The sequence below is a fragment of the Methylobacterium sp. 190mf genome, from assembly GCF_900107945.1.
In the GTDB taxonomy this organism is placed as follows: Bacteria; Pseudomonadota; Alphaproteobacteria; order Rhizobiales; family Beijerinckiaceae; genus Methylobacterium.
This window is the reverse complement of sequence record NZ_FNVI01000015.1, coordinates 109,652-165,510: the sequence shown is the minus strand read 5'-3', so window position 1 is coordinate 165,510 and position 55,859 is coordinate 109,652. Positions and strand designations below refer to the sequence as shown.

51 protein-coding genes and 1 other RNA gene (2 of these 52 running past the window's edge) are annotated in these 55,859 nt (G+C 72.2%); 40 read left to right on the top strand and 12 right to left on the bottom strand.

The genetic code is table 11. From position 1 onward, the window contains the following. Window position 1, top strand: a 1-nt sliver of a protein-coding gene (gene rfbA / locus C4T42_RS18980; RefSeq protein WP_020094107.1) for a glucose-1-phosphate thymidylyltransferase RfbA. Its footprint begins 899 nt before the window's first position; just 1 of its 900 coding nucleotides falls inside the window; its start codon lies beyond the left edge, outside the window; its stop codon straddles the left edge of the window (only 1 of its three bases is visible, at window position 1). Window positions 2–31: 30 nt separating this feature from the next. Here rfbA and C4T42_RS18975 read toward each other — a convergent pair whose 3' ends face one another. Beyond that, window positions 32–298 carry a hypothetical protein gene (locus C4T42_RS18975; protein ID WP_020094108.1) on the bottom strand — a complete coding sequence of 89 codons (267 nt, stop codon included), beginning with the start codon at window positions 296–298 and terminating at the stop codon, window positions 32–34. 169 nt (window positions 299–467) lie between these two features. Here C4T42_RS18975 and C4T42_RS18970 point away from each other — a divergent pair, with 169 nt between their 5' ends. The 4 genes from C4T42_RS18970 to C4T42_RS18955 are packed head-to-tail and all read left to right on the top strand — an operon-like array spanning window position 468 to window position 4,931. After that, window positions 468–1,565 (top strand): OpgC domain-containing protein, encoded by a 1,098-nt coding sequence (locus C4T42_RS18970; RefSeq protein ID WP_020094109.1) that lies wholly within the window; start codon window positions 468–470, stop codon window positions 1,563–1,565. Beyond that, window positions 1,526–2,398 (top strand): GDSL-type esterase/lipase family protein, encoded by an 873-nt coding sequence (locus C4T42_RS18965; protein WP_103985614.1) that lies wholly within the window; start codon window positions 1,526–1,528, stop codon window positions 2,396–2,398. Before C4T42_RS18970 ends, C4T42_RS18965 begins: the two co-directional genes overlap by 40 nt. A 56-nt stretch (window positions 2,399–2,454) precedes the next feature. After that, window positions 2,455–3,795, top strand: a complete 1,341-nt coding sequence (locus C4T42_RS18960; RefSeq protein ID WP_103985613.1) for a lipopolysaccharide biosynthesis protein — start codon at window positions 2,455–2,457, stop codon at window positions 3,793–3,795. Next, a complete protein-coding gene (locus C4T42_RS18955; RefSeq protein ID WP_103985612.1) occupies window positions 3,792–4,931 on the top strand; it encodes a GNAT family N-acetyltransferase in 1,140 nt (379 codons plus the stop codon). The genes C4T42_RS18960 and C4T42_RS18955 overlap by 4 nt, the downstream gene beginning before the upstream one ends. 228 nt (window positions 4,932–5,159) lie before the next feature. Here the strand turns inward: C4T42_RS18955 and C4T42_RS18950 are convergent, their stop codons facing one another. Next, a complete protein-coding gene (locus C4T42_RS18950) occupies window positions 5,160–5,444 on the bottom strand; it encodes a hypothetical protein (RefSeq protein ID WP_103985611.1) in 285 nt (94 codons plus the stop codon). A gap of 169 nt (window positions 5,445–5,613) precedes the next feature. On the opposite strand from C4T42_RS18950, the gene C4T42_RS18945 reads away from it, so the two are divergent. After that, on the top strand, window positions 5,614–5,868 hold the full coding sequence (locus C4T42_RS18945; protein ID WP_026605077.1) for a hypothetical protein: 255 nt from the start codon (window positions 5,614–5,616) through the stop codon (window positions 5,866–5,868). A 10-nt stretch (window positions 5,869–5,878) separates the two neighbouring features. On the opposite strand, the gene C4T42_RS18940 is transcribed toward C4T42_RS18945, so the two are convergent. The 3 genes from C4T42_RS18940 to C4T42_RS18930 form a co-directional block, all read right to left on the bottom strand. Further along, window positions 5,879–8,173 (bottom strand): PAS domain-containing sensor histidine kinase, encoded by a 2,295-nt coding sequence (locus C4T42_RS18940; RefSeq protein WP_244603227.1) that lies wholly within the window; start codon window positions 8,171–8,173, stop codon window positions 5,879–5,881. A gap of 253 nt (window positions 8,174–8,426) precedes the next feature. Beyond that, window positions 8,427–11,051, bottom strand: coding sequence for an aminopeptidase N (pepN, locus tag C4T42_RS18935; RefSeq protein WP_103985609.1), 2,625 nt, complete (start codon window positions 11,049–11,051; stop codon window positions 8,427–8,429). A 105-nt stretch (window positions 11,052–11,156) separates the two neighbouring features. Further along, a complete protein-coding gene (locus C4T42_RS18930; protein WP_244603226.1) occupies window positions 11,157–12,284 on the bottom strand; it encodes an acyltransferase in 1,128 nt (375 codons plus the stop codon). A 419-nt stretch (window positions 12,285–12,703) separates the two neighbouring features. On the opposite strand from C4T42_RS18930, the gene C4T42_RS18925 reads away from it, so the two are divergent. From C4T42_RS18925 to murD, 9 genes are all read left to right on the top strand, one after another. Beyond that, on the top strand, window positions 12,704–13,144 hold the full coding sequence (locus tag C4T42_RS18925; protein ID WP_020094118.1) for a VOC family protein: 441 nt from the start codon (window positions 12,704–12,706) through the stop codon (window positions 13,142–13,144). 51 nt (window positions 13,145–13,195) lie between these two features. Further along, window positions 13,196–13,594: RNase P RNA component class A (gene rnpB, locus C4T42_RS18920), an RNA gene on the top strand. Window positions 13,595–14,021: 427 nt separating this feature from the next. After that, window positions 14,022–15,083, top strand: coding sequence for a 16S rRNA (cytosine(1402)-N(4))-methyltransferase RsmH (gene rsmH, locus C4T42_RS18915; protein ID WP_020094119.1), 1,062 nt, complete (start codon window positions 14,022–14,024; stop codon window positions 15,081–15,083). Continuing rightward, complete coding sequence (locus C4T42_RS18910) at window positions 15,080–15,493, top strand: hypothetical protein (protein WP_012319332.1); 414 nt, start codon at window positions 15,080–15,082, stop codon at window positions 15,491–15,493. Before rsmH ends, C4T42_RS18910 begins: the two co-directional genes overlap by 4 nt. A 6-nt stretch (window positions 15,494–15,499) precedes the next feature. Then, window positions 15,500–17,392, top strand: a complete 1,893-nt coding sequence (locus C4T42_RS18905; RefSeq protein ID WP_020094120.1) for a penicillin-binding protein 2 — start codon at window positions 15,500–15,502, stop codon at window positions 17,390–17,392. A 24-nt stretch (window positions 17,393–17,416) separates the two neighbouring features. Next, complete coding sequence (locus C4T42_RS18900) at window positions 17,417–18,874, top strand: UDP-N-acetylmuramoyl-L-alanyl-D-glutamate--2,6-diaminopimelate ligase (RefSeq protein WP_020094121.1); 1,458 nt, start codon at window positions 17,417–17,419, stop codon at window positions 18,872–18,874. Between the two features lie 19 nt (window positions 18,875–18,893). After that, window positions 18,894–20,342 carry a UDP-N-acetylmuramoylalanyl-D-glutamyl-2,6-diaminopimelate--D-alanyl-D-alanine ligase gene (locus C4T42_RS18895; RefSeq protein ID WP_103985607.1) on the top strand — a complete coding sequence of 483 codons (1,449 nt, stop codon included), beginning with the start codon at window positions 18,894–18,896 and terminating at the stop codon, window positions 20,340–20,342. 68 nt (window positions 20,343–20,410) lie between these two features. Beyond that, window positions 20,411–21,496, top strand: a complete 1,086-nt coding sequence (gene mraY / locus C4T42_RS18890) for a phospho-N-acetylmuramoyl-pentapeptide-transferase (protein WP_020094123.1) — start codon at window positions 20,411–20,413, stop codon at window positions 21,494–21,496. 205 nt (window positions 21,497–21,701) lie between these two features. Beyond that, window positions 21,702–23,066, top strand: coding sequence for a UDP-N-acetylmuramoyl-L-alanine--D-glutamate ligase (gene murD / locus C4T42_RS18885; RefSeq protein WP_020094124.1), 1,365 nt, complete (start codon window positions 21,702–21,704; stop codon window positions 23,064–23,066). Between the two features lie 28 nt (window positions 23,067–23,094). Here murD and C4T42_RS18880 read toward each other — a convergent pair whose 3' ends face one another. Further along, a complete protein-coding gene (locus C4T42_RS18880) occupies window positions 23,095–24,570 on the bottom strand; it encodes a PAS domain-containing methyl-accepting chemotaxis protein (protein ID WP_020094125.1) in 1,476 nt (491 codons plus the stop codon). 285 nt (window positions 24,571–24,855) lie between these two features. Between C4T42_RS18880 and C4T42_RS18875 the strand changes: the two genes are divergently transcribed. From C4T42_RS18875 to C4T42_RS18820, 12 genes are all read left to right on the top strand, one after another. Continuing rightward, entirely contained in the window at window positions 24,856–26,022 is a 1,167-nt protein-coding gene (locus tag C4T42_RS18875) for a putative peptidoglycan glycosyltransferase FtsW (RefSeq protein ID WP_020094126.1), read from the top strand. Next, window positions 26,019–27,128 carry an undecaprenyldiphospho-muramoylpentapeptide beta-N-acetylglucosaminyltransferase gene (gene murG, locus C4T42_RS18870; protein ID WP_020094127.1) on the top strand — a complete coding sequence of 370 codons (1,110 nt, stop codon included), beginning with the start codon at window positions 26,019–26,021 and terminating at the stop codon, window positions 27,126–27,128. The genes C4T42_RS18875 and murG overlap by 4 nt, the downstream gene beginning before the upstream one ends. Before the next feature lie 50 nt (window positions 27,129–27,178). Beyond that, complete coding sequence (gene murC, locus C4T42_RS18865; RefSeq protein ID WP_020094128.1) at window positions 27,179–28,585, top strand: UDP-N-acetylmuramate--L-alanine ligase; 1,407 nt, start codon at window positions 27,179–27,181, stop codon at window positions 28,583–28,585. 199 nt (window positions 28,586–28,784) lie between these two features. Beyond that, window positions 28,785–29,711: a UDP-N-acetylmuramate dehydrogenase gene (gene murB, locus C4T42_RS18860; RefSeq protein WP_020094129.1), complete on the top strand. Its 927-nt coding sequence runs from the start codon at window positions 28,785–28,787 to the stop codon at window positions 29,709–29,711. A gap of 67 nt (window positions 29,712–29,778) precedes the next feature. Next, window positions 29,779–30,702, top strand: a complete 924-nt coding sequence (locus C4T42_RS18855; RefSeq protein ID WP_020094130.1) for a D-alanine--D-alanine ligase — start codon at window positions 29,779–29,781, stop codon at window positions 30,700–30,702. Next, the gene (locus tag C4T42_RS18850; RefSeq protein WP_020094131.1) at window positions 30,669–31,622 is read left to right on the top strand and encodes a cell division protein FtsQ/DivIB; all 954 of its coding nucleotides are present in this window, start codon (window positions 30,669–30,671) and stop codon (window positions 31,620–31,622) included. Before C4T42_RS18855 ends, C4T42_RS18850 begins: the two co-directional genes overlap by 34 nt. 52 nt (window positions 31,623–31,674) lie before the next feature. Beyond that, a complete protein-coding gene (gene ftsA / locus C4T42_RS18845; protein WP_012319319.1) occupies window positions 31,675–32,997 on the top strand; it encodes a cell division protein FtsA in 1,323 nt (440 codons plus the stop codon). Between the two features lie 91 nt (window positions 32,998–33,088). Continuing rightward, complete coding sequence (gene ftsZ, locus C4T42_RS18840; RefSeq protein WP_020094132.1) at window positions 33,089–34,879, top strand: cell division protein FtsZ; 1,791 nt, start codon at window positions 33,089–33,091, stop codon at window positions 34,877–34,879. 436 nt (window positions 34,880–35,315) lie between these two features. Beyond that, window positions 35,316–36,263 carry a UDP-3-O-acyl-N-acetylglucosamine deacetylase gene (gene lpxC, locus C4T42_RS18835; RefSeq protein WP_103985606.1) on the top strand — a complete coding sequence of 316 codons (948 nt, stop codon included), beginning with the start codon at window positions 35,316–35,318 and terminating at the stop codon, window positions 36,261–36,263. Between the two features lie 187 nt (window positions 36,264–36,450). Beyond that, a complete protein-coding gene (locus C4T42_RS18830; protein WP_103985620.1) occupies window positions 36,451–37,332 on the top strand; it encodes an outer membrane protein assembly factor BamD in 882 nt (293 codons plus the stop codon). A gap of 183 nt (window positions 37,333–37,515) precedes the next feature. Further along, the gene (recN, locus tag C4T42_RS18825; protein WP_020094135.1) at window positions 37,516–39,189 is read left to right on the top strand and encodes a DNA repair protein RecN; all 1,674 of its coding nucleotides are present in this window, start codon (window positions 37,516–37,518) and stop codon (window positions 39,187–39,189) included. 115 nt (window positions 39,190–39,304) lie between these two features. Then, window positions 39,305–39,505 carry a hypothetical protein gene (locus C4T42_RS18820; protein WP_020094136.1) on the top strand — a complete coding sequence of 67 codons (201 nt, stop codon included), beginning with the start codon at window positions 39,305–39,307 and terminating at the stop codon, window positions 39,503–39,505. 15 nt (window positions 39,506–39,520) lie between these two features. On the opposite strand, the gene C4T42_RS18815 is transcribed toward C4T42_RS18820, so the two are convergent. Next, a complete protein-coding gene (locus C4T42_RS18815; protein ID WP_020094137.1) occupies window positions 39,521–39,766 on the bottom strand; it encodes a hypothetical protein in 246 nt (81 codons plus the stop codon). Window positions 39,767–40,045: 279 nt separating this feature from the next. On the opposite strand from C4T42_RS18815, the gene pstS reads away from it, so the two are divergent. The 6 genes from pstS (at window position 40,046) to phoB (ending at window position 45,537) form a co-directional block, all read left to right on the top strand. Continuing rightward, a complete protein-coding gene (pstS, locus tag C4T42_RS18810; protein WP_020094138.1) occupies window positions 40,046–41,086 on the top strand; it encodes a phosphate ABC transporter substrate-binding protein PstS in 1,041 nt (346 codons plus the stop codon). 85 nt (window positions 41,087–41,171) lie between these two features. After that, entirely contained in the window at window positions 41,172–42,149 is a 978-nt protein-coding gene (gene pstC, locus C4T42_RS18805; RefSeq protein ID WP_026605081.1) for a phosphate ABC transporter permease subunit PstC, read from the top strand. Between the two features lie 12 nt (window positions 42,150–42,161). Further along, window positions 42,162–43,052, top strand: coding sequence for a phosphate ABC transporter permease PstA (pstA, locus tag C4T42_RS18800; protein WP_020094140.1), 891 nt, complete (start codon window positions 42,162–42,164; stop codon window positions 43,050–43,052). 22 nt (window positions 43,053–43,074) lie between these two features. After that, window positions 43,075–43,890, top strand: coding sequence for a phosphate ABC transporter ATP-binding protein PstB (gene pstB, locus C4T42_RS18795; RefSeq protein ID WP_020094141.1), 816 nt, complete (start codon window positions 43,075–43,077; stop codon window positions 43,888–43,890). A gap of 109 nt (window positions 43,891–43,999) precedes the next feature. Continuing rightward, window positions 44,000–44,719: a phosphate signaling complex protein PhoU gene (gene phoU, locus C4T42_RS18790; protein WP_020094142.1), complete on the top strand. Its 720-nt coding sequence runs from the start codon at window positions 44,000–44,002 to the stop codon at window positions 44,717–44,719. Window positions 44,720–44,841: 122 nt separating this feature from the next. After that, window positions 44,842–45,537 (top strand): phosphate regulon transcriptional regulator PhoB, encoded by a 696-nt coding sequence (gene phoB, locus C4T42_RS18785; RefSeq protein ID WP_042671704.1) that lies wholly within the window; start codon window positions 44,842–44,844, stop codon window positions 45,535–45,537. 179 nt (window positions 45,538–45,716) lie between these two features. Here the strand turns inward: phoB and C4T42_RS18780 are convergent, their stop codons facing one another. Together C4T42_RS18780 and C4T42_RS18775 are read right to left on the bottom strand one after the other, a co-directional pair. Next, window positions 45,717–47,873, bottom strand: a complete 2,157-nt coding sequence (locus C4T42_RS18780) for a protein-disulfide reductase DsbD domain-containing protein (protein ID WP_020094144.1) — start codon at window positions 47,871–47,873, stop codon at window positions 45,717–45,719. A gap of 137 nt (window positions 47,874–48,010) precedes the next feature. Then, on the bottom strand, window positions 48,011–49,849 hold the full coding sequence (locus C4T42_RS18775) for an aminopeptidase P family protein (protein WP_020094145.1): 1,839 nt from the start codon (window positions 49,847–49,849) through the stop codon (window positions 48,011–48,013). 138 nt (window positions 49,850–49,987) lie between these two features. Here C4T42_RS18775 and C4T42_RS18770 point away from each other — a divergent pair, with 138 nt between their 5' ends. After that, window positions 49,988–50,233 carry a hypothetical protein gene (locus C4T42_RS18770; RefSeq protein ID WP_020094146.1) on the top strand — a complete coding sequence of 82 codons (246 nt, stop codon included), beginning with the start codon at window positions 49,988–49,990 and terminating at the stop codon, window positions 50,231–50,233. Here the strand turns inward: C4T42_RS18770 and C4T42_RS18765 are convergent, their stop codons facing one another. Both C4T42_RS18765 and C4T42_RS18760 read right to left on the bottom strand, forming a co-directional pair. Then, window positions 50,234–50,422 carry an Rmf/CrpP family protein gene (locus C4T42_RS18765; RefSeq protein WP_020094147.1) on the bottom strand — a complete coding sequence of 63 codons (189 nt, stop codon included), beginning with the start codon at window positions 50,420–50,422 and terminating at the stop codon, window positions 50,234–50,236. A 50-nt stretch (window positions 50,423–50,472) separates the two neighbouring features. After that, window positions 50,473–51,393, bottom strand: a complete 921-nt coding sequence (locus C4T42_RS18760) for a 50S ribosomal protein L11 methyltransferase (protein ID WP_020094148.1) — start codon at window positions 51,391–51,393, stop codon at window positions 50,473–50,475. A gap of 291 nt (window positions 51,394–51,684) precedes the next feature. On the opposite strand from C4T42_RS18760, the gene C4T42_RS31995 reads away from it, so the two are divergent. The 4 genes from C4T42_RS31995 to modB all read left to right on the top strand — a co-directional run bounded on the left by C4T42_RS31995 (window position 51,685) and on the right by modB (window position 53,814). Continuing rightward, the gene (locus C4T42_RS31995; protein ID WP_020094149.1) at window positions 51,685–51,828 is read left to right on the top strand and encodes a hypothetical protein; all 144 of its coding nucleotides are present in this window, start codon (window positions 51,685–51,687) and stop codon (window positions 51,826–51,828) included. A 213-nt stretch (window positions 51,829–52,041) separates the two neighbouring features. Further along, window positions 52,042–52,182, top strand: coding sequence for a hypothetical protein (locus C4T42_RS18755; protein WP_234082796.1), 141 nt, complete (start codon window positions 52,042–52,044; stop codon window positions 52,180–52,182). Window positions 52,183–52,290: 108 nt separating this feature from the next. Next, window positions 52,291–53,106 carry a molybdate ABC transporter substrate-binding protein gene (modA, locus tag C4T42_RS18750; protein WP_020094151.1) on the top strand — a complete coding sequence of 272 codons (816 nt, stop codon included), beginning with the start codon at window positions 52,291–52,293 and terminating at the stop codon, window positions 53,104–53,106. Between the two features lie 15 nt (window positions 53,107–53,121). Further along, window positions 53,122–53,814, top strand: a complete 693-nt coding sequence (gene modB / locus C4T42_RS18745; RefSeq protein ID WP_020094152.1) for a molybdate ABC transporter permease subunit — start codon at window positions 53,122–53,124, stop codon at window positions 53,812–53,814. 30 nt (window positions 53,815–53,844) lie between these two features. Here modB and C4T42_RS18740 read toward each other — a convergent pair whose 3' ends face one another. Then, window positions 53,845–54,501: a glutathione S-transferase gene (locus C4T42_RS18740; RefSeq protein WP_020094153.1), complete on the bottom strand. Its 657-nt coding sequence runs from the start codon at window positions 54,499–54,501 to the stop codon at window positions 53,845–53,847. Between the two features lie 62 nt (window positions 54,502–54,563). On the opposite strand from C4T42_RS18740, the gene modC reads away from it, so the two are divergent. Together modC and C4T42_RS18730 are read left to right on the top strand one after the other, a co-directional pair. Beyond that, entirely contained in the window at window positions 54,564–55,667 is a 1,104-nt protein-coding gene (modC, locus tag C4T42_RS18735; RefSeq protein WP_020094154.1) for a molybdenum ABC transporter ATP-binding protein, read from the top strand. A gap of 178 nt (window positions 55,668–55,845) precedes the next feature. Beyond that, window positions 55,846–55,859 carry the 5' portion of a TadE/TadG family type IV pilus assembly protein gene (locus tag C4T42_RS18730; RefSeq protein WP_234082799.1) on the top strand. Its footprint extends 427 nt past the window's final position, so only the first 14 of its 441 coding nucleotides appear in the window; its start codon is at window positions 55,846–55,848; its stop codon lies off the right edge, out of view.

The following is a 55,859-nucleotide window of genomic DNA, read 5'->3' as shown; positions in this document are numbered from 1 at the left end:
GCGTCGTCGGCGGCACCCGGGCGCTGCCCCCTTATCGGGGGGCGCAGCCGATGCAGATGCCGCGCATGAGCTTGTCGTTCTCCGCCTCGCGCGGCGTCCGCACGCGCCGGTCGTCCGGCGTCTCGGCACCGGCGCCGCGGCTCGGCGGCATGACGCGGCCGACCGACGAGGTGTTGGGGGCGGTCGCCGTGGAGGCGGGGCCGCCGCCGGTGCCGGTCTGGGCCTGAGCCAGCGCGGGGCCGGTCGCCAGGACCGGCAGGAGGAGCGCGAGGCCGAGGGCGGTGAGGGGGCGGGTCATGGGTGCGGAACTCCGTGCCGGGCCATAACGCGGGTGTGACCGTCCGGTTCGATCGGGCCGCGCGATCCCCACCTTTGTTCGCCTTTGCAGAAGCGATGCGGCGCCGTATCAGGGGCCGCGTTCCCGCCGCCGCCATCCTGATGCGTCGAAACTCGGAGCCGCCGCGACGATGCGGGACCCCAACGCGATCGACTTCTGGCGCGGCTTCGCCCTGATCACGATCTTCATCAACCACATCCCGGGCAACACCTTCGAGCGCTACACCTTCTCGCAGTACGGCATCTCGGACGCGGCCGAGCTGTTCGTGTTCCTGGCCGGCTGGTCGATCGGGATCGCCACCCGCGGGCGCGACGGCAACCCGGAGCCGCCGGGCCGGAGTGTGGTGCGGCTCCTCGCCCGCACGGTCGAGGTCTACCGGGCGCAGCTGACCGTGATGCTGCTGGCGCTCGCGATCATCGCGGGGGCGGCGCTGCTGCTCGACAACCCGCTGATCCTCGAGTGGCACAATGCCGGCGGCTTCTTCGCGGACCCGATCCAGTCGGTCTGCGGGATGGCACTGCTGACCTACCAGCTCGGCTACTTCAACATCCTGCCGCTCTACGTGCTGCTGATCGGCATCGCGCCCGTCTTCGTCCTGGTCGGCCGCTTCAGCCTGCTCGGGGCCCTGGGCCTGTCCGTGAGCGTCTATCTCGCGAGCCTCGTCTTCGGGTGGAACGTCCCCTCCTGGCCGGGCGAGGGCGACTGGTTCTTCGATCCGCTCTGCTGGCAGCTCCTGCTGGTGCTGGGCTTCGTCCTGCAGGGCTGGAACCTCCGCTCCGACGCCCTGCGCCGCTGGTCGCGGCGCCTGATCCCGGCGGGCGTCGTGATCGTTCTCCTCGGGATCGTGCTCGCCGTGACGGAGATTCGCCCGGATCCGATGCTCGTTCCGGAGCCGCGCCTGCTGTTCACGTTCGAGAAGACTTACCTGACCCCGGCGCGACTGGTTCATTTCCTGGGGGTATTGTTAGCGTTTGCACCGCTTTACGCGGTGCTCGCCCCCCGAATCGGCCGCGTCGTCGGTTATCTGAGTCAGATGGGCCGGAATTCACTGGCTGTCTTCTCGATGGGCTCGATCCTGAGCCTGATCGGACAGCTCGTGCGTTTCCAGACGGGCGGCGGCGCGCTGATCGATATGCTGGTCGCCGGCTCGGGCCTCGTCGGGCTGGGGTTTACGGCATGGTTCGTCGAATGGCGCAGCCGCAGCAGATCGTCGCGACCCCGCGCATGACGCGGGCCCGGCTCGCCGCGGCGCTGGCCGCGCTCCTGCTGTCGGGCCCCGCCGGCGGCGCGGCCGCGGCCGAGCAGGCCGCCAGCCCCGTGGCGGACGATCCGGCCCTGTCGCAGGAATGCCGGGTCCCGGGGGCGCAGCTCTACAGCGTCGCCCAGCTCGGCGCCGTCAAGGCCGCGCTGGCGGAGAACCGTCCGCTCAAGATCCTGGCGATCGGCGGCAGCGCGGCGCCGGGCGCCTCGGCCTCCTACCCGGCCAAGCTCGAGGCCGCGCTGGAACACGCCCTGCCGAAGGTCGACGTGGTGATCGACCACCGCGGCCTGCCGGGCGAGATCGCTTCCGGGGCCGCCGAGCGCCTGCGCACCATGGTGGCCGAGGCCGAGCCCGACCTCGTCGTCTGGCAGGTCGGCACCCACGACGCCATCGCCCGCGTCGACGTGGACGCCTTCGCGAGCGCGCTGGCCGAGGCCGTGGGCTGGATGCGGTCGCACGGGATCGACGTGGTGCTGGTCGACCCGATCTACACGGCCAGCATGGCGGCCGACGTCGACTACAACCGGATCGTCGAGGCCGTCCGGAGCGTCGCGACCCAGCAGGGCGTGCCGCTGGTCCGGCGCTACGAGGCCCTGCAGTACCTGTCGCGCCGTAGCGACAAGGGCGAGGGTCACATGCTCGGCCGCCAGTTCCGGCTCAACGACCTCGGCCTGCGCTGCATGGCCGAGCACGTGGCGCTGACGATCGCCACCTCGCTGATGCGGACCGAGACGCCCAAGGAGCCCAAGGCGGCGCCGGCCCAGCCGCCCTTAACCGAGCCGCAACGCGCCCCGGGCTAGACCGGACGGCCAGAGATCGGCCTTCCGCCGAGTTCGGGACCGGCGCGGAGCGCGTAGTGTCAGCCACGGCCCTCCCTGTCCTCGCGCTCCGGCACCTCCGGGCGCTGCGCAGCGGCCCGCAGCGGGCGGCCCTGACGGTCTTCGCGATCCGCGTGGGGTCGGCCGGCTTCGCCTACGGCGCCCAGGTGCTCGCGGCGCGGCTGATGGGCTGGGACGCCTACGGGATCTTCGCGTCGGTCTGGGTCTGGACCGCGATGCTGGGCCACACCCTGACCCTCGGCCTCTCGCAGGGCGCCTGCCGGTTCGTGCCGGGCGATCAGGCGCAGGGCGACCTCGACCTCGCGCGCGGCTACATCCGGGCCGGCGCCCTCATGACCGGCGGGGCGGCGCTCGCCGTCGCCTGCCTCGGCGCGGCGCTGCTCGTGCTCGAGCCGGGCCTGTTCGCCCCCGCCTACTGGGCACCGATCCTGATCGCGCTCTGCGTGATGCCGCTCTTCGCGCTCCAGGACTACCTCGAGGGCGTGGCGCGCAGCCAGAACTGGGTCGGGCTCGCCATCGCGCCGCCCTACCTGCTGCGCCAGACTCTGATGATGGCCTGCATGGTCGCGGCGATCCTGCTCGGCGCGCCGCCCCGGGCCGAGGTCGCGATGGCCTGCATGCTGGTCGCCGCCGCGGTCGCGACCGCCCTGCAGGCCGCCCTCCTCGCCGCGCGGCTCCGGCGGGAGCTGCCGGCCGGGCCGCACCGCTACCGGTGGCGCACGTGGCTCGGCACGGGCCTGCCGATCGCCGCGATCGACCTCGCCAATGCCGGCTTCACCTTCGTCGACGTGATCGTGCTCGGCGCCCTCGTGAGCCCGGCCGAGGTCGGGATCTACTTCGCGGCGACCCGCATCCAGCAATTCGTGGTGTTCGTGCACTACGCGGTCAGCGCGGCGACGCTCCAGCGCTACAGCGCCGCCCAGGCGCAGGCCAACCGCTTCCTCCTCGCCGAGCTGGTCCGGCGCCAGGGCCGCCTGACGGCGGCCGCGACGCTCGTGGTCGGCGGCGCGATCCTGGCCGTCAGCCCCCTGCTGCTGGCCATGTTCGGGCCGGGTCTGGGCGACAGCGTGCCGATCCTGTGCATCCTGATCGCCGGCAGCGTCGGGGCGAGCCTGTTCGGCCCGGGCGAGGATTTGCTGACCATGCTGGGCGGGGAGCGGCTCTGCGCCGGCATCACGGCGGGGAGTCTCCTCGCCGCCGCCGGCCTGTGCCTCGCCCTGGTCCCGGCGCTCGGGACGCTCGGCGCGGCCGTGGCGGTCGCGGTGGCGAGCGTGGGCCGGGCCTCCCTGCTGGCGCGCGCCGCGGGGCGGATCCACGGGCTGCCGACCCCGGTCTGGGCCGCCGGAGCGGTCCGATGATCGCCGCGAGCCCCCTGCGCGCGCCGTCCGGAGCCGTCGTCACCCTCGGCGACGCGCCGGAGCCGGAGGCCTGGGACGCGCTGGTCGCGGCGGGCGCCGCGGCGCACCCGCACTTCTCCCGGCACGTCATCGAGGCCCATCGGACCGCCGGGCTGCTGCCGGCGGCCCTCCGCTACGTCACGGTCCGCGCGGGCGACCGTCTCGTCGGGCTGCTCCCGTACCGTGAGGCCCGGGACCTGACGGGCCTCGGCGGTCGGGTCCTGCGGCCCTTCCTCTCGCCCTACGTGACCGCCACGGCTCCCCTGGTCGCCGACGGTCCGGACCGGGCCGCGCACGCGCTGGCCCTGGTGGCCGGCCTCGAGGCCGCCTCCGGCGGATGCCCCTGGCGCTGGCCGCTGCTGCCGACCGGGGAGGGCGCCGTGCCGGAGATGCTCGCGGCGATGCGCGCGCGCGGCTGGGCCATCGGCACGGTGGCGGGCTTCGACCGCCCGGTCATGGACCGGCGCGCCGACCACGCGGCGTTCCTCGCCGACCATCCCGGCCGGGCGCGCTTCAAGGACCTGCGCCGCCGGGCGCGCCGCCTGTCGGAGACCGGAACCGTCGCCCACGCGTGCGCCACGGGCGAATCGGACCTCGCCCGCCTCGTCGCGGCCTTCCTCGACCTGGAGCGCGCCGGCTGGAAGGGGCAGTCCGGCACCGCCATGGCCTGCCGACCCGAGGGCGCCGCGCTGGCCAGGGCGCTGTTCACCGCGGTTCCGGGCCCGGTCGCCGTCCGGGCCGACGCGCTGACCCTCGACGGCCGGCCTGTCGCCGTCAGCCTCGCCCTGGTCAGCGGCGGCACCGCGACCCTGCTGAAGACCGCCTACGACGAGGATCTGCGCGGCCACGCCCCGGGCCTGCTGCTCGAGGCCGAGATCGTGCGGGCCTGCCACGAGACCGGCTTCGCCGACCGGCTCGACTCGGCGACGCTGGAAGGATCGGCGCTGGAAGGTCTCTACCGCGACCGGGTTCCGGTCGCCGAGATCATCGCGGTCCCGCCCGGTCGACAGGTGATCTCGCTGGAGCGGCGCCTCCGGCTCGCCCGGTTCGAGCGGGACGCGCGCGCGGCCGCGAAGCGGGCCCTGCGGCGGCGCTAGGGCCGGTCCCGGTCGGGTTCGAGAGCCTGGACGGAGCCGCTGATCCCGGTCGAGACATCCGTGCCGTACCCCCTCTCCATCACGGGATAGGGTCGGGGTGAGGGATCGAGTCTTCCTGGAGAGGTCTTACCCCTCAAGCTGTCCCTCTCCCGCACGCGAGAGGGGACCCACGCCTCGCTCGGCACCGACCCGATCATCGCCGCCGTCGCGCATCGGGCGTGAGCGGGACTACCGGCCCCGGTACAGACCGTCGCCCTGCACCCGATCGTAGACGCCGTGCCCGGTTCGGGCACGATAGGCGCGGCCGGCGATCGCGCCCGGGGTCGACGGCGTGCCGGGCTGCGCGAAGCTCGTCTCGGGCCGGTAGGCCGGCCCCCAGCCGATCTCCTCGTCGCCCGCGGGATCCTTGCCCGGGAAACCCGTGACGTAGCCCGTGCTCTGCGCGAGCGCGGGCTCGGCGGCGAGCCCGAGCAGGAGCGCCAGCGTGCAGCGGTACGTTGTCTTGGATCGCATCGGCCGTATCCTCCAGTCCGGTCCGCCGGGCGGACCACCTGCGGCGCAAACCCGGATCCGGAACGGAGGGTTTTCCGGCGTGTACTCATGCCGCGGGCGAGACGGCGGGCGGGCTGTTGGGAATTCCGGCCGGCCGCGGGGGCGGGCGATGATCGCGGAGGCGGGCGTCATGGACGACTGGAAGGCGGGGCTCCGGGCGGAAATGCGGGCCATCGACATCGCCACGGGCGAGGCGGCCTCGGCGCAGCTGCCGGACCTGCTGCGACGCCTGAGCCGGCATCAGGCCGGTCTCGGCGGCAACCCGGTCCTGTCGCTGTACCGGCGCTGGCGCATCCGGCGCCTGGCACGCGCCGTCGCGGACGCGCGCTGGCACGCGGAACAGGGCCGCCTCGCACGCCGCGGCGGGCTCGATCCGCGTCCGTGAACGGTCCCGCTCAGGCGGCGGAACGGCCCGCCCGCGGCGCCTCGCGCCTGACAATCGTGGAATCGGCCGTCGCGGAAGGGGCCGAGCCGGCCGGTACGACGGCCTCGCGCTCGGCCGGCGTGGCCGGCAGGCGGACGAGCACGATGGTGCCCACCGTCTCCTCGGAGCGGATCCGGAGCGAGCCGCCGTGGAGCTCGACCATCGAGCGGGTGATGGCGAGGCCCAGGCCCGAACCCTTGTGGCACCGGGTCATCTGCCGCTCGACCTGCGTGAAGGGCCGGCCGAGGCGGGCGAGGTCGGAAGTCGGGATGCCGATGCCGTTGTCCTCGATATAGAGGTGGGTGCACGCGCCGGCGCGGCGGCCCCGGACGGCGACGCGGCCGCCGGCGGGCGTGAACTTCACGGCGTTCTGCACGAGGTTGGCGAGGATCTGCCGGATCGCCTGCGGATCGGCCAGCAGCTCGAGGCCGGGCACGACGTCGACGCTGACGGTGATCGCCTTCTCGCGGGCGGCCGCCTCGACGGGCGCGAGGGCCGCGCTGATCGCGGTCTCGGCGGAGATCGCCCTGGGGCTCAGGCGCACGCGCCGGGCCTCCAGCCGGGCCATGTCGAGGATGTCGTCGATCATGGACAGCAGGTGCGAACCGCTCTCGCGGATGTCGCGGCAATACTCGGTGTAGCGCGGGGTGCCGAGCGGCCCGAGAACCGCGTTCTCCATCACGTCGGCGAAGCCGATGATGGCGTTGAGCGGGGTGCGCAGCTCGTGGCTCATATTGGCCAGGAACTCGGCCTTGGCCTGGTTGGCCGCCTCGGCGGCCGCCTTCTGGTCGAGGTAGCGCTCGGCGAGATCCGCGAGCTGCTGGGTCTGGAGTTCGAGGGTGCGGCGGGACCGTTTGAGGTCCTTGACGGTCTCGATCAGCTCGCGCTCGGAGGCGAGGAGCTGCTCCTGATTGCGCTTCAGGCTGGTGATGTCGGTCCCGACCGACACGTAGCCCCCGTCCTTCGTGCGCCGCTCGCTGATCTGCAGCCAGCGGCCGTCGGCGAGTTCCGCCTCGAAGGTGCGGGCGGCCATGTCGGTCAGCGCCATCCCGGCCTCGGGCGATTCCCGCCGGACCTGGGGCAGCACGCCGCGGCCCATCACGTCCGTGTAGCTCCGGCCCGCCTGCGCATCCTCGGGGCTCAGGGCGTGGAGGTGGCGGAATTTCGAATTGCACAGGACCAGGCGGTTGCCGGTATCCCAGAGCACGAAGGCTTCCGAGATCGCCTCGACGGCGTCGCGCAGGCGCATGTCGGCCGCGGCGTTGGTCTCCTCCAGGGCCCGCTGCTCGCTGATGTCGTTGGCGATGCCGACGAGGTGGCGGCCGCCGTCGGCGGCGTCCGCCACGACCTCGGCGCGGGCGCGCAGCCAGACGTAGGCCCCGTCGGCGCCGCGCATGCGGAAGGCGTGATCGATATGCGTCTGGTTGGCCGCGAGCCCCCGGGCGAGGCTGTACAGGTCGCCGTCGTCGGGATGGACGAGGCCGTTAACGTCGCCGAACGAGAGGTACTCGTGCTGCCGCCTGTAGCCGAGCAGCGTGTACATCGAATCGGACCAGTAGATCCGGCCCCGCGCGATGTCCCAGTCCCACAGCCCGCAGGCGCCCCGGCGCAGGGCGGTCTCCAGGCGGCCGCGGATCTGCTCGCGGGCCCGGTCGGCGCGGGCGGCCTGGCGGGTCTGCAGGCCGTAGGCGAGCCCGACTCCGACGATCACGATCGCGGCGGCGGCGATCAGGACGATCTGGTCGCGGGTCCGGGCGCTCCAGCCGCGCAGCAGCGGCTCGATGGGCTGGAGCACCGCCACCTGTCCCGCGCCGCCGGGCAGGCTGTGCACCGCGGCGAGCACGCTCTCGCCGCCGGGAAGCTCGAGGGCCATCGCGCCGGCGCGCTCGCCGAGGCCGGAGAGCGGCTCGCTCTCGCCGAGCACCGCCGAGAGGGTCGTGCGGTCAGCCGGCAGCGGCGGATGGGCGGCGACGATGCGGGTGTCGGGGCGGACCACCAGCAGGCGACGGCCGGGATGCCGCTCGCTCTCGGGCATCAGGGCGCGCAGGTCCTCCGCCACGGTGCCGGCCGGATCCACCGCCCGCGCGGCCAGACGGGCGAAGCCTTCGACCTCGGCCTTCGCGCCCGCCAGGATCTCGGCACGCTGGCCCTGGATATGGAGGGTGGCGAGCCCGACGAGGCAGGCCAGGAACACCGCGAGCGTTCCCGGCACGGCGTAGCGCAGCCAGCGCTCGGCCTGGCCGAGCCGCGGATCCCGGCTCCGCATGGGCCACGAGATCGTGAGACTCGAATCCGCACGCGCGGAGAAGGAAGCGGAAGCCGCCTCCGGCATGGCCGAACCTCGCCCGTGGGAACTGTGATCCGGTGTGGGCACCCGGCCCCCGAAGGCCCCCCGAATCTGACTGAATACAATCACTTCGGGGGGCAGTTTGTCCACGGATTTTTTACCATAAGGGCTTGACGGAACCCAGGTGTTGCCTGGGAGCCCGAGAATCGATTTCTACCGCAGGTTCAGACGGTTAGCCGCCTCCGAGGGTGCGCGCGAGGATGTCGGCGGTGTCCCGGGAAAGCCCCGGGATCGCCTTGATCCCATTCAGCATTTCGACCGCTTTGGCGCCGCGTGATTTTTCCAGCCGGCGCCAGGATCCGAAGGCCGTGAGGAGCCGTGCGGCCACCTGTGGGTTGGTCGAATCGAGCGCCGCGACCGTCTCGGTCACGCGGGCGAATCCCGCCCCGTCCCGCCGGGCGAACTGGGTCGGGTTGCCGAACGCGAAGCTCCCGATCAGCGCCCGCACGCGGTTCGGGTTGGTCATGGTGAAGGCCGGGTGTTCCTGCAGCCGCGCGATCCGGTCGAGGGTGCCGGGCTCGGGGATCTGGGCCTGGAGGGCGAACCACTTGTCGAGGACCAGGGGCTCGTCGGCGTAGCGGGCCGCGAACTCCGCGAAGGCGGCCTCGCGGGTCTCCCCCGGGATCAGCGCCAGCGTGCCGAGGGCGGCGAGCCGGTCGGTCATGTTGGTGGCCTCGGCCAGCCGCGCGGCGGCGCGGGCGGCCCCCTCCCGGGGATCGCCGGCGGCGACCAGGTCGAGGGCCGCGTTGCGGAGCGACCGGCGCCCCGCCGAGGCGGCGTCGGGGCTGTAGGGCGCACCGGCCACCGGCGCGAGCGCCGCGTCGATCGATTCGAGCCGCGGCCGCAGGGCCTGGCCCAGACGCGCCCGCAGGTTGAATCGCGCCCGGTGGATCGCGTCGGGATCCACGTCGGCCGGCACCGCGTCGGCGGCCTCGCCCTCGCTCGGCAGCGCCAGGACCAGGGCCGCGAAGGCCGGGTCGGCCAGGGCCTCGTCTTCGAGGAACTGGCCGAGTGCCGCGGCGAACGCCTCCGTCCGATCGGCGTCTGGCTCGAGGATCAGCCGCAAAGCGACGTCCTGCGCGGCCTGCCAGCGGTTGAACGGGTCGCTGTCCTGCGCGAGGAGCCGCATCCGCTGCGCGTCGGTCAGGGCGAGGTCGAGCCGCACCGGGGCGGAGAAGTCGCGCAGGAGCGAGGGGACCGGCTCCTCGGCGACCGCGTCGAACACGATCTCGGCCTCGGGGCGGTCGAGCACGTAGACGCCGTCCCGCACGTCCGGGCAGGTCGCGCCCGTCAGCGGCCCGGACGCCCCGACCAGCCCGAGGGCCACGGGGATCACCAGGGGCGGCCCGCCGGACTCCGCACCGCCGCCGGGCAGGCTCTGGGCGAACCGGAGGGTGTAGCGGGCGGCGGCCGGATCGTACGCGGCCGCGACGGCGAGGCGGGGCGTGCCGGGACGCTCGTACCAGCGGGCGAAGGCGCCGAGATCGCGCCCGGTCACCGCCGCGAAGGCCGCCAGGAAGTCCTCGACGGTGGCGGCGCGGCCGTCATTGTCGGCGTAGTACCGGTCCATGCCGGCCCGGAAGGCCTCGGGACCGATCAGCGTCCGCAGCATCCGGACGATCTCGGCGCCCTTGTCGTAGACGGTCGCCGTGTAGAAGTTGTTGATCTCCGCGTAGGCCCGCGGCCGCACCGGGTGCCGCAGCGGCCCGGCATCCTCGGGGAACTGGCGCGCCCGCAGCGAGCGCACCTCGGCGATGCGGTGCACTGGCCGGGAGCGCATGTCGGAGGAGAATTCCTGGTCTCGGAAGACCGTGAGACCCTCCTTCAGGCAGAGCTGGAACCAGTCCCGGCACGTGACGCGGTTGCCAGACCAGTTGTGGAAGTACTCGTGCGCGATGATCGCCTCGATCGCCGCGTAGTCGCCGTCGGTCGCGGTCTCGGGACTCGCCAGGACGTATTTGTCGTTGAAGATGTTGAGGCCCTTGTTCTCCATGGCGCCCATGTTGAAGTCGGACACCGCGACGACGTTGAACACGTCGAGGTCGTAGGCGCGGCCGAAGGCGGTCTCGTCCCAGGCCATGGAGCGGATGACGGCGTCGAGGGCGTAGCCCGCCCGGTCTTCCTTGCCGGGCTCGACGTAGACCGCGCAGGTGACGGGGCGGCCCTCCATCGTGGTGAAGCGCGTCTCGACCTTCCCGAGCCGGCCGCCCACGAGGGCGAACAGGTAGGCGGGCTTCGGGTGGGGATCGTGCCAGATCGCGAAGTGGCGGTCCGGCCCGGCCGCGCCGGTCCCGACGGGATTGCCGTTGCCGAGCAGGACCGGCGCCTCGGCCCGGTCGGCCTCGATGCGCGTGGTGTAGACCGACAGCACGTCCGGCCGATCGAGGAAGTAGGTGATCCGGCGGAAGCCGTCCGCCTCGCACTGGGTGCAGTAGACGCCGTTCGACCGGTAGAGGCCCATCAGCTTGGTGTTGGCGGTCGGATCCACCTCCGTGACGAGACGCAGCGCGAAGGGCCGCTGCGGCGGATCGCGGAGGATCAGTCCGGACGGCGTCGCCGCGTAGGCGTCGGGCGCCAGCGGCGCGCCGTCGAGCGCGACCGAGACCAGCCGGAGATCGTCGCCGTCGAGGGTGAGCGGCGCCGCCGGCACGCCGGCCGGGTTCGGCCGCAGCGTCAGCGTCGCGTCGACGCGGGTCGCGTGCGGGTCGAGACGGATGTCGAGGTCGACGCGATCGATCAGGTAGTCGCTGGGCCGGTATTCCTCGAGGCGGATCAGCGGCGGCGTCTCGGTGCGCATTCGGCTCACTCCGGGTGCGGGGCGGGCCCGTTCTGGTCCCTCGGAGCGCGCGGCGCAACGATCGGAGCCGTCGAAACGGCCGGCGTGGCGCGGTCCTCGCCCGGCTCAGAGCCCCGGGGCGGGGCGGCCCTCCGCGCGGAGCGGCCGCTCGAGGCCGACCCTGTCGAGCGTGGCGGACAGGCAAGCGCGGACGAACGGCTCGGCCCAGCGCATCACGGCGTAGCTCAGCAGGAGCATGGCGCAGCACGCGGCCACGAGCGCCGCGTAGGGCGGAACCCCGCCGCCGACGAGGCGGTGGATCAGGGCGGCACCGTTGACGTTGTGCAGGAGGTAGAGCGGGTAGGTCATCAGTCCGATCCGTCGGGCCAGCGCGCAGCCCCGCTCGCCGAGCCGCGCGCGGAGCCACGCGTTGCCGCGCACGCTGGCCACGATCATCAGGACGCAGCCCGCGAAGACGAGGCGCGGGAGGAGCGGATCCTCGCTGCGGCCCATCTGGAACAGGAACGACCCGGCCGCGTCACCGATCTCGACGAGCGCCCCGACGGCGCAGACGGCGATCACGCAGAGCCGACCGGCCGTCGGCCCCTTGACGAGCGACAACCACAGGAAGACGCCGAGCGCGAAGCAGCAGCCGTGGCGCAGGAGCGTCAGCTCGGCCACGCGGTTCGCCGCCAGGGCGGGGAGGTTCGGCACGGCCAAGGTCGCGACCCAGAAGAGGGTGCTCACACCGCCGACCACGGCGCAGATCGGGCCGATGCTCCGGAATCGCCCGAGCCGCAGCAGCGCGAAGACGAGTGCGTAGAAGGCGATCTCCACACCGAGGGTCCAGTAGACGCCGTCCAGCCACGGCTCGACCGGAACGAACAGGACGCAGTCGAGATAGGCCCGCAGCACGTGCCGACCGGACCCCATGCGGCCGATGGCGAGCGAGACCAGGGCGGTGAGCGTGGCGCAGATCCAGACCGCCGGCACGAGGCGCAGGATGCGGCTGCGCAGGAAGGCGCGCGCGGTCGCGTGCTCGGCCGAGTAGGCGATCACGAAGCCCGAGATGACGAAGAACAACTCGACCCCGATCCATCCGAACCACGTCCAGGCAAACAGGCCGGGGTAAGCTGCGGCGGAGTCGAAGGCGCGCCCGGCCGTCGAGAGCGGCGCCTGCCACGCGTAGGCGCCGAGATGAAAGACCATGACCAGCATTGCGGCTAGGAATCGTGCCGCATCGAGACCGATCATCTGTGCATCATGCTTGCCGCCCTCGGATCCCTGCGTCCTCATCACGGCCCCCGACGTTCGAAACCGCTCTCATCATCCCACCGAGTAAGACGAATCCGTCGCAGCCGGGCTACATCTTGCTGGGTAAGACGCGCCCATACTTTCGGCCGAAGGGTCTCTCCTCCGGCGGATCGGGAGTTCGCGGCGGGGCCGACGGGACGCAAGCGGCGCGAGGCCCGCCGCCGGGCCGACGATGCCGGGGGCTGCCGAAACGCCCGCCCGGTCGGCTCGACGGGGTCCGACCGCGCGAACGCCCGGGCCCGATTGTCCCGAGTCTGTATCGGACGGCCTTCTCACCGCCGGACCGGCCGCTAGCTAGCGGGGCGAGTCAGTCGGAGCGGGCCGGTGGTCCGTCTTCGAAGAGAACAGGACAGGATCCGATGGAATTTCTGCACACCATGGTCCGGGTCGCCGACCTCGACCGGGCACTCGCCTTCTACGTCGACACGTTCGGCCTGAAGGAGGTGCGCCGCGTCGAGAACGAGAAGGGCCGCTTCACCCTCGTCTTCCTCGCCGCGCCCGGCGATGTCGAGCGGGCCTCAGCGACCAAGTCGCCCCTGATCGAGCTCACCTACAACTGGGATCCGGAAACCTACTCGGGCGGGCGCAATTTCGGCCATCTCGCTTATCAGGTCGACGACATCTACGGCTTCTGCACCAAATTGCAGGAGAAGGGCGTCACCATCAACCGGCCGCCGCGCGACGGCTACATGGCCTTCGTGAAGTCGCCGGACGGCATCTCCATCGAGATCCTCCAGAAGGGCGGCGCCAAGGAGCCGCAGGAGCCGTGGAAGTCGATGGAGAACACCGGCACCTGGTAGCGGGCCCGCGCCCTTGACCCGGACGGCCCCGCGGGCGCATCTGCCCGCGGATCAGCCGGCCGGGCGGCCGCTCCGGACGCGCGAGCGTTCGGGGAGGAAAGTCCGGGCTCCATGGAGAGACGGTGCCGGATAACCTCCGGCGGGGGCGACCCCAGGGACAGTGCCACAGAGAGCAGACCGCCCCGGATCCGTCCGGGGTCAGGGTGAAAGGGTGCGGTAAGAGCGCACCGCGGACGCGGCAACGCGGACGGCACGGCAAACCCCACCGGGAGCAAGACCGAATAGGGGCGGCGCGCCCTTCGCGAGAAGGGCAGGCCGGCTCTCCAGGCCAGTCGCCCGGGTTGGTTGCTCGAGGCGATCGGCGACGATCGTCCCAGAGGAATGGCTGCCACGCCGGCGCGCGCGAGCGCTCCGGCCCTACAGAACCCGGCTTACAGGCCGGCTGATCCACTTCCCGATAAGACCTGCACCTGCAAGGCTTTATCGCCCCGCCGGCGTTCCCGCGCGGACGGCCGGCGCGCCGAAGATTCCGCGGCGGTAAAAACCTTCGGTTAACCTTGCCGGGTTCAGATCGGTCCGCGCGGCAGTGCCAAGCTTGTGCGTTGACGATCCTCCGAGGCCCATGATACCCGGCATCCTCCCGTCAACGGCGTGTATCGGATCGCCGGGCGCACCCTGCCATCGCGCAGGTCCCGTCCGTGCGCGGCGTCTTGCGCGCTCCGCATCCGGTGCCGTTCCCGTCACGCGCGCCGCGCTCGCGCGGCCCGGCACAGGGCACCATGAGACGCACGAGCCGCATCCGCGCCCGGGTTTCCGGGACGCGCCGACAATCCGCCCATCCGCGCGCGCCACGGCGCGCCGGCGCGTCGAGGCGGCCATGAGCCGGCGCCGCTCCTCTCCCGAGAGTTCGCCCCGCCATGGCGGCGATGCGGCGGCTGAACCGCACGTCCCCGTCCTCCTCGCGGAAGTCGTCGACGCGCTCGGCACCGCGGGCGGGATCGCGGTCGACGGCACGTTCGGTGCCGGCGGCTACACCCGCGCGCTCCTCGCGGCGGATCCGGCCCTGCAGGTCGTCGCGATCGATCGTGACCCCACGGCCATCGCGGGCGGACAGGCGCTCGTCGCGGAGTCCGGCGGGCGCCTGCGCCTCCTCTCCGGCCGCTTCGGCGACCTCGACAGCCTCCTCGCGGAGGCCGGCATCGCGCAGGTCGACCGGGTCGTCCTCGATATCGGCGTCTCGTCGATGCAGCTCGACGCGCCGGAGCGGGGCTTCTCGTTCCGCAGCGACGGCCCCCTCGACATGCGCATGGCCTGCGACGGGCCGAGCGCCGCCGACCTCGTGAACGAGGCCGACGAGACCGTTCTGGCCGACATCATCTACCATTTCGGCGAGGAGCGGCGCTCGCGCGCGGTCGCCCGGACCATCCTCGAGGCGCGGCGCCGCGGGCGGATCGAGACCACCGCGCAGCTGGCCGAACTCGTCGCCGGCGTGGTCCGGACCGAGCCCGGCAGCCACATCCACCCGGCGACGCGGACCTTCCAGGGCCTGCGGATCGCCGTGAACGACGAGCTCGGCGAGCTGGTCCGTGCCCTGCACGCGGCCGAGCGCGTGCTCAGGCCCGGCGGCCGGCTCGCCGTCGTGACGTTCCACTCGCTCGAGGACCGCATCGTCAAGCAGTTCTTCGCGGCGCGCAGCGGCCGCTCCGCGCAGGGCTCCCGCCATCTGCCCGGGGGCCTGGTCGAGACCGTCCGCAGCTTCCGTCCCGTCACGAAGGGCCCGGTCCTGCCGGGCGAGGCCGAGACCGCCCGCAACCCGCGCGCGCGCTCGGCCAAGCTCCGGGCCGCGGAGCGCACCGAATCCGACGTTCCCGAGCCGCTGGCCGCGCTGACCGCGCTGGCGAGCCTGCCCGACGCGGCCCGCGGAGGCCATCGCCGATGATCCGCCTCCTGAACCTGCTGGCGGTGGCCGGCCTCGTCGCCTCGGCGATCTACGCCTACTCGATCAAGTACGACACGCTCTACCAGGGCGGTCAGGTCTCGAAGCTCCAGACCGCCCTGCACAAGGAGCGGCAGGCGATCGCCGTGCTGCGCGCCGAGTGGCAGCTCCTGACGCGGCCCGACCGGCTCCAGGCGGCCGTCGACAAGCATCTCGCCCTGGAGCCGATCGGCACCAGCCACCTGGCGCGCCTCTCGGATCTGCCCGCCCGGCCGGAGCGCGGCGACGAGATCGGCCGTCTGCTCGCCGCCACGGCGACGCCCAAGGACAAGGGCGCGATCGAGCCGCGCACGACCGGCTCGATCACCCGCACCGTCACCACGACCCGCACCCCGACGACGGCTTCGAGGTAAACCCCCGTGTCCGATCACGCCGACGAGACCCTAGACCCGGCGGTCGAGCCCGCCGTGTCGGACCACGAGGCGGCGCTGCTCGAAGCCGCCGCGCTGGCGCATGCCGCCGGCGCGCCGCGCCCCTTGGAGGAGGAGGCGCGCGAGCCCGAGCCGCGCGCCGACCGCGCCAAGGCGCTCCTGCGCAGCATGTTCCGGCTGGCGATCGAGCGCTCGCACCTGCGGGTCGCGATGGTCGGGCTGGTCTTCGTCGGCGTGTTCGGGACGATCTCGGCCAAGCTCCTGATGATGGCGATCTTCGGGGAGCCGCCCAGCCAGGAGCACCGGGTCGCGGCCGCGTCCTCAACCGCCTTCCGGCCCGACATCATCGACCGCAACGGCGAGATCCTGGCCACCGACATCCGCACGGTCTCGGTCTTCGCCGAGCCGGGCAACATCTACGACAAGGACGAGGCGGTCGAGCTGCTCACCGCCGTCCTGCCGGAACTCAACGCCTCCGAGCTGCGCGCCAAGCTGACGCAACGCAAGGACAAGAAGGGCGCGGGCTTCGTCTGGGTGAAGCGCGAGCTGACCCCGAAACAGCAGGCCGAGGTCCACCGGCTCGGCATCCCCGGCATCGGCTTCCTGCCCGACCACAAGCGGGTCTACCCGAACGGCGTCGCGGCCGCCCACATCCTGGGCGCGACGAACCTCGACGGCATCGGCATCGCCGGTATGGAGAAGTACATCGACTCCACCGGGCTGCAGGCCCTCAACAGCTTCGGGCTGATCAACAAGCAGGCCGACCTGAAGCCGGTGCAGCTCTCGCTCGACCTGCGCGCGCAGTTCGCCGTGCGCGACGAGCTGGCCTGGGGCATCGACCACTTCAAGGCCAAGGCCGGCGCCTCGATGATCCTCGACGTGAAGACCGGCGAGGTCATCGCGCTCGTCTCCATGCCGGATTTCGACCCGAACGACCCCAAGGACGCGCTCTCGCCCGACCGCATCAACCGGATGAATGTCGGCGTCTACGAGATGGGCTCGACCTTCAAGGCGATGACCCTCGCCATGGCGCTCGATTCCGGCAAGTACAACGTCAACTCGACCTTCGACACCCGGGGCGGCGTGCTGAACTGGGGCCGGCAGAAGATCCACGAGTACCACGGCACGAACCGCGTCATCACCATGCCGGAGGTGTTCACCCACTCCTCCAACATCGGCTCCGCCAAGATGGCGCTCGGCGTCGGCGTGCCCGGCCACAAGGCCTTCCTGAAGAAGATGGGCCTGCTCGACCGGCTGCGCACCGAGCTGCCGGAGAGCGCGGCGCCGATCGTCCCGTCCCGCTGGACCGAGATCAACACCATCACCATCGCGTTCGGCCACGGCATCGCGGTGGCGCCGATCCAGGCCGCGGCCGCGGTGGCGGCCATCGCCAACGGCGGCGACCTGATGACGCCGACCTTCCTCAAGACGACGCCCGAGGCGGCGCGGGCGCGGGCCACGCACGTCCTCTCGGGCCAGACTTCCGAGGCGATGCGCTACATCATGCGGCTCAACGCGGCCGAGGGCTCGGCCAAGAAGGCGGCGGTCCCGTACTATTTCGTCGGCGGCAAGACCGGCACCGCCGAGAAGGTCATCGGCGGCCGCTACATCCACAACCGCCTGTTCACGACCTTCATGGCGGCGGCGCCGATGAACGATCCGAAGTACCTGTTCGTGACGATCATGGACGAGCCGCAGGGCCTGCCGGAATCGGGCGGCTACGCCACGGCGGCCTGGAATTCCGGCGTGGTCACCGGCAAGGTGATCGAGCGCGTGGCGCCGATCCTCGGCCTTCCGCCGCAGTTCGAGCCGCCGGTGAGGCCGTTCCCGCAGATGGTCAAGCTCAACGCCTACCACGTCAACCAGCTGGGCGGCCCGTGAGACCGGATCGATGAGGGTGCAGCGATGAGCGCGCGGCTCGCCGACCTCTTCCCCGAGGCCGCCGGCCCCGCCGCGGACCTCGCCGTCTCGGACCTCACGGCCGACAGCCGGCAGGTCGCGACCGGCACGGTGTTCGTCGCCGTTCCCGGCACGAAGGCCGACGGCCGACGTTTCGCCGCGCAGGCCGCGCAGCGCGGCGCCGCCGCGGTCGCCGGGGAGGGGGCCCGTCCCGCCGACCTGCCCGACGCGGTCGCCTGGATCCCGGTCGCCGACGCGCGCCGGTCGCTCGCCCTCGCGGCGGCCCGCCTCGCGGGCCCGCAGCCCGAGACCGTGGTGGCGGTCACCGGCACCGCCGGGAAGAGCTCGGTGGCCGACTTCGTCCGCCAGATCCTGGCGCGTCTCGGCCGCGACTCCGCGAGCCTCGGCACCGTCGGCATCGTCACCAACCGCGGCGCGCAGTACGGCTCCCTCACGACCCCGGACCCCGTGACGCTGCACCGGACGCTGGCGCAACTCGCAGCGGACGGCGTCACCGACCTCGCCATGGAGGCGTCCTCCCACGGGATCGAGCAGCGCCGGCTCGACGGCGTGCGCCTCGACGCGGCGGGCTTCACCAATCTCGGCCGGGACCATCTCGACTACCACGCGAGCATCGAGGAGTACCTCGCGGCCAAGCTACGCCTCTTCACGGACCTACTCCCGGCGGGCCGCCCGGCCATCGTCAACGCCGACGGCGCCTACGCCGAGCGCGTCATCGCCGCCGCCGAGGCCGCCGGCCGGCCGGTCCGCACGGTCGGGCGGGGCGGCCGGGACCTGCGGGTCGAGGCGGTCCGCACGGAGGGGTTCGCGCAGGTCGCCCGGATCCTGTTCGCGGGCCGGGCCCGGGAGCTGCGCCTGCCGCTCGTCGGCGAGTTCCAGGTCGAGAATGCCCTGGTGGCGGCCGGCCTCGCACTGGCTACCCCGGCGGGGGCGGCCGATCCCGACGGCGTCCTGGCGGCCCTCGACCACCTCACCGGCGTCCCCGGCCGCATGGAGCGGATCGGCGAGGCACGGGGCGGCCTCTGCCTCGTCGACTACGCCCACAAGCCCGAGGCCCTGGAGAGCGTGCTCGCCGCGCTCCGCCCCTTCGCGTCGGGCCGGCTGATCGCGGTGTTCGGCTGCGGCGGCGACCGCGACCGGGGCAAGCGACCGCTGATGGGCGCCATCGCGCAGCGGCTCGCCGACGTCGTCATCGTCACGGACGACAACCCGCGCACCGAGGACGCGGCCGCCATCCGCCGGGCCATCCTGGACGCGGCGCCGGGCGCGGAGGAGATCGGCGACCGGTCGGAGGCGATTCACAGCGCCGTCGACCGGCTCGGGCCGGGCGACGTGCTGGTCGTGGCCGGCAAGGGTCATGAAACCGGCCAGATCGTGGGAGATCGCACGCTGCCGTTCTCGGACCACGCGGTCCTGCGCGCCGCGATCGCCGCGGCGGCCTGAGGACGACGGGGGACCGACGATGACCGCACTCTGGACGCGGCAGGAGCTGGAATCCGCGACGGGCGGCCGGTTGATCGGCGCCGGGCGCGCGATCGGCGGCGCCTCAATCGACACCCGCACGCTCCAGCCCGGCGACCTGTTCTTCGCGATCCGCGGCGACACCCGCGACGGCCACGACTTCGTCCCCGACGCCCTGGGGCGCGGCGCCGGCGCCGCCGTGGTGAGCGCCGCGCGCGCCGAGGCGCTCGCGGTCCACGGCCCCGTCCTGGCGGTGCCCGAGGGGGGCGCCGACCCGGTTCTCACCGCGATGGTGCGCCTCGGTGCCGCCGCCCGGGACCGGACGCGCGCGCAGGTCGTGGCGGTCACGGGCTCGGTCGGCAAGACCGGGACCAAGGAGGCCCTGCGCCACGTCCTGTCCGAGCAGGGCGAGACCCACGCCTCGGCGGCCTCCTACAACAACCACTGGGGCGTGCCCCTGACCCTGACGCGGATGCCGCGCTCCGCGCGCTACGGCGTGTTGGAGATCGGCATGAACCACGGCGCCGAGATCGTGCCGCTGACCGCGCAGGTCCGGCCGGACATCGCGCTGATCACCACGATCGCGCCCGCCCATATCGAGCATTTCGCCTCGCTGGCCGCGATCGCGGACGCGAAGGGCGAGATCTTCTCCGGGCTCCAGCCCGGCGGCGTCGCCATCCTGAACCGCGACGCCCCGCATTTCGACCGCCTGGCCGCCCACGCCCAGGCCTCCCGGGCGGGCCGGGTGGTGACCTTCGGCGAGCACGCGGATGCCGACGTCCGCGCCCTGAGAATCGTGCTGCGGCCCGACCTGTCGGTGATCGACGCGGTGGTGATGGGCCAGCCCGTCACTTACAAGCTCGGCACCGCCGGCCGGCACGCGGCGCTGAACTCGCTGGGCGTCATGGCGGTGGTCCACAGCCTCGGGGCCGACCTCGCCCGTGCGGCCCTGTCGCTCGGCGGCCTGACGCCGCCGGCGGGACGCGGCGAGCGCACCGCCCTCGAGATCGGCGGCGGCACCGCCTACCTCGTGGACGAGAGCTACAACGCCAATCCCGTCGCCGTCCGCGCGGCGCTGGCGACCCTGGCGGGGATCGAGACCGGGCCCCGCGGCCGCCGGATCGCGGTGCTGGGCGACATGCTCGAGCTCGGCGCCGCCGCGCCCGACCTGCATCGCGGCCTGGCGGAGGCGATCGAGGCGGCCCGGGTCGACCTCGTCTTCACGGCCGGTCCGCTGATGCGCCACCTGTTCGAGGCCCTGCCGGTGAGCCGCCGCGGCGCGGTGGCCGACACCGCGGCCGACCTGCTCGAGCCGCTCGCCCGGACCCTGCGGTCCGGCGACGCCGTCATGGTGAAGGGATCGAACGGCAGCCGCATGGGCCGGATTGTCGAGGCGCTGAAAGCCCGCTACGCGGTCGATCCGACCCGGCGGACCCAGGCCGTCCCGTGACCGGCACGCCTGCGCGTGCGGCGCCGTCCCCCGAAACCTGAGCCTGAACAAGGGGGCCGAGCGCCCGGATGCTGTACCTTCTCTCGGACCTGAGCAGCAGCTTCACGCCGCTCAACGTGTTCCGCTACATCACCTTCCGCACCGGCGGCGCGCTGTTCACGGCGGGCCTGTTCGTGTTCTGGTTCGGGCCCTGGATCATCTCGCTGCTGCGGATCCGCCAGGGCAAGGGCCAGCCGATCCGCGAGGACGGGCCGCAGACCCATCTGCTGACCAAGCGCGGCACGCCGACCATGGGCGGCCTGATGATCCTGGCCGGCGCCGTCGTGGCGATCCTGCTCTGGGCCAACCCGCGCAACCACTACGTCTGGGTGACGCTGACCGTCACCCTCGGCTTCGGCGCGATCGGCTTCTACGACGACTACCTCAAGGTCACGAAGCAGTCGCACAAGGGCTTCTCGGGCAAGTTCCGCCTCGCCCTCGAGGCGTTGATCGCCATGGCGGCCTGCGTGACCATCGCGGTCTACTCGCCCGCCGCGCTGCAGAATCAGCTCGCCTTCCCGGTGTTCAAGGACGCGCTGCTGAACCTCGGCTGGTTCTACCCGCTGTTCGGCGCCTTCGTGATCGTCGGGGCGGGCAATTCCGTGAACATGACCGACGGCCTCGACGGCCTCGCGATCGTGCCGGTGATGATCGCCTGCGGCACGTTCGGCTTCATCGCGTACCTCGTCGGCAACTCGTTCACCGCCAGCTACCTGCAGGTGAACTACGTCCGCGACACGGGCGAGCTCGCCGTCGTCTGCGGCGCGGTCATCGGCGCCGGACTCGGCTTCCTCTGGTTCAACGCGCCGCCGGCCCAGATCTTCATGGGCGATACCGGCTCCCTGGCGCTGGGCGGCCTGCTGGGCTCCATCGCGGTGGCGACGAAGCACGAGATCGTCCTGGCGATCGTCGGCGGCCTCTTCGTGCTGGAGATGATGTCGGTGATCATCCAGGTCGCGTCGTTCAAGCTCACGGGCAAGCGCGTGTTCCGCATGGCGCCGATCCACCACCATTTCGAGCAGAAGGGCTGGAAGGAGCCGCAGGTCGTGATCCGGTTCTGGATCATCGCGGTGATCCTGGCGATGGCCGGCCTGGCGACGCTGAAGCTGCGCTGAGAAATCGTGCTAGACGGGCGGCCTGAGAGGTCGATCCGATCCTCGCCCTCGTCCTGAGGCGCGGCCGCGGAGGGGAGCCTCGAAGGAGGCTTCCGGCCGGCCGCGCGATCCCGGGAGCCCGCCTTCGGGGTCGCCGAGGCGGGGCGCCCGGGACGAGGGTCCGGTTCGGGTCGGCCGGGTCCGGCCGCCGCATCCGGAGTTCCGCATGACACCCGTCACCGTCTTCCAGGACAAGACCGTCGCCCTGTTCGGGCTCGGCGGCTCGGGGCTCGCCACGGCGCTGGCGCTGAAGGCCGGTGGCGCGGCCGTGCAGGCCTGGGACGACAATGCCGACAGCCTCGCCCGCGCGCGGGAGGCCGGCATAGAGACGCGGGACCTGCGCGCGGCCGACTGGTCTGCGTTCGCCGCCTTCGTGCTGAGCCCGGGCGTGCCGCTGACCCATCCCGAGCCGCACTGGAGCGTCCGGCTCGCCCGGGATGCCGGCGTCGAGATCATCGGCGACATCGAGCTGTTCTGCCGGGAGCGGCGGGCGCAGGCGCCGGGGGCGCCGTTCGTGGCGATCACCGGGACCAACGGCAAGTCGACCACCACGGCGCTGATCGCCCACGTGCTCGCGCAGGGGGGCCGCGACGTGCAGATGGGCGGCAACATCGGCACCGCGATCCTGTCGCTGGAGCCGCCGGCCGCCGACCGCGTCCACGTGATCGAGATGTCGTCGTTCCAGATCGACCTGACGCCGAGCCTCGACCCGAGCGTCGGCGTGCTGATGAACATCACGCCGGACCATCTCGACCGGCACGGCACGATGGAGCAGTACGCGGCCATCAAGGAGCGCCTGATCCAGGGCGCCGACCTCGCGGTGGTCGGCGTCGACGACGCCCCGAGCCGCGCCATCGCGGACCGCCGCGGCGCCGACCTCGTGCGCGTCCACGTGCCCCACGGCGACGTGCTGTGCACCGACGCGCTGACGGTGCGCGACGGGATCGTCCGGGAGCCGGACGGGACGGCCCTCGCCGACGTCAACGGGATCGGCTCGCTCCGGGGGGCGCACAACTGGCAGAACGCCGCGGTGGCGGTGGCCGTCGCGCGGGCCCTCGACCTGTCGCCGGAGCAGATCCAGGCCGGCCTCACCTCGTTCCCGGGCCTGCCGCACCGGATGGAGGAAGTCGGGCGGCGCGGCCACGTGCTGTTCGTCAACGATTCCAAGGCGACGAACGCGGATTCCACCGAGAAGGCCCTCACCGCCTTCCGGGACATCCACTGGATCCTCGGCGGCAAGGCCAAGGAGGGCGGGATCTTCCCGCTGGTGCCGTATTTCGAGCGGGTCGCGCACGCCTACCTGATCGGCGCGGCGTCGGACGCCTTCGCGGCGACCCTGGAGGGCGCCGTGCCCTACACGCGCTGCGAGACCCTCGAGAACGCCGTCCCGAAGGCCGCCGAGAACGCCGCCGCCTCGGGCGCACCGGAGCCGGTGGTGCTCCTGTCGCCGGCCTGCGCGTCCTACGACCAGTTCCGGAACTTCGAGATCCGCGGCAACCGCTTCCGCGAGCTGGTTCAGGCGCTGCCCTGAGGCAGCGCCACTTCAGCGCGCCGGAACCTCAGCGCGCCAGAACCTTGGCGGCGTCGCGGGTGGTGTCGACCGCATGCGAGACGTTGGCCACCGACTGGACGATCGCCCCGATGTTGCCTGTGATCTCCGTGACGGCCCCCGCGGCGCTCTGCATGCTCTCGGCCAGATCCCGGGTCACGGCACTCTGCTCCTCGATGGCGGCCGCGGTGGCCACCACGGTCTCGCGCATCACCGAGACCGAGGACCCGATCGAGCTGAGAGCCTGCACGACCTCCTGCGAGACGCGCTGCACGCTGGCGATCTCGCCGTTGATCTGACCGGTGGCGCGCGCCGCCTGGTCGGCCAGCGCCTTAACCTCGGAGGCGACGACCGCGAAGCCGCGGCCCGCCGCGCCCGCGCGGGCGGCCTCGATGGTGGCGTTCAGCGCCAGCAGGTTGATCTGGCCGGCGATGTCCTGGATCAGACCGACGATGCCGGTCATGGCGGTGGCGGTCTCGGCCAGCCGTTTGGTGTGGCCGTCCGCGTCCTGAACGCAGGCATAGGCGGTGTCGGTGGCGCTCTGGGAGCGCACGATGCTCTGAGACATCTCCGCCACCGAGGCCGCCAGCTCCTCGGCGGCGGCCGCCACGGTCTGGACGTTCCCGGAGGTCGAGTCCGCCGCCGACGAGGCCAGCGAGGCCGCCGTGGTCGAGTGCGTCACCGCCTGCTCGATCTCGCCGAAGTTCTGATCGATCAGGGTCCGCAGGTTGGCGAACAGTCGGACCTGGTCGCTGATGTCGGTGGCGAATTTCACCACCTTGTAGGGCCGGCCGGCGGCGTCGAGGATCGGGTTGTAGGAGGCCTGGATCCAGACTTCGCGCCCGTCCTTGCCGATCCGCCGGAACTGGGCCGCCTGATAGGTGCCGTTCCGCAGGGCCGCCCAGAAGGCCCGGTAGGCCTCGCTCTCCCGGTAGGCGGGCTCCACGAACAGGCTGTGATGCTGCCCGAGCACCTCGGCGCGGCTGTAGCCCATCGCGGCGAGGAAATTGTCGTTCACCGCGATCACCGTGCCGTCGAGGTCGAAGGCGATGACCGCCTGCACCTTGTCGATCGCGGCGATCTGCCCGGCGCGGTCGGCCTCCTCGGTGCGCTGCTGCGTGATGTCGGTGGCGAACTTCACCACCTTGTAGGGCCGGCCGCGGACGTCGAGCATCGGGTTGTAGGAGGCCTGGATCCAGATCGACCGGCCGCCCCGACCGACCCGCTGGAACTGGCCCGACTCGAAGGTGCCGGAGCGCAGGCGCTCCCAGAAGGCCCGGTAATCCGGGGCGTCCCGCTGGGCCGGCTCCATGAACATGCTGTGGTGCTGGCCGACGATCTCCGGCAGCGTGTACCCGACGACGTCGAGGAAATTCCGGTTCGCCGACAGGATCCGCCCCGCCAGGTCGAACTCGATCACGCCCTGAACCCGGTCGAGGGCCGCGAGCTTGGCATGCGCTTCACGGACGTTCAGGGCAGAGAACATGGCGCGTCGGCTTCCGCTGGGCGGATCGGGCGCGGCGCACCGCGACCCGCCGGGTCGATACATCCGAAAGTTGCAATGGGAAGATTAACATAGAGTGTCTTTTTACTAGTATTGCGCGGTCCTAATACAGCATCCCAGGGGCCGCCGGCTGCGTGGCCGGCGCGTCCTGACGTGCCCCGACGCGCCCCGATCTGTCGGTCATAAGGCTCCGTTTACCATTCCTGCCGAGGATCCCGGCCGACCCGCGCGGATCGGCATCCGCGCGGCCTGGAGTCGTTGCCCGGCATGATGTCACGCGCGGAACGCACCCCCCTGACGGACTGGTGGTGGACGGTGGACCGCGGCCTGCTCGCGGCGCTGTTCGCGCTGATGGTCGCGGGCCTCGTCTTCCTGATGGGCGGCGGCCCGCCCGTGGCCGAGCGGATCGGCCTGCCGACCTTCTACTTCCTCAACCGGCAGGCGATGTACCTCGCGCCGACCATCCTGCTGATCTGCGCGGTCTCGTTCCTGTCGCTGCGCGGCATCCGGCGGCTGGCGCTCGTCACCTGGATCCTGGGCGTCATCCTGTGCCTGCTCGCCGGCAAGTTCGGGCCCGAGATCAAGGGCGCGCATCGCTGGATCCAGTTCGGCTCCTTCGGCCTGCAGCCCTCGGAATTCGTGAAGCCGGCCTTCGTAGTCGTCGCCGCCTGGGCCTTCTCGGAGGGCGCCCAGCGCCGCGACATGCCGGGCGGCATCCTGGCGCTGCTGCTCCTGCCGATCACCATCGTGCCGCTGCTGCTCCAGCCCGATTTCGGCCAGACCATGCTGATTACCATGGTGTGGTGCGCGCTGTTCTTCGTGGCCGGCCTCCACCTGATCTGGGTGGCCGTCCTCGGCGTGCTGGGCCTCGGAGGTGTGTTCGCTGCCTACCTGTTCTTCCACCACGTCCGCGAGCGCTTCAACAAGTTCCTCGACCGGGATTCCGGCGGCGGCTTCCAGGATTTCTGGTCGCGCGAATCGTTCCGCTCGGGCGGCTGGTTCGGCACCGGGCCGGGTGAGGGCGTGGCCAAGCGCCACCTGCCGGACGCGCATACCGACTTCATCTTCTCGGTCACCGGCGAGGAGTTCGGCGTGATCGTCTGCCTCTGCCTCGTGGCGCTGTTCGCCTTCATCGTCCTGCGCGGCCTCAAGCTCGCGCGGCGCACCGACGACACCTTCTCGCGGCTGGCGATCACCGGCCTGACCACGCTGTTCGGCCTGCAGGCCTGCATCAACATGGCGGTGAACACCCAGCTGATGCCCGCCAAGGGCATGACGCTGCCGTTCGTCTCCTACGGCGGCTCCTCGCTGATCTCGCTGGCGCTCGGCACCGGCTTCCTCGTCGCCCTGACCCGTAAGCGCCCCCGCACCGTCATGCTCAGCCAGAAGCCCCCCGGCACCGCGCCGGCCACCGTCGCCGGGGTGATGCGGTGACCGTCTTCACCCCCACGATCCTGCTCTGCGCGGGCGGCACCGGTGGCCACCTGTTCCCGGCCGAGAGCCTCGCCCACGCCCTGCGGGCCCGCGGCATCCGCGTGGCGCTCGCCACCGACGCCCGGGTCGATTCCATCGCGTCCGAGTTCCCGGCCTCCGAGGTGGTCACCATCGCCTCGGCGACGCCGTCCGGCCGCTCGCCGCTGAAGCGGGCCGGCGCCGTGCTGACCCTCGGCCGGGGCTTCGGCGTGGCCGCGAAGGAGATCCGCCGGATCAACCCGGCCGCCATCGTGGGCTTCGGCGGCTACCCGACCGTCCCACCGGTGCTCGCCGGCCAGATCCTGCGCGTGCCGACGATCCTGCACGAGCAGAACGCCGTGATGGGCCGGGCCAACGCCTTCCTGGCGCGGGGCGCCCGCACCATCGCCACCGGCTTCAAGGTCGTGCGCGGCGTGCCCGACAAGGCCAAGGCCCCGCGGATCCACACCGGCAATCCGCTCCGCCCGGCGGTGATCGAGGCGGCCAGGTTCCCGTATCCCGCTTTCGGCGCAGGCGACGCCCTGCGGCTCCTGGTGTTCGGCGGCAGCCAGGGCGCGCGCGTGATGGGCGAGGTCGTGCCGGAGGCGATCGCCCGCCTGCCCGACGCGCTGCGCGCCCGCCTGCACCTCGTCCAGCAGGTCCGCCCCGAGGACCTGACGGCCGTTCAGAATCGCTATCTCGCCATGGGGCTCGCCGGGATCGAGGCGGCGCCGTTCTTCAAGGACCTGCCCGCCCGCATGGCCGCGAGCCACCTCGTGGTCTCGCGCTCGGGCGCCTCGACGGTCTCGGAACTCGCGGCGATCGGCCGCCCGTCGATCCTCGTGCCGCTGCCGGGCTCCCTCGACCAGGACCAGGCCGCCAACGCCGCGACCCTCGACGCCATCGGCGCGGCGCTGGCGGTGAAGCAGCCGGATTTCACGCCCGAACGGCTCGCCGCGGAGCTGACCGCCTGCTTCGAGACGCCGGCAAAATTGACCGCGGCGGCCGATGCGGCCAGAAGCGCGGGCATCCACGACGCCGCCGAGCGGCTGGCCGAGGTCGTCGTCGAGACGGCCGCCCGCACCTGATTTCTTGAGGGATTCCGCACCGGCGGTCCCGCCACCAGACGGTTCGACCCATGAAGCTGCCCGACAAGCTCGGCCCCATCCACTTCATCGGCATCGGCGGCATCGGCATGTCCGGCATCGCCGAAGTGATGCACAACCTCGGCTACACGGTGCAGGGCTCGGACGCCTCCGACAACGCCAATGTCCGCCGTCTCGCCGAGAAGGGCATGCGCACCTTCGTGGGCCACGACGCCGAGAACGTCGAGGAGGCCGCCCTCGTCGTCGTCTCGACTGCGATCCGGCGCGACAACCCCGAGCTGCAGGCCGCCCGCGAGCGACGCCTGCCCGTGGTGCGACGGGCCGAGATGCTGGCGGAGCTGATGCGCTTCAAGTCCTGCGTGGCGATCGCCGGCACGCACGGCAAGACCACGACCACGTCGCTCGTCGCCACGCTGCTTGACGCCGGCAACCTCGACCCGACCGTGATCAACGGCGGCATCATCAACGCCTACGGCACCAACGCCCGCATGGGGGCGGGCGAGTGGATGGTGGTGGAGGCCGACGAGTCCGACGGCACCTTCCTGAAGCTGCCGGCCGACGTCGCGATCGTCACCAACATCGATCCCGAGCATCTCGACCATTTCGGCTCGTTCGACGCGATCAAGGACGCGTTCCGGCGCTTCATCGACAACATCCCGTTCTACGGCTTCGCGGTGATGTGCATCGACCACCCGGTGGTCCAGGACCTCGTCGGCCATATCGAGGACCGGCGGATCATCACCTACGGCGAGAACCCGCAGGCCGACGTGCGCCTGATCGACGTGGACCTGCGCGGCGGCCAGAGCCGCTTCCGGGTGATGATCCGCGACCGTCGGCCCGGCTACCGGATGGAGATGGAGGATCTCGTCCTCCCGATGCCCGGCAAGCACAACGCCCTCAACGCCACCGCGGCGCTCGCCGTCGCGCACGAGCTCGGCGTGAAGCCGGACGCGATCCGCCAGGCGCTCGCGGGCTTCGGCGGCGTGAAGCGGCGCTTCACCCGCACCGGCGAGTGGAACGGCGCGACGATCTTCGACGATTACGGACACCATCCGGTGGAGATCAAGGCGGTGCTCAAGGCCGCCCGCGCCTCGACCGAGCACGGCGTCGTCGCCATCGTGCAGCCGCACCGCTACACCCGCCTGCAGTCGCTGTTCGACGATTTCTGCACCTGCTTCAACGATGCCGACACGGTCATCGTCGCGCCGGTCTACGCGGCCGGCGAGCAGCCGATCGAGGGCTTCGACCGCGACAGCCTCGTGGCCGGCCTGCGCTCCCGCGGCCACCGCGACGCCCGGGCCCTGGAGCGGCCGGAGGAACTCGCGGGCATCATCGCGGACCTCGCCAAGCCCGGCGACTACGTGGTGTGCCTTGGCGCCGGCACGATCACCCAGTGGGCCTACGCCCTGCCGGACGAACTCGCCGCGCGGGGACGGTAGGCGCGGTGCGCGCGCCCGCCCCGGGAAGCCTCTCGGGTCGGCGGCACCCTCGACCGTCCACACTGGGCTGCGCTCCGAGGATGAACCCGGCGGTGACTCTCCGGACCCCGGCCTCGCAGCGTCCGCTGCCACCCCGATGCGACGACACCAGGATCGCCGCATCCCTCTCCCCGCGGGCGGGGCGAGGGGAGACACACAGATGACCGCCTCTCTGCACGATCGCATCCGGGCCGCCGCGCCCGACCTCCGCGGGCGCCTGCTCGCCGACCAGCCGCTCGCCGACCTCACCTGGTTCCGGGTCGGCGGACCGGCCGAGGTGCTGTTCACCCCGGCCGACGAGGAGGATCTCGCCCGCCTCCTCGCCGCTCTCGATCCGGACGTGCCGGTCACGGTGATCGGGCTCGGCTCGAACCTGATCGTGCGGGACGGCGGCGTGCCGGGCGTGGTCGTGCGCCTCGGCGGCAAGGCCTTCGGCAGCATCGCGGTCGACGGCGACGCGCTGACCGTCGGCACCGCGGTCCCGGACATGCGCCTCGCCAAGGCGGCCGCCGAGGCCGGGCTCGACGGGCTCGCCTTCTACCGGGGCATCCCCGGCTCGATCGGCGGGGCGCTGCGCATGAACGCGGGCGCGCATGGTGGCGAGACCACCGACGTGCTGGTCGAGGCCCGCGGCATCGACCGCGGGGGCGCGCTGCGCACCTTCAGCCACGCCGACATGGGCTTCTCCTACCGGCACTCGGACGCCCCGGAGGACGTGATCTTCACGCGCGCCGTCTTCCGCGGGCGGCCCGGCGACCGGGTCGCCATCGAGGCCGAGATGGAGCGGGTCACCGCCGCCCGCGAGGCCGCGCAGCCGATCCGCGAGCGGACCGGCGGCTCGACCTTCGCCAACCCGGACGGCGGCAAGGCGTGGCAGCTCGTCGACGCCGCCGGCTGCCGCGGATTGAGGCGGGGCGGCGCCCAGGTCAGCGAGATGCACTGCAACTTCCTGATCAACACCGGTACCGCGAGCGCGGCCGACATCGAGGGGCTCGGCGAGGAGGTCCGCCGCCGCGTCCGGGAGACCAGCGGGGTCGCATTGCGCTGGGAGATCCGGCGCATCGGCCGCCCCGCCGGCACGACGTGAGAGCGGTGTTCCGGACGGACCGGTGCGCTCAGATCCTGATTGAAGCCGACCTATTCGAGGTGCCCTGATGTCCAAGCACGTCGCCGTCCTGCTGGGCGGCACCTCCGCCGAGCGCGAGGTCTCCCTCAGTTCCGGCAAGGCCTGCGCCGACGCGCTCGAAGGGGAGGGCTACCGGGTCACCCGGGTCGATGTCGGCCCCGACATCGCCGCGGTGCTGACGGCGCTCCGGCCGGACGTGGCCTTCAACGCGCTCCACGGGCCGGACGGCGAGGACGGCACCATCCAGGGCCTGCTGGAGATCCTCAAGATCCCCTACACCCATTCCGGCGTCCTCGCGTCGGCGCTCGCGATGAACAAGGAGCGGGCCAAGACCGTCATGCGCGCCGCCGGCGTCGACGTGCCCGAGGGCCGGATCGTTAACCGTCGTGAGGCCGCCAGGACACACCCCCTGCCGCCACCCTACGTCGTGAAACCGATCGCGGAAGGCTCATCGGTGGGTGTGATCATCGTGCGCGACGGCCGCTCGCACCCGCCCCAGATCCTCGCCTCCGAGGAGTGGACGTTCGGCGAGCAAGTCCTTGCAGAACCTTACATTGCTGGCCGCGAACTCACCTGCGGCGTGATGGGCGACAAGGCCCTCGGGGTGATCGAGGTGAAGGCCGCCACGGGGGATTGGTACGATTACGACGCCAAGTACGCCCCGGGGGGCTCGGTGCACGTGCTCCCGGCCGAACTTAAACCAAATGTTTACCAGCGTGTCCAAGAACTGTCGTTAACGGCGCATCAAGCACTGGGCTGTCGGGGCGTCAGCCGTGCCGACCTTCGCTACGACGACACACCGGGTGGAACCGGTCTGCTCGTGGTTCTGGAGGTCAACACGCAACCCGGCATGACCCAGACGAGCCTTGTGCCGGAGATGGCGGCCCATGCGGGCCTGAGTTTCGGTGAGCTCGTCCGATGGATGGTGGAGGACGCTTCCCTGAATCGCTGAGCGGCGACGCCGCCGGCCGGAGCGGTCCCGCGCGCCTCGCCGGCGCGATCCTGGGCCGGCTCACCGGCCGCGGCACGTCCCGGTCGCTCTCGGTTCGTCGGGCCCGCCCGAGTCAGCGCCTGAGCGAGCGCCTGCCCCGCGGCGCCGGGATCGTGGCGGTCTCCGTCTCCGCCGCCGCCGTGGCGCTCGCCGGTTTCGTGGCCAGCGGCCGCTACGACGCGTTCGTGGCCGAGCAGGGCCGCCCCCTCGACATCGCCGCGCGCGTCGCCGGCTTCGGCGTCGAGCGCGTCACCATCTCGGGCATCTCCCGCATGTACGAGCGCGAGGTCCTGGCGGCCGCCGGGATCGACTGGCGCTCCTCGGTTCCCTTCCTCGACGTCAACGACGTGCGCGAGCGGCTGCTCCGCGTGCCGCTGATCGCGCAGGCCTCGGTCCGGAAGATCTACCCCAACGAGATCGCCATCACCCAGGTGGAGCGCGAGCCCGCGGCCCTCTGGCAGAAGAACGGCGAGATCAGCGTGATCGCCGCCGACGGCACCGTCATCGACGCCATGCGCGACGACCGCTACGCCAGCCTGCCCCTGGTGGTCGGCGAGGACGCCAACACCAAGCTTCCGGAATACCTCGCCCTCATCGCCGCCGCGGGGCCGCTCGCCGAGCGGATCAAGGCCGGCACCTACGTGTCGGGCCGGCGCTGGACCCTCAAGTTCGACGGCATCGACGTGCGCCTGCCCGAGGTCGATCCGGCCGCGGCGCTCGCCCGCCTCGTCCGGTTCGAGCGCGAGGCCCACCTGCTCGAGAAGGACGTCATCGCGGTGGACCTGCGCATGCCGGACCGCCTGGTGGTGCGCCTGACCGAGGAGGCCGCCGCCGCCCGCGCGGAAGCCCAGAAGGCGAAGAAGAAGGGCGCGGCCAGCTGATGCCCTTCCTGTCGATCTCCGCCCGTCCCGCATCCCGCGCCCGGTAGCGTCAATGCACAGCCAACACGGCCTCACGCCGCGCTTGAAGCCGCTCTCCGCCCGGCGCTCGACCACCCTCTCGGTGCTCGACATCGGCACGAGCAAGGTGGTCTGCCTCATCGCCGAGCTGCAGCCCGCCGAAGCGCTCACGACGCTCCGCGGCCGCACGCACCTCGCGCGCATCATCGGCATCGGCCACCAGCGCTCCCTGGGCCTGAAGGGCGGCGCCATCGTCGATCTCGCCGCGGCCGAGAGCGCGATCCGTCAGGCGGTCCACGCCGCCGAGCGGATGGCCAAGGTCGAGGTCCAGTCGGTCATCGTCAACATGTCGGGCGGCCGGCTCGCCTCGCAGCATTTCCAGGCGCGGGTGAACGTCCGCTCGGGCACCGTCACGGGCAGCGACGTCGAGCGGGTGCTCGAGACCGCCAGCGCCCACGGCGTCAGCCCCGGCCGGGCCGTGCTGCACGCGCTGCCCACCGGCTACGCCCTCGACGGGCAGGGCGCCGTCATCGACCCGTCGGGCATGATCGGAGAGGCGCTCAGCGTCGACCTGCACGTCGTCACCAGCGAGCTCGCGGCCGCCCGCAACGTCATGCTGGCGGTGGAGCACTGCCACCTCGGCGTCGAGGCGGTGATCGCCACGCCCTACGCGGCCGGCCTCTCGGCGCTGGTCGACGACGAGGCCGAGATGGGCGTCTGCGTCGTCGACATGGGCGGCGGCACCACCAGCGTCGGCGTGTTCTCCGGCGGCCACCTCGTTCACGTGGACGCCCTGGCGGTCGGCGGCCACCACGTCACCATGGACATCGCCCGCGGCCTCTCCACCCGCATGGCGGCGGCCGAGCGGCTGAAGACCCTCTACGGCTCGGCCCTCTCCACCCCCTCCGACGACCGCGACATGATCGCCGTGCACGGCGTCGGCGAGGACGAGGGCGAGGCGCCGGCCCACATCCCGCGCTCGCAGCTCGTGCGGATCATCAAGCCGCGCGTCGAGGAGGTGGTCGAGCTGGTGCGGGACCGCCTGCGCGACGCGGGCTTCGCCGCCCAGGCCGGGCGGCGCGTCGTCCTCACCGGCGGCGCCAGCCAGCTCGTCGGTCTGCCCGAGGTCGCCCGCCGCGTCCTCCAGGGTCAGGTGCGGATCGGACGGCCCCTCGGCATCCGGGGCCTGCCGGAAGCCGCCAAGGGTCCGGCCTTCTCGGCCGCGGTCGGCCTGCTCGTCTACCCGCAGGTCGCCCATGCCGAGCATTTCGAGCCGCGGGGGCACGGCGCCTTCGCGGCGACCGGGACCGACAACTACCTGAACCGGGTCGGCCGCTGGCTCCGGGACAGCTTCTAGGTTTCACGCCCGCCCGCTCGCGCGGGGGGATCGAAGGGATCCGGCGCCCAGGCGTCGCACGGACAGCACAGTTAGCGAGAGGCTCGACACCATGGCCATCACCCTCCAGGCGCCGGACATCCGGGAACTGAAGCCCCGCATCACCGTCTTCGGCGTCGGCGGCGCCGGCGGCAACGCCGTCAACAACATGATCGAGTCGGGCCTCCTCGGCTGCGAGTTCGTCGTGGCCAACACCGACGCGCAGGCGCTCACCTCCTCGAAGGCCGAGCGGGTGATCCAGATGGGCCTGGGCGTCACCCAGGGCCTCGGCGCCGGATCGCACCCGGAGGTCGGCTCGGCCGCCGCCGACGAGGTGATCGACGAGATCCGCGACCAGCTCTCCGGCGCCCACATGTGCTTCATCACCGCCGGCATGGGCGGCGGCACCGGCACCGGCGCCGCGCCGGTCATCGCCCGGGCGGCCCGCGACATGGGCATCCTGACGGTCGGCGTCGTGACCAAGCCGTTCCAGTTCGAGGGCATGCGCCGCATGCGGACCGCCGAGTCCGGCATCCAGGAGCTGCAGGCCGCGGTCGACACCCTGATCGTGATCCCGAACCAGAACCTGTTCCGGGTCGCCAACGAGAAGACCACCTTCGCGGACGCCTTCGCGATGGCCGACCAGGTGCTCTACTCGGGCGTCGCCTGCATCACCGACCTGATGGTGAAGGAGGGCCTCATCAACCTCGACTTCGCCGACGTCCGGGCGATCATGCGCGGCATGGGCAAGGCCATGATGGGCACCGGCGAGGCGTCCGGCGAGAAGCGCGCCAACCGCGCCGCCGAGGCCGCCATCGCCAACCCGCTGCTCGACGACGTCTCGATGAAGGGCGCCCGCGGCCTGCTGATCTCGATCACCGGCGGCTCCGACTTGACCCTCTACGAGCTCGACGAGGCCGCCACCCGCATCCGCGAGGAGGTCGACCAGGACGCCAACATCATCCTGGGCGCCACCTTCGACGAGAGCCTCGACGGCATCATCCGCGTGTCGGTGGTCGCCACCGGCATCGAGCCGGCGCTGATCTCGGCGAACTCGCCCAACAACCCGGCCATCGCCGAGACCGAGCAGCGCATCGCCGAGGTTGCCGAGCGCCTGCGCGCCGAGGCCCGCTCGCGCGCCGCCTCGCCGGTGCCGAGCATCCGCACCGAGTCGGTCGCCCCGGCGCCGATGCCCGCCCCGGCCCCCGCGCCGCTCGCGGCCCCCGAGATGCGCCCCGAGTCGCGGATCGACAGCCGCATCGAGGCCGCCGCGCCGATGACCCGCGACGACGTCGTGCTCGCCCCGGTCCAGGCGCGCGCCGCGGCGCCGTTCGTCCCGGCCCCCGCGCCGCAGCGCGTCGAGGCGGCGCCCGCCGTCGAGGCCGGCCCGTTCGTGCCGCCGCGTCCGGCCGCCCCGACGGGCACGCCGCTCGCCCGCGCCCCGCGCATGCCGCAGATCCACGAGCTGCCGCCGATCGCCCAGACGCAGATCATGGCGAACCGCGCTGCCGAGGAGGCCGCCCCGGAATCCAAGCGGACCTCGCTGCTGCGCCGGCTCGCGACGGTGGGCTTCGGCGGCCGCCGCGAGGACATGGACGGCGCCCCGGCGGCCCGGCCGGCCTCGCCAGCCGCCCCGCAGCCGCATATGGCCCAGTCGCACATGGCCCAGTCGCACATGGCCCAGCCCCACATGGCGCAGCCCCACGTGCCGCCGGCCCCGCGCGCTCCGGCCGCCCCCGCGGTCCCGCAGTACCGCCCGGCCCAGGGCAACCTCGACGGTCAGGGACGGGCCGCGCCCCAGCCGCGGATGATGGACGACGATCAGCTCGAGATCCCGGCCTTCCTCCGCCGTCAGGCGAACTGACCGGGGCGGGTCTCCGGCACGGCCCGGGGCTGGCGGGAAACCGCCGGCCCCTTCGCGCTGCAGCAAAGCAACTCATGGTTGTTGCAGTGAGGAATAGGGCTCGACGAGGCTGTGCGCCGCGGCTCTCGAGCCGTGGCGCATGGTGCATCCGCGCCACAGAACGGCCGCGGGTTAGTCACGCATTAACCAACCTTTAAGCCTTTGGTGGAGCAGCGCTTTGTGGTTACGAACCGCTAAGCGTGTCTGTAACAGACCGTAAGAATCCGTGATTTGGCTGCCCTGTGCGGCGCAGCTATAGAAACCATGTGATCGAGACGACACGCAGCAGGACACAACCTGATCGCGTGGGCTAGGGCATCAAGCAGCGGACGGATCAGTCAGTTTCTCCTCACCCCCAGTCGGGGTGGCGGAAATGATCGCGCCCGGGGGCTAAGGAATGCGAACGCATAAACAGACGACCCTCAAAGGGCCGGCGACTCTCTCGGGGATCGGAGTTCACTCCGGCAACCCCGCCGAGATCACCATCCGACCCGCTCCGGCCAATCACGGCATCGCCTTCCTCCGCACCGGCACCACCCACGGCAACGACCGCCTGATCAAGGCGCATCACGCCCTCGTCTCCGCCACCGAACTCTGCACCGTCCTGGGTGACGTCGAGACCGGCGCGGTCGCCACCGTCGAGCACCTGATGTCCGCCCTGTACGGGCTGGGCGTCGACAACGCTCTGGTCGAGATCGACGGCCCCGAGATGCCGATCCTCGACGGGTCCGCTCTCCCCTTCGTCAAGGCGATTGACCAGACCGGCATCGCCACCTGCGACACGCCGCGGCGCTGGCTCAAGATCCTCCGCCACGTCCGCATCGAGACCGGGACATCCTTCGCGGAACTGCGCCCGATCGACCGCGGCTTCCGCCTCGACGTCGAGATCGACTTCGAGAGCCCGGTGATCGGCCGTTCCCGCAAGGCGATGGACCTGTCGCCCGCGACCTACCGCCGCGAGATCGCCGGCGCCCGCACCTTCGGGATGATGCGGGACGTGGAGCGCTACTGGAAGGCGGGCTTCGCCCTCGGCGCCTCCCTGGAGAACACCGTGGCGGTCGGCGAGACCGCGGTGGTCAATCCCGAGGGCCTGCGCTTCCAGGACGAGTTCGTCCGCCACAAGATCCTCGACGCCATCGGCGACCTCGCCCTGGCGGGCCTGCCGATCCAGGGAGCCTACCGCTCCTATTGCGGCGGCCACCGGATGAATGTCGGGGTGCTGTCGGCCCTGTTCGCCGACCGGGCGAACTACGCCATCGTCGAGGCGCAGGGCTCGCGCCGCGAGACCGTGCTGTCCGAACTCGGCGCCGGCCTGGGCCTCGCCGCCTTCGCGGGCGACCTGTAGCCCCTGTGACCGACGGGCCACAGCCCGCAACCGATCCTGACTGCCGCAGCCTTGCCGCTTTCGTGCCCGAATCGAACGGCACGGTTTAACGGTCCGTGAACGGCGGGCACGGCCCGGGGCGGGCCGGATCCACCCACGCGATGGCATGACGGCGCGCAACGGCGCCGGTTCCGGGAAAGAGCGCCAGATGCCTGTCACCATTCGTTATCGCCGGGCAGCGGCCTTCGCGGCGCCCCTCGTGGCCGTCCTCGGCCTGGGCCTCGGCGGCTGCGACTTCGACCCGACGAGCATCTTCGCCGAGAAGTACAAGCCCGAGGTCGTGCCGGACGTTCCGGCCGACAAGCTGTACAGCGACGGCCTCGCCAAGCTCGAGGACAGCGACTACGAGGGCGCGGTCAAGAAGTTCGACAGCCTGGACAAGCAGTACCAGTACTCCGATTGGTCCCGGAAGGCGCTGCTGATGACGGCATACGCCAATTACGAGGGCCAGAAGTACGACGACGCGATCAGCGCCTCGAAGCGCTACCTGCAGCGCCATCCGGCCAGCAAGGATGCGGCCTACGCGCAGTACCTGATGGCGATGTCGAACTATAAGCAGATCCCGGACGTCACCCGCGATCAGGAGCGCTCCGAGAAGGCCCTCGTCGCGCTGCAGGAGCTGGTGCAGAAGTACCCGACCTCCGAATACGCCGCGGACGCGAAGGCGAAGATCCAGATCACCCGCGATCAGCTCGCCGGCAAGGAGATGGAGATCGGCCGCTTCTACCTCGAGAAGCGCAATTTCCCGGCGGCGATCAACCGCTTCCGCGACGTGGTCGCCAAGTATCAGACCACCCGGCACGCCGAGGAGGCGCTCGAGCGCCTGACCGAGGCCTACTGGGCGCTCGGCATCACCCAGGAGGCGCAGAACGCCGCCGCGGTGCTCGGCCACAACTTCCCGGAGAGCCCCTGGTACAAGGACGCCCACGCGCTGCTGGCGCAGGGCGGTCTCGAGCCCCGCGAGGAGAAGAGCTCGTTCCTCTCGAAGATCTACCGGACCGTCACGGGCAAGACCGCCTCGGCCCAGTAAGCCGCCGCGCCCGCGCGGGGACTGCCCACGAAACCTCGAGGCCCGGAGCCGCCGCTCCGGGCCTTGCCCATTGCGGCGCCCGGCGCGTTGCACCGACCGCGCGGTGCGACGCATTTTTGGGGTGAATCCGCGCCGCGGCGGCCTTATGTCTGCGGTCCCATCCTGAGGAATCCCCGTCGCCGCATGCTGGCGCAGCTCGCGATCCGCGACATCGTCCTGATCGACAGGCTCGAACTGAATTTCCGATCGGGACTCAGCGTCCTGACCGGGGAGACGGGCGCGGGCAAATCGATCCTGCTCGACGCCTTCGCCCTGGCGCTCGGCGGCCGCGGCGACGGCCGCCTCGTCCGCCACGGCGAGGCGCAGGGCGCGGTCACGGCCGTGTTCGACCTGCCCCTCGACCATCCGGCGCGCCGGATCGCGGCCGAGGCCGAGATCGACACCGAGGGCGACCTGATCCTGCGCCGGACCCAGATGGCGGACGGCCGGACCCGCGCCTTCGTCAACGACCAGCCGGTGGGCGTTCAGGTCCTGCGGGCGATCGGCGCGGCTCTCGTGGAGATCCACGGTCAGCACGATGACCGGGCGCTGGCCGACCCCGCCTCGCACCGGGCGATCCTCGATGCCTTCGGCGGCCTCCAGACCCAGCTCGCGAAGGTCGCCGCCGCGTCGCGAACCGTGCGGCATGCCCGCACCGAACTCGCCGAGCACCGCGCCCGCGTTGAGGCGGCCCGAAAGGAATCCGACTTCCTGCGCCACGCCGTGGAGGAGCTCGCCGCACTGGCGCCGCTCGCCGGTGAGGAGGCCCAGCTCGCCGAGCGCCGCACGATCATGCAGCAATCCGAGAAGGTCGCGCGCGAGCTCAACGAGGCGCTCGAGGCCGTCGGCGGCCCCCATTCCGGCGTGCCGCACCTCTCGGCCGCCCTGCGCAAGCTGGAGCGGCGCGCCGCGCAGCTGCCGGCCCTGGTGGACCCGTGCGTGAACGTCCTCGACGCCGCGATGGTCGCCCTCGACGAAGCCCGCGCGGTCCTCGAGGCGGCGGTGGCCGAGACGGAGTTCGATCCCCGCGACCTGGAGCGCGTCGAGGAGCGGCTCTTCGCCCTGCGCGCCGCCTCGCGCAAGTACGATGTCCCGGCCGACGACCTCGCCGCCCTGGCGGAACGCTACGCCGGCGACGTGGCGGCGATCGATGCCGGCGAGGCGGCGCTGGCCGGTCTGGAGCAGGCGCTCGCGACGGCGGAGGCCGCCTACGCCGAGGCGGCCGAGAAGCTCAGCGCCGGGCGGCGCCGGGCGGCCAAGCAGCTCGACGCGGCCGTGAAGGCCGAGCTGCCGCCGCTCAAGCTGGAGCGCGCCCGCTTCATCACCGAGATCGCCACGGACCCGGATTCCCGCGACCCGGCCGGCACCGACCGGGTCGAGTTCTGGGCCCAGACCAATCCCGGGACCAAGCCCGGCCCGATGATGAAGGTCGCCTCGGGCGGCGAGCTGTCGCGCTTCATGCTGGCGCTGAAGGTCGTGCTGGCCGACAAGGGCTCGGCCCCGACGCTCATCTTCGACGAGATCGATACCGGCGTGGGCGGCGCGGTGGCGGATGCCATCGGGATGCGGCTCGCCCGGCTGGCGGCGACCGTGCAGGTGGTCGCGGTCACCCACGCGCCCCAGGTCGCCGCGCGGGCGGAGACGCATTTCCTGATCGCCAAGGCCCCCGTGAAAGGGGCCGGCCGCGTCGCCACGCGGGTCGCGAGCCTGCCGGTCGCCGAGCGCCGCGAGGAGATCGCCCGGATGCTGGCGGGCGCCACCGTCACCGACGAGGCCCGGGCGGCGGCCGCGCGACTCCTCCAGGGCGCCGACGCGTGAACCGGCGTCAACCTTAACCGTTGGTTGAAGGTAATAATTCGTTAACTATTCATCGTGAGAATGCTGTCATCCCGGTACCGCGGCAGGGTTGGGCGGTCGAAGGGCGGGAGGAGCCATGAAGCCGTCAGTCGTCGACTCCGATGGGTCTCTGCCCGCGGGACAGCCCCTGAAGCGGGCGGTCGACACCCGCCAGCTCGGCCTCACGCTCCGCACGGTCTACGAGGGCAGCGTCGACACGCAGCCGATCACCGACACGCATGTCGAGCTGCTCCTGCGCCTGCGCCAGAAGGAGCGGGAGCTGCGCCGGGCGGTCTGACCCGGGGCGGCGGCCTCACCAGCGGCGCGCCCCCGGCCGGCGACGGTACTCGGCCGCACGAATCAGCGTCAGCACGCGGTCGAGGCTCACCAGCAGCTCCGCCTCCTCGACGCGCGCCGCGGAGGCCGCGTCCGGGTCGGGGCTGAATTTCTGCCGGGCCTGCGCCAGCGCGAGCGCCCGCTCCACGGCCTCCCGCTCGGCGTGCAGGGCCAGCCAGGCCGGATCGGATTCCGTCGCCGCATCCACCTCGTCGCCGCCCACGATCCGCGCGTCCTTCTGCTGCCGGCTGCCGCTCCTGGCTGAGAGGAACGCGCGAGAGGCCGGAACCGTGCCGCGCCCGGCCGACGCGCGGTGTCGTCCCCCGTGTCGTCCCCCCGTCATCCCCCGTGTCATCCCGGTGTCATCTACTTGTCGTAACCGCCCGGCCATCGGGCGGCCGGCGCTGGGTCTCTTCGGAAGATCGGCCGCAGGGCTCTGCCGCGGGCACGGGCCCGCCGGCGGGGCAGCGCAGGCTCTAGCCCGACGGCAACGGAGATTCCTTTGAGACCCTTCGCTTACGCGCTCGCCGTCGGCCTCGCGACGGTTCAGCTGGCGTCCGCGGCGCTCGCCGCCGATATCACCGGCGCCGGCGCTACCTTCCCGTTCCCGGTCTACTCGAAGTGGGCCGAGGCCTATCGCAAGGAGACCGGCTCGGGCCTCAACTACCAGTCGATCGGCTCCGGCGGCGGCATCAAGCAGATCCAGGCCAAGACGGTCGATTTCGGCGCCACCGACGCGCCCCTGAAGCCCGAGCAGCTGGCCAAGGACGGCCTCGTCCAGTTCCCGACCGTGATGGGCGGCGTCGTGCCGGTGGTGAACATCCCCGGGATCGAGCCCGGCAAGCTGAAGCTCACCGGCGACGTGCTGGCCGACATCTACGCCGGCAAGATCGCGAAGTGGAGCGATCCGCGCATCGCCAAGCTCAATGACGGGCTGAAGCTGCCCGACGCCAACATCACCCCGGTCTACCGCTCCGACGCGTCGGGCACGACCAACATCTTCACCACCTACCTGTCCCAGGTCTCCGAGCCCTGGAAGAAGGAGTACGGCGCGGCCACGACGATCTCCTGGCCGGTCGGTCAGGGCGGCAAGGGCAACGAGGGCGTGACCGCCACCGTCAAGCAGGTTCCGAACGCCATCGGCTACGTCGAGTCGGCCTACGCCAAGCAGAACAAGCTCTCCTACGCCCTGCTGCAGAACAAGGCCGGCCAGTACCCGCAGCCCGACGACAAGGCGTTCCAGGCCGCGGCGGCGAGCGCCGACTGGAAGGCGACCCCGGGCTTCGGCATCTCGCTGACCAATCAGCCGGGCGAGGCGGCGTGGCCGATCACGGCGGCGACCTTCATCTTGGTCCACAAGGACGCCGCCGATCCGGCCAAGTCCGCCGCCGTGCTCAAGTTCTTCGACTGGGCCTACAAGAACGGCGACACGCTCGCCACCGACCTCGACTACGTCCCGCTGCCGGACAACGTCGTCGAACTGATCCACCAGGAGTGGAAGGACGTGAAGGGCAAGGACGGCAAGCCTGTCCTCAACATGTGAGCGTGGCGGGGAGGGGGTGAGAACCTCCTCCCTCGCTTCCGGGAACGCACCGCGCTACCACGCCCCCCTTCGCAGAGAACCGCGGATGCCCGCTTTGACCGAATCGATCGCCCTCGGCCGAACCCGTTCCGCGACCGCGCGGAAGGCGCCGAGCCGGAGCCTCGACACGCTGTTCCGGACCTGCTCGTACGGCGCGGCCCTGCTGGTGCTGCTCGTGCTCGCCGGCATCCTCGGCTCGATCCTGTACGGCGGCTGGCCCGCCTTCCGCGAGTTCGGCTTCGGCTTCCTGACCTCCAGCGCCTGGAACGTCGGGACCGAGCAGTACGGCGCCCTGGTCGCGGTGATCGGGACTGTCGCCTCCGCCTTCCTGGCCCTGCTGATCGGCGTACCCGTCTCGCTGGGCATCGCGGTCTACCTCACCCAGCTCTGTCCGGGCTGGGCCCGCAAGCCGGTCGCCATGACGATCGAGCTGCTCGCGGCCGTGCCGAGCATCATCTACGGCATGTGGGGCCTGTTCGTGTTCGCGCCGCTCCTGGCGCGCTACGTCCAGATCCCGGTCTCGAACCTCGTGGAGGGCATGCCGATCGTCGGCACGCTGTTCTACGCCCGGGTGCCGTCGGGCGTCGGCGTCTTCACCGCCGGGATCATCCTGGCGATCATGATCGTGCCGTTCATCGCCTCGATCGCCCGCGACATGCTCGACCAGATCCCGACCGTGCTGCGCGAGAGCGCCTACGGGATCGGCTGCACCACCTGGGAGGTCGTGCGCCACGTGCTGGTGCCGCAGGCGGCCGTCTCGATCATCGGCGCGATCATGCTCGGCCTCGGCCGGGCGCTCGGCGAGACGATGGCGGTGACCTTCGTGGTCGGCAACGCCAACCGGCTCTCGGCCTCGATCTTCGACCCCAGCTCGACCATCGCGTCGCGCATCGCCAACGAGTTCAACGAGGCGGACGGCCTCCAGCTGAACGCGCTGATGGCTCTGGGCTGCATCCTGTTCGTGATCACCTTCGTGGTGCTCATCATCGCCCGGCTGCTGACGCGCCGCGTCCAGGCCGCCTGAGGAGCACGCGCGATGGTTTCCTCCAGCACGATCGCCGCCACCGCCCAGCGCCGCCCCGGCCGGGTCCGCCAGGGGCGCCGCGTCGCCGACCGGACCCTGCGCGTCGCCTGCACCGGCGCCACCGTGGTGGGTGCCCTGGTCCTCGGCTCGATCCTGGTGATGCTGATCGTCCAGGGCGTGCGCGGCTTCACGCCGACCCTGTTCACCAACCCGACCCCGGGCCCGGGCTCGGAGGGCGGCGGCATCGCCAACGCCATCCTGGGCAGCCTCGTTCTGACCGGGATCGGCATCCTGATCGCGACGCCGGTCGGCGTCATGGCCGGGACCTTCCTGGCCGAGTACGGGCGCGGCTCGAAGCTGGCCGCCCTGATCCGCTTCCTCAACGACGTCCTGCTCTCGGCGCCGTCGATCCTGATCGGCCTGTTCGTCTACACGCTGATGGTGCGGCCGATGGGCACCTACTCGGGCTGGGCCGGCGGCGTGGCGCTGGCGATCATCGCCGTGCCGGTGATCGTGCGCACCACCGAGGACATGCTGCGCCTCGTGCCCGGCACCCTGCGGGAGGCCGGCGCGGCGCTCGGCGCGCCGCCCTCGACGGTGATCATGAGCGTGACCTGGCGGGCGGCCTCGGCCGGAATCGTCACCGGCATCATCCTGGCTCTCGCCCGCATCGCCGGCGAGACCGCGCCGCTGCTGTTCACCGCGCTCAACAACAATTCCTGGTTCTCGGCCAACCTGATGGGCGGCGTCGCGAACCTGCCGGTGATGATCTACCAGTTCGCCCTCTCGCCCTACCCGAACTGGCAGGGCCTGGCCTGGGCGGGCGCGCTCCTGATCACCACCACCATCCTGGCGCTGTCGATCATCGCGCGCCTCGTGATCAAGCCGCAGGCCTCGCGCTGAGCCCCCTTTCGAGGACACGACGATGAACGCCGCCTCCGCGATCCCCACGGTCGAGCTGAACCGCAACCGCGCCGAAGAGGGCGGCCCCGTGCGGATCGCCGTCAAGGACCTGAACTTCTACTACGGCAGCTTCCACGGGCTGAAGGACGTCAACCTCAACTTCCACGACCGGCAGGTGACGGCGCTGATCGGCCCCTCCGGCTGCGGCAAGTCCACCCTGCTGCGCTGCTTCAACCGGATCTACAGCCTCTACCCGGAGCAGCGCGCGGAGGGCGAGATCCTGCTCGACGGCGAGAACATCCTCAGCCCCTCCGTCGACCTGAACGAGCTGCGCTCGCGCATCGGCATGGTGTTCCAGAAGCCGACGCCGTTCCCGATGTCGATCTACGACAACGTGGCCTTCGGCCTGCGCCTCTACGAGAAGCTGCCGAAATCCGAGCTCGACGGCCGGATCGAGGAATCCCTGCGCAAGGCCGCCCTCTGGGACGAGGTGAAGGACAAGCTCCGGCAGCCCGGGACCGGCCTGTCGGGCGGCCAGCAGCAGCGCCTGTGCATCGCCCGGACGGTGGCGCAGAAGCCGGAGGTGATCCTGTTCGACGAGCCGACCTCGGCGCTCGACCCGATCTCCACCGGCCGCATCGAGGAGCTGATCGAGCAGCTGCGCGACGAGTTCACCATCGTGATCGTCACCCACAACATGCAGCAGGCGGCGCGCATCTCGCAGTTCACCGCCTTCATGTATCTGGGGCAGCTCGTCGAGTTCGGTCCGACCAACCGGATGTTCATGAACCCGACGGAACGCCGCACGCAGGACTACATCACCGGCCGCTTCGGCTAGTCTGCCGGGCCGCTCCGGTCCCGGGACCGCCGCTCGCGTCTCCGGCGCGCCGGCGGGTCCCGCAAGCCTCCCGGAGGGCCGTCCCCGGGACCCCATCGAAGGATCCGCCATGCCCGGCCATATCGTCACCTCCTACGACACCGACCTGGAGAACCTGCGTCGCTCGATCTCGGAGATGGGCGGCGTCGCCGAGAAGATGACCGCGGAGGCGACCGACGCCCTCGTGCGCCGGGACGACACGCTCGCCCAGGCGGTGATCCTCGCCGACAAGCGCCTCGACGCGCTGCAGCGGGACATCGAGGAGCGCGCCGTGCTGCTGATCGCCCGGCGCCAGCCCCTGGCGATCGACCTGCGCGAGACCATCTCGGCGATCCGCGTCTCCGGCGATCTGGAGCGGATCGGCGACCTCGCCAAGAACGTCGCCAAGCGCGTGGTGGCGATCTCCGACCAGGCGCCGGCCCAGAAGATCGTGCTCGGCGTGCGCCACATGAGCGACCTCGCCGAGGGTCAGCTCAAGGACGTGCTCGACGCCTACGGGAGCCGCGACGTCCAGGCGGCCCACGACGTCTGGGAGCGCGACGGCGAGATCGACGCCCTGTACAATTCCCTGTTCCGCGAGCTCCTGACCTACATGATGGAGGATCCGCGCAACATCTCGTTCTGCACGCATCTCCTGTTCTGCGCGAAGAACGTCGAGCGCATCGGCGACCACACCACCAACATCGCCGAGACGATCCACTACCTCGCCACGGGCGAGACGCTGGCGGGTGACCGGCCGAAGAACGACGCGTCGAACTACGCGACCGTGGACGGCGTGCAGGCGCCGTGAGGCGCCGACCCCGGCGCCTTCCTGTGGGCGCGGCCGGGGTCACTCTCCGTGCGGGTTGAGGCGGGGCGGCGCCTCCTGCACCATCCGGGGACCGCCCGCAGAACGAGTCTTCGAACGTGAGCATGCAAGTCCTGATCGTCGAGGACGAGGAGGCCCTGAGCACGCTGCTCCGCTACAACCTGGAGGCCGAGGGCTTCCTGGTGGATTCGGCGGCGCGCGGCGACGACGCCGAGCTGCTCCTGGCGGAGCGGATCCCGGACCTCGTCCTGCTCGACTGGATGCTGCCCGGCCTCTCGGGGATCGAGCTGTGCCGCCGGATCCGGGCGCGCCGGGAGACCGAGCGCCTGCCGGTGATTATGCTCACCGCCCGGGGCGAGGAGGGCGACCGCGTCCGCGGTCTCGGCACGGGCGCCGACGACTACATCGTCAAGCCGTTCTCGGTCCCGGAGCTGCTCGCCCGGATCCGCGCGCTCCTGCGCCGGGCCAAGCCCGCCCACGTCTCGGACCGGCTAGCGGCCGGCGACCTGGAACTCGACCGCACCGGCCACCGCGTCCGCCGCGGCGGCGAGGAGCTGCATCTGGGCCCCACGGAGTTCCGGCTCCTGGAATTCCTGATGCTGGCGCCGGGCCGGGTCTTCTCCCGCGAGCAGCTCCTCGACGGGGTGTGGGGCCACGACGTCTACATCGACGAGCGTACCGTCGACGTCCATGTCGGGCGGCTGCGCAAGGCGCTGAACGGCCCGCGCCAGACCGACCCGATCCGTACGGTCCGGGGCTCGGGCTACGCCTTCGACGAGACCTTCTCGCTGGAGGCCTGAGGCGGCCTCACTGGCCGTCCGGATAGGACTTCGCTCCGGCGCACCGTCATCGCGAGCGCAGCGAAGCGACCCAGGGCGGCGGGACGCCGATGCGCGCGGCGCTGCTGGGTTGCTTCGCTCCGCTCGCAAAGACGGTGGGACGGGCCCGCGAAGATCCGCGCGTCCCGGTCTCCAGGGATTCAGCGCGCCAGCGCCGCGCTCCGGCCCGAGGCGGCCGGCACCGCCTCCAGCGCCGCCAGGACCGTCCCCTCGGTGAGGATCTGCGGCAGCACCTGGGGCTCTCCCGTCCCGGTATAGAGCAGGTAGAGCGGGACGCCGCTGCGCCCGTGCTTCTCCAGGAGGCGGGTAATCTCGGGGTTCTGGTTGGTCCAGTCGCCCTTCATGTAGGTCACGCCGCGCTCGGCCATCGCGGCCCGCACGGCCTTGGTGTTGAGCGAGGTCGCCTCGTTGACCGCGCAGGTGATGCACCACGCGGCGGTCATGTCCACGAAGACGGGGCGGTGCGCGTCGACCAGGGCGTCGAGGCGCGCCTGCGTGAACGGCTCGATCCCGTCGGCGGCGGCCTGCGCGGCCGGCGCGGCGCGGTCCCGGGGCAGGGTGACGGCGAGGGCCCCAACGGCGATCAGCGCCAGCGCGGCGGCGGCCTGCGCGACCCGGCCGGCCCGCGGCGGGGCGGCGCGGCCGTGCTCCCAGGCCCAGGCGGCGAAGCCCACGAGGACGAGGCCGATCAGCGCCGCCAGCAGCCCGCGCGGGTCGACCTGCTGCGCCAGCACCCAGATCAGCCACGCCACGGTGGCGTAGACCGGGAAGGCCAGCACCTGCTTGAGGGTCTCCATCCAGGCGCCCGGCCGCGGCAGCGCCCGCAGGGCCGGCGGCCAGAGGGTCAGGAGCAGGAAGGGCAGGGCGAGGCCGAGGCCGAGGCTCGCGAAGACGGCGAGCGCCACGCCGGCGCTCTGGGTCAGCGCGAAGCCCACCGCCGAGCCCATGAACGGCGCCGTGCAGGGCGTCGCCACCAGGGTCGCGAGCACGCCGGTGAAGAACGAGCCGCTCAGGCCGCCGCGCCGGGTGAGGCCGTCGCCGAGGCCGGCGAGCCGGCCTCCGACATGGACCGCGCCCGAGAGGCTCAGGCCCATCGCGAACAGCAGGTAGGCGAGCCCCGCCACGATGGCGGGCGACTGGAGCTGGAACCCCCAGCCGATCGCGGCCCCGCCGCTCTTCAGGCCGATCAGCGCGGCGGCGAGCGCCAGGAAGCTCGCCAGGACGCCGGCCGTGTAGGCGAGGCCGTGGAGCCGCAGCCGAGCCGGCCCCTCGCCCGCGTGCCGCACGAGGCCGAGCACCTTGATCGACAGGACCGGGAAGACGCAGGGCATCAGATTGAGGATCAGGCCGCCGAGGAAGGCGAAGGCCGCGGCGGTCGCCAGCGTCAGCGCGTCGAAGTCGGCGGCGGCCGGCGCGGTCGCGGGCGGCGCGGTCGCGGCCGGCGCCGCGGCGGCCGGGAGGACCGGCTCGTCGCCGTACGCGAAGGCGAGCCGGCGGGTCCCGGCGGCGTCGACCGCCTCGACCGTCAGGACGCCGGGCAGCGCGGCGGGCACCGGGTCGGTCGGGCTGCTCCGGGCGAGGGTCAGGTGCAGGCCGGTCCCGTCGACGCTCATCACCTGCGCGGCGGCGTTGTCGATCGCCGTCTCGGCGTAGGGGAAGTACGCGGCGTTCCGGACCGCCTCGGGCTTGAGGCCGGCCGCGACGAAATCGAGGCGCAGGGTGTCGCCCTGGCTCGACAGGCTCAGGGGCCAGAGCGCCGGCACGGGGAGCGCGGCGCGGGCGCGCGCGAACAGCGCGGCGTTGGCCGGGTCCGGCTCGGCCTTGCCGACCGGCAGGGTCAGGGCGAGATCGGCCGAGCCGGGCACGCACTCGGTCTCGCAGACGAGGTAAGTCAGCTTGGCCTGGATCCGCACCGGGTCGGCCGGGTCGAGGCTCGGCGGCGGCGTCACCGGGACGAGGAGCGTGACCTCACCCTCGTAGCCGTAGTTCATGAGAGTCGCGATCGGGATGCGCTCCGGCGCCGGCCAGCGGATCGCGCTCGCGTTGAAGCCGGCCGGCAGAGTCCAGGTCACCTCCGGGGGCAAGCCGGAATCGCCCGGGTTGCGCCAGTAGACGTGCCAGCCGGGCTTGACCTGCATCCGCACCGCCAGCGTGAAGGGCTGCGCGCCGGCGACGGCGGCGGGCTCGGCCACGAGGCTCGCGCGCACGAGGTCCGCGGGCGTGCGGAACCCCTGTGCCGCGGCGGCCGAGAGGCTCGCGGCGACGGCCAGGATCAGGAGGGCGAGGCGGCGGATCATGCTGTCCCTTCGCGCGCGGGGCGGTCGCGGTTTCACGCGCGGCGTGTCGGGCTCGGCGCGGGCGTTTCCATGGCGTCCGGTCTTACCATGGCGTCGGGTCTTACCACGGACCGCGTTCGGGATCCCCTGCGGCCGGCTCACTCCTCGAGCGGCGCCGTCGCCCGCTCGAGCCAGTCGCGCGTCGCGGTGTCGAGCCCGGGCGCCAGGGTCTCGCGGACCCTCGCATGATAGGCGTCGATCCAGGCCCGCTCCCCGGGTTCGAGCAGGTCCGGCCGGATCAGCCGGCGGTCGTAGGGAGCGAGCGTCAGCGTCTCGAAGCCGAGCATCGGGCGCTCCCCGCCCGCGATCGCGCGGGCCTCGACCAGGACGAGGTTCTCGATCCGGATGCCGTAGGCGCCGCGGGCGTAGTAGCCCGGCTCGTTCGACAGGATCATGCCGGGCTCGAGCGCCACCGTGCCGGTCTTGGCGATCCGCTGCGGCCCCTCGTGCACCGACAGGAAGGCGCCGACGCCGTGACCGGTGCCGTGGTCGAAGTCGAGGCCCGCCTGCCAGAGCGGTGCCCGCGCGAAGGCGTCGATCTGGGCGCCGGTCGTGCCGACCGGGAACACCGCCCGGGCGATGGCGACGTGCCCCTTCAGCACCCGCGTGAACCGGTCGCGCATCTCCGGGCTCGGCGCGCCGACCGCGACCGTCCGGGTGATGTCGGTAGTGCCGTCCGGGTACTGCGCTCCCGAATCGATCAGGAACAGCTCGCCCGACTGGACCGCCCGGTCCGTGGCGCGGCTCACCCGGTAGTGGACGATCGCGCCGTTCGGTCCGGAACCCGAGATCGTGGGGAACGAGACCTCGCGCAGGTCGCCGCCGGCGGCCCGGAAATCTTCTAGGGCCTCGACGGCGGCGATCTCGGTGAGGCCGCCGGCCACGGCCGCACCGTCGAGCCAGGCGAGGAAGCGCGCGACGCTCGCCCCGTCCCGGACATGGGCGGCGCGGGCGCCCGCGATCTCGGCGGCGTTCTTGACCGCCTTCATGCCGGTTATCGGGTCCTTGCCGACATCGGCCGTGCCGCCGGCGGCCTCGATCTTCTCCTTCAGGGCGACGGCGCCGGTCGCGGCGTCGAGGCGGACGCGCACGCCCGCCAGGGATGCCAGCCCGTCGTCCAGGTCCGCTCGCGGCAGGATCTCGGCGATCGGCGCGAGCTCCGCCCGCAGGGCCGGATCGATGTTCGGAGAGACGAGGTACAGCCGGGCCCGTCCCTCGCGCGGCAGGATGGCGTAACCCAGCGCCAGGGGCGTGTGGGCGACGTCGGACCCGCGCAGGTTGAAGGCCCAGGCCAGGTTGTGCGGGTCGGAGATCACCAGGGCATCGCAGCCGCCCTCGGCGAGCGCCGCCCGGATTCGGCCGAGCTTGTCGGCGGCCCCCTCGCCGCACAGCGCGTCGGGATGGACCACCACCGGACCGGCCGGCGACCGCGGCCGACCGGCCCAGACCGCGTCGACGAGGTTCGGCACCGCCCGCACGGTCCCGCCGGCGCGGGTCACGGCCCGCTCGAGGCGCGCCAGACCGTCCGGGGTGTGCAGCCAGGGATCGTAGCCGAGCACCTGATCCCGCCGCAGGTTGGCCCCGACCCAGGCCTCCGGCGTCGATTCGGCGAGCGGCACCACCGTGACGAGGCCGGTATCGACCTGCTCGGGCGCCTGCAGGGTGTAGCGCCCGTCGACGACCAGCGCCGCGGACTCCATCAGGATCACGGCCGTGCCGGCCGAGCCGGTAAAGCCCGTGAGCCAGGCCAGCCGCTCGGCGTCGGCGGGAACGTATTCCGACTGGTGCTCGTCGGCCCGCGGCACGACGAAGCCGTCGAGCCCGGTCTCGCGCAAGGCGGCCCGCAGCGCCTCGATCCGCTCGGCACCCTTCCGGTGGCTCGGGTCGTCGAAGCTCTGGAAGCGTTGACGCTGTCGGGACGGACGGGTCTCGGTCATGCGGCGAGCCTAGCGCCCGCCGCTCCCGCGTCGCAACACCCTGTTGTCATGAGAAAGAGGTTGGTCGGAGGTCGGTTGCGGTGCTTAAAGATCGTTAGCAATCTTATCACGCCGCGGATTCTCGCTTATTACTCAGACATGCCACGCCGCGTTTACTACCGGATCAGCGACAGACCCGACGGCCGCTTCGACGCCGTCGTGACGATCGAGCCCGACACGGTCGTCCGCCGCGACGGCTTCGATTCGCTCGCCGAACTCGAAGAGTGGATCGACGGCCTGCGCACGCTGATGGCGGCGCTCGGCGCGCCGGTGTCGCAGGCGGACGCACCGGGGTCGCCGGCCGAGACCGCGGGCGCGCCGGACCGGCTGCGCACCGCGCGCTGATCAGCCGTTCGTGATCGGCAGGTCCGGCGCCCGGTCCGCGGGTGCCCCATCGTAGCCCTCGAGCCAGGCCCGGCGCGCGGGCGAGTCGGCCGGATAGGGGCAGGCATCCTTGGGCCGCCCCTGCGCCCGGGCGCGGGCGCCCTCGGCGATGGGGTCCGCGGGCGGATCGTGGAGCGACGTCTGGCTCATGGCCGGACAACACGCCGGCGCGCGGGGAGTTCGGGGCGATGCCGCGCGGGTCAGCGCCGCGGACGCTGCGCCGCACCGCCGCGCGTCAGGACCAGGGCGACCCACCCCTCGATCACGCCGCGCCGCACGAGGGAGAAGCCCTGGAGACGGTAGGCGGAGAGCACGCCCGGCACGTCGCGCTCGATCAGGCCGGACAGGACCAACACACCCTCGGTGGCGACGACCCGCGCCAGGGTCGGCGCCAGGAGCCTGAGTGGCCGGGCCAGGATGTTGGCGAAGACGAGATCGAAGTGGCGCGGCCGGTCGGCGAGGCGGTGGCGGACCCCGGGCCCCTCGTAGAGCTTGAGGTAGGGGCCGAGCCCGTTGGCGCGGGCGTTCTCGCGGGCCGTGCGCACGGCCTCCGCGTCGAGGTCGCCGGCCACCACGGGCTGCCGCAGGGCCTTGGCGGCCGCGAAGGCGAGGATCCCGGTTCCCGTGCCGACATCGAGGACGTGGACCGGGCGCCGGCGCTTGAGTTCCGAGACCAGGGCGCGGAGGCAGCCCAGCGTCGTTCCGTGATGCCCGGTCCCGAAGGCGAGGGCGGCCTCGATCTCGATGGCCAGATCGTTGCCCCGGACGGAGGCGCGGTCGTGCGAGCCGTGGACGAGGAACCGGCCCGCCCGGACCGGCTTCAGGCCCTCCAGCGACGCGCGCACCCAGTCCTGCTGGTCGATCGTGCGGAACTCCGCCGCGTCGGCCGCGTCGCCGATGACTGGGCGGATCAACTCGCGGACGTAATCCTCGTCGGGGGCGTCCGCGAAGTAGGCCTCAAGCCGCCACGTGCGCCCGTCCTCGTCCTCGAAGGCCGCCACCGCGGTCTCCGTGGGATCGAACATCTCTCCGAGGAGGTCGGTCATCGCGCGGGCCGAGCGTTCGTCGGTCAGCAGACGCAGGACGTGGGACGGGCGATGGGGCGGCAGGCCTTCGAGCATGGTGCCCGGCTGTAACGCCGGGGCGCGCCGCAGCCCAGGGGCTGGCGCGAAAAAATCCGGGCCCGGCAAGGGTGGGGCCGCGGGGCAGGGCGGCGGAGCGGACCGGCGGCCCCGCCCGTTGTTGCCGGACGGTCACAAGCGCCAATACTTATCTTCTGCGCGACTTAAACCAGTGTCCACAGCCATCGCGTGTGCTTAAACAATCTCGGCTTACCCAAGGCCGGACCCTCAACTCGGGCGCGCCGCACTTCCCGGAGCGGCGCGCCTGTTTTGACAGACGATCGTGCTGCCATGACCGCGCCTCTCCTCATCAGCGTCGCCTTCGCGGCCGTGACCGCGGGCGCCGCCACGCTCTGGGCCTTGCTGGTCGCGAACGGCATGAACGGCATGCCGGAGGCGCGCCCGACCGAGCGGCACGACATCCGGACCTGGTGACGGCGCGACACCGATTCGCGCGAGCGGGCGCCCAGGAATGAGGCAGGTTGTTCGCGCGTTAACCAAATGATGTACGGCAGCTGCGGAACTGGCCGACTTGCGCGGCGTTTTTGCCGGCTTTTTACGTGAATCACGATTGAGCAGGGTGCGTACAGCGTGACCAAGTCCCGGCGTTCCGGCCCCCGCGGGCCCGTGGTCGTCAACGGTGCGGCCGTGCCTGCCCGACCACGCGAGCGGATCTTCGGCGGTCCCGCACCGGACGGGCCGCTCCCGGGCCATCTCCTCGTCCTGCTGAGCCGCCTCCACCGGGCCGAGGCCGAGCCCAAGGACCGGCCGGAGGCCAAGCTCGGCTGACGCGCGGTCACCCGGGTCGGCCGGGCCTTGGCCGACCGCCCGCGCGCGCCTATGATCCCCGTCGTTCCCCGCCGTATATAGCGGGTCGCGACCGGAGAGATCTGCGTGATGCCCCTGACTCGACGGATCCTGGTCGCCTGCGCGCTCGCGGCGCTGGTCCTCGCGCCGACCGACAGAGCCGCGCGGGCGGACGAGCCGGTCGTCGTGTTCGCGGCCGCGAGCCTCAAGAACGCCCTCGACGACGCCGCGGCAGCCTGGACGAAGGCGACCGGCAAGACCGCGCGGATCTCCTACGCCGGCTCGAACGCCCTCGCGAAGCAGATCGAGGCGGGGGCGCCGGCGGACCTGTTCATCTCGGCCGACCTCGCGTGGATGGATTACGTCGACCGGGCCGGGCTGCTGAAGGCCGGCTCGCGGATCGACCTCCTGCGCAATGCCCTGGTGCTGATAGCCCCGGGGCCGAAGGACAGCGCCGCGGATCCGCAGGTGGCCCTGGCGCCGAACCTCGGCACCACGCTGACGCGGATCCTCGGCGGCGGGCGGCTGGCGATGGCGACGATCGACGCCGTTCCCGCCGGCAAGTACGGCAAGGCCGCCCTGGAGAAGCTCGGCGCCTGGGACGCCGTGAAGGGGCAGGTCGCCCAGGCCGAGAACGTGCGCGCCGCCCTCCTGCTGGTCGCCCGGGGCGAGGCGCCGCTCGGCATCGTCTACGCCACCGACGCGGCCGCGGACCCGAGCGTCCACGTTGTGGCGACCTTCCCGGCCGACAGCCACCCGCCGATCGTCTATCCGGCGGCGGTGACCCGGGAGTCGCGCAACCCGGATGCCGGGACGCTGCTCGGCTACCTGCGCGGCCCGGAGGCCCGGGGCTCCTTCGAGCGCCAGGGCTTCACGGTGGTCGCGCAGCCCGGCGCCAGCCAGTAGCGGCGCGCCGCCCCCTTGCTCGGGCTCACGCCGGACGAGTGGACCGCCGTCGGCCTGAGCCTGCGGGTGGCGACGGTGGCGACGCTCGCGAGCCTCGTGCCCGGCCTCGCCGTGGCGTGGCTGCTGGCGCGGCGCCGGTTCCCCGGCCGCGCCCTGCTGGACGGGCTGGTCCACCTGCCGCTGATCCTGCCCCCGGTCGTGACCGGCTACCTGCTGCTGCTGGCCTTCGGCCGGCGCGGCCCGCTCGGCGCGCCCCTCGCCGAGATCGGCGTGGTCTTCTCCTTCCGCTGGACCGGGGCGGCGCTGGCCTGCGCGGTGATGGGCTTCCCGCTCATGGTGCGGGCGATGCGGCTGTCGATCGAGGCCGTGGACCGGCGCCTGGAGCAGGCGGCCGGGACGCTGGGCGCGAACCCCTTCGCGGTGTTCCTGACGATCACGCTGCCGCTCAGCCTGCCCGGGTGCCTCGCGGGCGCCGTGCTGGCCTTCGCCAAGGCGATGGGGGAGTTCGGCGCGACCATCACGTTCGTCTCGAACATCCCGGGCGAGACCCAGACCCTGCCGTCGGCGATCTACACGCTGACGCAGGTTCCGGGCGGGGAGGGGCCGGCCCTGCGCCTCACCCTGATCTCGATCGCGCTGTCGGTCGCGGCGCTGCTGGTGTCGGAATTCCTGGCGCGGCGGGCCGGTCGGCGCCTGGGGGCGGGCTGAATGGCGATCGATCCGGGGCGGGACGCCCGCTCAGGCATACGCGTAGGGCCCGCCCTGCTGCAGCGCCCTCTGGTAGGCCGGACGGGCGTGGATGCGCGCGAGCCAGTCCGCGACGCGCGGGCCCGCGCCCGTGCCGCGCGCCGCGAAGGCCTCCAGCGGGAAGCTCATCAGGATGTCGGCCGCGGTGAAATCGGCGCCGCAGAAATACGGGCGGCCGGCGAGTTCCGTCTCCCAGAAGGCCGCGTGCCGGCGCAGGTCCGGATCGACGAAGCCCCGCAGCACCGTGTCGGCGATCCGGCGGACAAGGGGCCGCAGCGGCCAGGGACTGCCCGGCGCCAGCCGCCCGAAGACCAGCTTCAGCAGCAGCGGCGGCATCGCCGAGCCCTCGGCGTAGTGCGACCAGTAGACGTAGCGCCGCCGCTCCTCCGTCCCGGGTACGGGCACCAGCCGCGCGCCGGCCAGATCCGTCAGGTAGGCGACGATCGCGCCGGTCTCGGCGACCACCGTCCCGCCGTCGGTGATCACCGGCGCCTTGCCCAGCGGGTGGACGGCCAGGAGTTCGGCGGGCGCGCGCAGGGTCCGCGGGTCGCGGGCGTGGCGGATCACGCGGTAGGGCAGCTCCAGTTCCTCCAGCAGCCAGAGCACGCGCTGCGAGCGGCTGTTCTCGAGGTGGTGGACCGTGATCATCGCGGGCAAGTCCGGGCCGGCGTCGGGACGCGCCGGGGCTCCTGTTACGCGAGTCTGTCCGCGTGAGCATCCAGGTCGACGTCCAGCTCCGGCGCGGCGCCTTCGCGCTCGCGGCCGCCTTCGAGGCCGGTCCGGGGCTGACCGCCCTGTTCGGGCGCTCGGGCTCGGGGAAGACCACGCTGATCGACCTGATCGCCGGCCTCGCGCGGCCGGACCGGGGCCGGATCGTCGTCGGCGGCACCCCGTGGGTCGACACCGCGTCCGGCCTGGTGCTGCCGTCGCACCGGCGCCACGTCGGCGTGGTGTTCCAGGACGCGCGGCTGTTCCCGCATCTCAGCGTCCGGACCAATCTCGGCTACGGCCGGGTCTTCGCGCGGCGCCGCGCCGACCCGGCGGCCTTCGCGGCCGTGACCGACATGCTCGGCATCGACCATCTCCTCGACCGGCGGCCCGCCGGTCTCTCGGGCGGCGAGCGCCAGCGGGTGGCGATCGGCCGAGCGTTGCTGGCGAGGCCGCGCCTCCTGCTGATGGACGAGCCCCTCGCGGCCCTGGACGAGGCCCGCAAGGCCGAGATCCTTCCCTACATCGAGCGCCTGCGCGACGAGGCCGGCGTGCCGATCCTCTACGTCAGCCACGCCGTCTCCGAGGTGGCCCGGCTCGCCAACACGGTGATCGTGCTGGAGGCCGGGCGGGTGGCCGCCGCCGGCCCCGCGGAGACGATCCTGCGCCGCGCCGATCTCGTGCCGATCCACGAGGCCGAGGCCGGCGCGCTCCTCGACATGGTCGTCGAGGCCCTCGACGCCGCCACCGGGCTCACGCGCCTGACGGGCGCCGCCGGGAGCCTGCTGGTGCCGGGCCTGTCGCGCCCGGCCGGGACGCGGCTGCGGGTGCGCATCCCCGCCCGCGACGTGCTCGTCGCCACCGAGCCTCCCCGCGGCCTCAGCGCCCGCAACGTGCTGGCCGGCCGGATCTGCGGCCTGACGGCCGCGGGCGCCGAGACGGCGGTGGAGATCGACTGCAACGGCGCCCGTCTCGTGGCGCGCGTGACCGGCGCGGCCGTCCGCGAACTCGGCCTCGCCCCGGGGCGCGAGGTCCACGCCATCGTCAAGAGCGCGTCCTTCGATCCGGCGGGGATCGGCCTGCTGCGGCCTCCGCGGGCGATCTGAGACCGCGACACGGCTCGGCGCGACGAGCCGGTCGAGCCCGGGAGGCGCACCCGGGACGCGAACCACTCGCTTTGGTTGTAAAATTGAGCATTAAAACAACCATTAGTTAGAACATCGCCGCCACGATGGATCGTGCAGTGGTCGTGCTGCGCGAGTCGCGGAGGGCGATGCGATGGGCATGCGGCGCTTGCG

Bases quoted from the DNA above. Each gene is read 5' to 3' on its own strand.
- C4T42_RS18975 (WP_020094108.1), bottom strand. From the start codon at position 298: ATGACCCGCCCCCTCACCGCCCTCGGCCTCGCGCTCCTCCTGCCGGTC.
- C4T42_RS18970 (WP_020094109.1), top strand. From the start codon at position 468: ATGCGGGACCCCAACGCGATCGACTTCTGGCGCGGCTTCGCCCTGATC.
- C4T42_RS18965 (WP_103985614.1), top strand. From the start codon at position 1,526: ATGGCGCAGCCGCAGCAGATCGTCGCGACCCCGCGCATGACGCGGGCC.
- C4T42_RS18955 (WP_103985612.1), top strand. From the start codon at position 3,792: ATGATCGCCGCGAGCCCCCTGCGCGCGCCGTCCGGAGCCGTCGTCACC.
- C4T42_RS18950 (WP_103985611.1), bottom strand. From the start codon at position 5,444: ATGCGATCCAAGACAACGTACCGCTGCACGCTGGCGCTCCTGCTCGGG.
- C4T42_RS18945 (WP_026605077.1), top strand. From the start codon at position 5,614: ATGGACGACTGGAAGGCGGGGCTCCGGGCGGAAATGCGGGCCATCGAC.
- C4T42_RS18940 (WP_244603227.1), bottom strand. From the start codon at position 8,173: ATGCGGAGCCGGGATCCGCGGCTCGGCCAGGCCGAGCGCTGGCTGCGC.
- pepN (WP_103985609.1), bottom strand. From the start codon at position 11,051: ATGCGCACCGAGACGCCGCCGCTGATCCGCCTCGAGGAATACCGGCCC.
- C4T42_RS18930 (WP_244603226.1), bottom strand. From the start codon at position 12,284: ATGATCGGTCTCGATGCGGCACGATTCCTAGCCGCAATGCTGGTCATG.
- C4T42_RS18925 (WP_020094118.1), top strand. From the start codon at position 12,704: ATGGAATTTCTGCACACCATGGTCCGGGTCGCCGACCTCGACCGGGCA.
- rsmH (WP_020094119.1), top strand. From the start codon at position 14,022: ATGAGCCGGCGCCGCTCCTCTCCCGAGAGTTCGCCCCGCCATGGCGGC.
- C4T42_RS18910 (WP_012319332.1), top strand. From the start codon at position 15,080: ATGATCCGCCTCCTGAACCTGCTGGCGGTGGCCGGCCTCGTCGCCTCG.
- C4T42_RS18900 (WP_020094121.1), top strand. From the start codon at position 17,417: ATGAGCGCGCGGCTCGCCGACCTCTTCCCCGAGGCCGCCGGCCCCGCC.
- C4T42_RS18895 (WP_103985607.1), top strand. From the start codon at position 18,894: ATGACCGCACTCTGGACGCGGCAGGAGCTGGAATCCGCGACGGGCGGC.
- mraY (WP_020094123.1), top strand. From the start codon at position 20,411: ATGCTGTACCTTCTCTCGGACCTGAGCAGCAGCTTCACGCCGCTCAAC.
- murD (WP_020094124.1), top strand. From the start codon at position 21,702: ATGACACCCGTCACCGTCTTCCAGGACAAGACCGTCGCCCTGTTCGGG.
- C4T42_RS18880 (WP_020094125.1), bottom strand. From the start codon at position 24,570: ATGTTCTCTGCCCTGAACGTCCGTGAAGCGCATGCCAAGCTCGCGGCC.
- C4T42_RS18875 (WP_020094126.1), top strand. From the start codon at position 24,856: ATGATGTCACGCGCGGAACGCACCCCCCTGACGGACTGGTGGTGGACG.
- murC (WP_020094128.1), top strand. From the start codon at position 27,179: ATGAAGCTGCCCGACAAGCTCGGCCCCATCCACTTCATCGGCATCGGC.
- murB (WP_020094129.1), top strand. From the start codon at position 28,785: ATGACCGCCTCTCTGCACGATCGCATCCGGGCCGCCGCGCCCGACCTC.
- C4T42_RS18855 (WP_020094130.1), top strand. From the start codon at position 29,779: ATGTCCAAGCACGTCGCCGTCCTGCTGGGCGGCACCTCCGCCGAGCGC.
- C4T42_RS18850 (WP_020094131.1), top strand. From the start codon at position 30,669: ATGGATGGTGGAGGACGCTTCCCTGAATCGCTGAGCGGCGACGCCGCC.
- ftsA (WP_012319319.1), top strand. From the start codon at position 31,675: ATGCACAGCCAACACGGCCTCACGCCGCGCTTGAAGCCGCTCTCCGCC.
- ftsZ (WP_020094132.1), top strand. From the start codon at position 33,089: ATGGCCATCACCCTCCAGGCGCCGGACATCCGGGAACTGAAGCCCCGC.
- lpxC (WP_103985606.1), top strand. From the start codon at position 35,316: ATGCGAACGCATAAACAGACGACCCTCAAAGGGCCGGCGACTCTCTCG.
- C4T42_RS18830 (WP_103985620.1), top strand. From the start codon at position 36,451: ATGCCTGTCACCATTCGTTATCGCCGGGCAGCGGCCTTCGCGGCGCCC.
- recN (WP_020094135.1), top strand. From the start codon at position 37,516: ATGCTGGCGCAGCTCGCGATCCGCGACATCGTCCTGATCGACAGGCTC.
- C4T42_RS18820 (WP_020094136.1), top strand. From the start codon at position 39,305: ATGAAGCCGTCAGTCGTCGACTCCGATGGGTCTCTGCCCGCGGGACAG.
- pstC (WP_026605081.1), top strand. From the start codon at position 41,172: ATGCCCGCTTTGACCGAATCGATCGCCCTCGGCCGAACCCGTTCCGCG.
- pstA (WP_020094140.1), top strand. From the start codon at position 42,162: ATGGTTTCCTCCAGCACGATCGCCGCCACCGCCCAGCGCCGCCCCGGC.
- pstB (WP_020094141.1), top strand. From the start codon at position 43,075: ATGAACGCCGCCTCCGCGATCCCCACGGTCGAGCTGAACCGCAACCGC.
- phoU (WP_020094142.1), top strand. From the start codon at position 44,000: ATGCCCGGCCATATCGTCACCTCCTACGACACCGACCTGGAGAACCTG.
- phoB (WP_042671704.1), top strand. From the start codon at position 44,842: ATGCAAGTCCTGATCGTCGAGGACGAGGAGGCCCTGAGCACGCTGCTC.
- C4T42_RS18780 (WP_020094144.1), bottom strand. From the start codon at position 47,873: ATGATCCGCCGCCTCGCCCTCCTGATCCTGGCCGTCGCCGCGAGCCTC.
- C4T42_RS18775 (WP_020094145.1), bottom strand. From the start codon at position 49,849: ATGACCGAGACCCGTCCGTCCCGACAGCGTCAACGCTTCCAGAGCTTC.
- C4T42_RS18770 (WP_020094146.1), top strand. From the start codon at position 49,988: ATGCCACGCCGCGTTTACTACCGGATCAGCGACAGACCCGACGGCCGC.
- C4T42_RS18765 (WP_020094147.1), bottom strand. From the start codon at position 50,422: ATGAGCCAGACGTCGCTCCACGATCCGCCCGCGGACCCCATCGCCGAG.
- C4T42_RS18760 (WP_020094148.1), bottom strand. From the start codon at position 51,393: ATGCTCGAAGGCCTGCCGCCCCATCGCCCGTCCCACGTCCTGCGTCTG.
- C4T42_RS31995 (WP_020094149.1), top strand. From the start codon at position 51,685: ATGACCGCGCCTCTCCTCATCAGCGTCGCCTTCGCGGCCGTGACCGCG.
- modA (WP_020094151.1), top strand. From the start codon at position 52,291: ATGCCCCTGACTCGACGGATCCTGGTCGCCTGCGCGCTCGCGGCGCTG.
- C4T42_RS18740 (WP_020094153.1), bottom strand. From the start codon at position 54,501: ATGATCACGGTCCACCACCTCGAGAACAGCCGCTCGCAGCGCGTGCTC.